The organism is Pseudomonas ceruminis (genome assembly GCF_021602025.1).
Lineage (GTDB): Bacteria > Pseudomonadota > Gammaproteobacteria > Pseudomonadales > Pseudomonadaceae > Aquipseudomonas > Aquipseudomonas ceruminis.
Genome location: NZ_BQHW01000008.1, coordinates 115,344 through 166,136 on the forward strand (window position 1 = coordinate 115,344; position 50,793 = coordinate 166,136).

At 61.5% G+C, this 50,793-nt stretch carries 62 protein-coding genes and 2 tRNA genes (2 of these 64 running past the window's edge); 24 read left to right on the forward strand and 40 right to left on the reverse strand.

Annotation, left to right across the window (positions count from 1 at the left end):
• Window positions 1-74, reverse strand: the beginning of a protein-coding gene (cspD, locus tag L6D80_RS11965; RefSeq protein WP_176513646.1) for a cold shock domain-containing protein CspD. The gene continues 181 nt to the left of window position 1, outside the view; 74 of the gene's 255 nt are visible here — the first part of the coding sequence; the start codon lies at window positions 72-74; the stop codon falls past the left edge of the window.
• A gap of 229 nt (window positions 75-303) precedes the next feature.
• On the opposite strand from cspD, the gene clpS reads away from it, so the two are divergent.
• Both clpS and clpA read left to right on the forward strand, forming a co-directional pair.
• Window positions 304-666, forward strand: a complete 363-nt coding sequence (gene clpS / locus L6D80_RS11970) for an ATP-dependent Clp protease adapter ClpS (protein WP_012315251.1) — start codon at window positions 304-306, stop codon at window positions 664-666.
• 30 nt (window positions 667-696) lie between these two features.
• Window positions 697-2,967 carry an ATP-dependent Clp protease ATP-binding subunit ClpA gene (gene clpA / locus L6D80_RS11975; protein WP_176513643.1) on the forward strand — a complete coding sequence of 757 codons (2,271 nt, stop codon included), beginning with the start codon at window positions 697-699 and terminating at the stop codon, window positions 2,965-2,967.
• Between the two features lie 87 nt (window positions 2,968-3,054).
• Here the strand turns inward: clpA and infA are convergent, their stop codons facing one another.
• From infA to aat, 3 genes are all read right to left on the reverse strand, one after another.
• Window positions 3,055-3,273: a translation initiation factor IF-1 gene (gene infA / locus L6D80_RS11980; RefSeq protein WP_002553999.1), complete on the reverse strand. Its 219-nt coding sequence runs from the start codon at window positions 3,271-3,273 to the stop codon at window positions 3,055-3,057.
• A gap of 102 nt (window positions 3,274-3,375) precedes the next feature.
• Window positions 3,376-4,083, reverse strand: coding sequence for an arginyltransferase (locus tag L6D80_RS11985; RefSeq protein WP_008097741.1), 708 nt, complete (start codon window positions 4,081-4,083; stop codon window positions 3,376-3,378).
• Window positions 4,084-4,139: 56 nt separating this feature from the next.
• Complete coding sequence (gene aat, locus L6D80_RS11990) at window positions 4,140-4,820, reverse strand: leucyl/phenylalanyl-tRNA--protein transferase (RefSeq protein WP_176513642.1); 681 nt, start codon at window positions 4,818-4,820, stop codon at window positions 4,140-4,142.
• A 400-nt stretch (window positions 4,821-5,220) separates the two neighbouring features.
• Here aat and L6D80_RS11995 point away from each other — a divergent pair, with 400 nt between their 5' ends.
• The 6 genes from L6D80_RS11995 to cysG all read left to right on the forward strand — a co-directional run bounded on the left by L6D80_RS11995 (window position 5,221) and on the right by cysG (window position 12,770).
• Window positions 5,221-7,674 carry a DNA translocase FtsK gene (locus tag L6D80_RS11995; RefSeq protein WP_176513639.1) on the forward strand — a complete coding sequence of 818 codons (2,454 nt, stop codon included), beginning with the start codon at window positions 5,221-5,223 and terminating at the stop codon, window positions 7,672-7,674.
• 62 nt (window positions 7,675-7,736) lie between these two features.
• Window positions 7,737-8,360: an outer membrane lipoprotein periplasmic chaperone LolA gene (gene lolA / locus L6D80_RS12000; protein ID WP_054901634.1), complete on the forward strand. Its 624-nt coding sequence runs from the start codon at window positions 7,737-7,739 to the stop codon at window positions 8,358-8,360.
• Window positions 8,361-8,372: 12 nt separating this feature from the next.
• Complete coding sequence (locus L6D80_RS12005) at window positions 8,373-9,698, forward strand: replication-associated recombination protein A (protein WP_176513636.1); 1,326 nt, start codon at window positions 8,373-8,375, stop codon at window positions 9,696-9,698.
• Window positions 9,695-10,069 carry a fluoride efflux transporter CrcB gene (crcB, locus tag L6D80_RS12010; RefSeq protein ID WP_176513634.1) on the forward strand — a complete coding sequence of 125 codons (375 nt, stop codon included), beginning with the start codon at window positions 9,695-9,697 and terminating at the stop codon, window positions 10,067-10,069. The genes L6D80_RS12005 and crcB overlap by 4 nt, the downstream gene beginning before the upstream one ends.
• 28 nt (window positions 10,070-10,097) lie before the next feature.
• Complete coding sequence (gene serS, locus L6D80_RS12015; protein ID WP_176513632.1) at window positions 10,098-11,378, forward strand: serine--tRNA ligase; 1,281 nt, start codon at window positions 10,098-10,100, stop codon at window positions 11,376-11,378.
• Window positions 11,379-12,770, forward strand: coding sequence for a siroheme synthase CysG (gene cysG / locus L6D80_RS12020; RefSeq protein ID WP_054901630.1), 1,392 nt, complete (start codon window positions 11,379-11,381; stop codon window positions 12,768-12,770).
• 33 nt (window positions 12,771-12,803) lie between these two features.
• Here the strand turns inward: cysG and L6D80_RS12025 are convergent, their stop codons facing one another.
• From L6D80_RS12025 to L6D80_RS12060, 8 genes are all read right to left on the reverse strand, one after another.
• Window positions 12,804-13,763: a glutathione S-transferase family protein gene (locus L6D80_RS12025; RefSeq protein WP_176513630.1), complete on the reverse strand. Its 960-nt coding sequence runs from the start codon at window positions 13,761-13,763 to the stop codon at window positions 12,804-12,806.
• A gap of 92 nt (window positions 13,764-13,855) precedes the next feature.
• On the reverse strand, window positions 13,856-14,860 hold the full coding sequence (locus L6D80_RS12030; RefSeq protein ID WP_176513628.1) for a glycosyl transferase family protein: 1,005 nt from the start codon (window positions 14,858-14,860) through the stop codon (window positions 13,856-13,858).
• A complete protein-coding gene (locus L6D80_RS12035) occupies window positions 14,857-15,192 on the reverse strand; it encodes a TusE/DsrC/DsvC family sulfur relay protein (RefSeq protein ID WP_054901627.1) in 336 nt (111 codons plus the stop codon). Before L6D80_RS12035 ends, L6D80_RS12030 begins: the two co-directional genes overlap by 4 nt.
• On the reverse strand, window positions 15,189-15,485 hold the full coding sequence (gene tusB, locus L6D80_RS12040; RefSeq protein ID WP_176513626.1) for a sulfurtransferase complex subunit TusB: 297 nt from the start codon (window positions 15,483-15,485) through the stop codon (window positions 15,189-15,191). Before tusB ends, L6D80_RS12035 begins: the two co-directional genes overlap by 4 nt.
• Window positions 15,485-15,844 (reverse strand): sulfurtransferase complex subunit TusC, encoded by a 360-nt coding sequence (gene tusC, locus L6D80_RS12045; protein ID WP_176513624.1) that lies wholly within the window; start codon window positions 15,842-15,844, stop codon window positions 15,485-15,487. Before tusC ends, tusB begins: the two co-directional genes overlap by 1 nt.
• A 1-nt stretch (window position 15,845) precedes the next feature.
• Window positions 15,846-16,238 carry a sulfurtransferase complex subunit TusD gene (gene tusD, locus L6D80_RS12050; protein ID WP_054901624.1) on the reverse strand — a complete coding sequence of 131 codons (393 nt, stop codon included), beginning with the start codon at window positions 16,236-16,238 and terminating at the stop codon, window positions 15,846-15,848.
• An 87-nt stretch (window positions 16,239-16,325) separates the two neighbouring features.
• Complete coding sequence (locus tag L6D80_RS12055) at window positions 16,326-17,705, reverse strand: nucleobase:cation symporter-2 family protein (RefSeq protein ID WP_176513622.1); 1,380 nt, start codon at window positions 17,703-17,705, stop codon at window positions 16,326-16,328.
• 187 nt (window positions 17,706-17,892) lie between these two features.
• Complete coding sequence (locus L6D80_RS12060) at window positions 17,893-18,564, reverse strand: Bax inhibitor-1/YccA family protein (RefSeq protein ID WP_176513620.1); 672 nt, start codon at window positions 18,562-18,564, stop codon at window positions 17,893-17,895.
• Between the two features lie 133 nt (window positions 18,565-18,697).
• Here L6D80_RS12060 and L6D80_RS12065 point away from each other — a divergent pair.
• Window positions 18,698-18,785 (forward strand) — tRNA-Ser (locus L6D80_RS12065).
• Between the two features lie 222 nt (window positions 18,786-19,007).
• Here L6D80_RS12065 and L6D80_RS12070 read toward each other — a convergent pair.
• From L6D80_RS12070 to L6D80_RS12090, 5 genes are all read right to left on the reverse strand, one after another.
• Window positions 19,008-19,919 carry an alpha/beta hydrolase gene (locus tag L6D80_RS12070; RefSeq protein WP_176513618.1) on the reverse strand — a complete coding sequence of 304 codons (912 nt, stop codon included), beginning with the start codon at window positions 19,917-19,919 and terminating at the stop codon, window positions 19,008-19,010.
• Window positions 19,920-20,155: 236 nt separating this feature from the next.
• Window positions 20,156-21,484 carry an MFS transporter gene (locus tag L6D80_RS12075; RefSeq protein WP_054903477.1) on the reverse strand — a complete coding sequence of 443 codons (1,329 nt, stop codon included), beginning with the start codon at window positions 21,482-21,484 and terminating at the stop codon, window positions 20,156-20,158.
• Window positions 21,485-21,583: 99 nt separating this feature from the next.
• Window positions 21,584-22,483 (reverse strand): glycine betaine ABC transporter substrate-binding protein, encoded by a 900-nt coding sequence (locus L6D80_RS12080; protein ID WP_054903476.1) that lies wholly within the window; start codon window positions 22,481-22,483, stop codon window positions 21,584-21,586.
• Window positions 22,484-22,591: 108 nt separating this feature from the next.
• A complete protein-coding gene (locus L6D80_RS12085; protein ID WP_176513616.1) occupies window positions 22,592-22,861 on the reverse strand; it encodes a cupin domain-containing protein in 270 nt (89 codons plus the stop codon).
• Window positions 22,862-22,877: 16 nt separating this feature from the next.
• Window positions 22,878-24,542 carry a choline dehydrogenase gene (locus L6D80_RS12090; protein WP_176513614.1) on the reverse strand — a complete coding sequence of 555 codons (1,665 nt, stop codon included), beginning with the start codon at window positions 24,540-24,542 and terminating at the stop codon, window positions 22,878-22,880.
• A 210-nt stretch (window positions 24,543-24,752) separates the two neighbouring features.
• Here L6D80_RS12090 and L6D80_RS12095 point away from each other — a divergent pair, with 210 nt between their 5' ends.
• Window positions 24,753-25,610 (forward strand): LysR substrate-binding domain-containing protein, encoded by an 858-nt coding sequence (locus L6D80_RS12095; protein ID WP_176513612.1) that lies wholly within the window; start codon window positions 24,753-24,755, stop codon window positions 25,608-25,610.
• A 5-nt stretch (window positions 25,611-25,615) separates the two neighbouring features.
• Here the strand turns inward: L6D80_RS12095 and L6D80_RS12100 are convergent, their stop codons facing one another.
• Window positions 25,616-25,801 (reverse strand): hypothetical protein, encoded by a 186-nt coding sequence (locus L6D80_RS12100; protein ID WP_176513611.1) that lies wholly within the window; start codon window positions 25,799-25,801, stop codon window positions 25,616-25,618.
• Between the two features lie 488 nt (window positions 25,802-26,289).
• Between L6D80_RS12100 and L6D80_RS12105 the strand changes: the two genes are divergently transcribed.
• The 3 genes from L6D80_RS12105 to L6D80_RS12115 all read left to right on the forward strand — a co-directional run bounded on the left by L6D80_RS12105 (window position 26,290) and on the right by L6D80_RS12115 (window position 28,206).
• Window positions 26,290-26,457 (forward strand): hypothetical protein, encoded by a 168-nt coding sequence (locus L6D80_RS12105; protein ID WP_156358127.1) that lies wholly within the window; start codon window positions 26,290-26,292, stop codon window positions 26,455-26,457.
• Window positions 26,447-27,601, forward strand: a complete 1,155-nt coding sequence (cfa, locus tag L6D80_RS12110; RefSeq protein ID WP_176513609.1) for a cyclopropane fatty acyl phospholipid synthase — start codon at window positions 26,447-26,449, stop codon at window positions 27,599-27,601. The genes L6D80_RS12105 and cfa overlap by 11 nt, the downstream gene beginning before the upstream one ends.
• Window positions 27,602-28,011: 410 nt before the next feature.
• Entirely contained in the window at window positions 28,012-28,206 is a 195-nt protein-coding gene (locus L6D80_RS12115; protein ID WP_176513607.1) for a hypothetical protein, read from the forward strand.
• 116 nt (window positions 28,207-28,322) lie between these two features.
• On the opposite strand, the gene L6D80_RS12120 is transcribed toward L6D80_RS12115, so the two are convergent.
• Complete coding sequence (locus L6D80_RS12120; RefSeq protein WP_176513605.1) at window positions 28,323-29,243, reverse strand: LysR family transcriptional regulator; 921 nt, start codon at window positions 29,241-29,243, stop codon at window positions 28,323-28,325.
• Window positions 29,244-29,341: 98 nt separating this feature from the next.
• Here L6D80_RS12120 and L6D80_RS12125 point away from each other — a divergent pair, with 98 nt between their 5' ends.
• Window positions 29,342-30,103 (forward strand): sulfite exporter TauE/SafE family protein, encoded by a 762-nt coding sequence (locus L6D80_RS12125; protein ID WP_054903469.1) that lies wholly within the window; start codon window positions 29,342-29,344, stop codon window positions 30,101-30,103.
• A gap of 1 nt (window position 30,104) precedes the next feature.
• Here the strand turns inward: L6D80_RS12125 and L6D80_RS12130 are convergent, their stop codons facing one another.
• From L6D80_RS12130 to L6D80_RS12145, 4 genes are all read right to left on the reverse strand, one after another.
• Window positions 30,105-31,529, reverse strand: coding sequence for a GGDEF domain-containing protein (locus tag L6D80_RS12130; protein ID WP_176513603.1), 1,425 nt, complete (start codon window positions 31,527-31,529; stop codon window positions 30,105-30,107).
• A gap of 138 nt (window positions 31,530-31,667) precedes the next feature.
• Window positions 31,668-33,497, reverse strand: coding sequence for an SLC13 family permease (locus L6D80_RS12135; protein ID WP_176513601.1), 1,830 nt, complete (start codon window positions 33,495-33,497; stop codon window positions 31,668-31,670).
• Between the two features lie 184 nt (window positions 33,498-33,681).
• Window positions 33,682-34,068 carry a glycine zipper domain-containing protein gene (locus L6D80_RS12140; RefSeq protein WP_054903466.1) on the reverse strand — a complete coding sequence of 129 codons (387 nt, stop codon included), beginning with the start codon at window positions 34,066-34,068 and terminating at the stop codon, window positions 33,682-33,684.
• A gap of 51 nt (window positions 34,069-34,119) precedes the next feature.
• Window positions 34,120-34,302, reverse strand: a complete 183-nt coding sequence (locus tag L6D80_RS12145; RefSeq protein ID WP_220462431.1) for a hypothetical protein — start codon at window positions 34,300-34,302, stop codon at window positions 34,120-34,122.
• Window positions 34,303-34,522: 220 nt separating this feature from the next.
• Here L6D80_RS12145 and L6D80_RS12150 point away from each other — a divergent pair, with 220 nt between their 5' ends.
• Entirely contained in the window at window positions 34,523-35,683 is a 1,161-nt protein-coding gene (locus tag L6D80_RS12150; RefSeq protein ID WP_176513599.1) for a GGDEF domain-containing protein, read from the forward strand.
• Between the two features lies 1 nt (window position 35,684).
• On the opposite strand, the gene L6D80_RS12155 is transcribed toward L6D80_RS12150, so the two are convergent.
• Window positions 35,685-35,987 carry an RcnB family protein gene (locus tag L6D80_RS12155; protein WP_176513597.1) on the reverse strand — a complete coding sequence of 101 codons (303 nt, stop codon included), beginning with the start codon at window positions 35,985-35,987 and terminating at the stop codon, window positions 35,685-35,687.
• 163 nt (window positions 35,988-36,150) lie between these two features.
• Here L6D80_RS12155 and L6D80_RS12160 point away from each other — a divergent pair, with 163 nt between their 5' ends.
• From L6D80_RS12160 to L6D80_RS12170, 3 genes are read left to right on the forward strand one after another with little or no spacing between them, the layout of a single operon-like run.
• Window positions 36,151-37,347: an NAD(P)/FAD-dependent oxidoreductase gene (locus L6D80_RS12160; RefSeq protein WP_176513595.1), complete on the forward strand. Its 1,197-nt coding sequence runs from the start codon at window positions 36,151-36,153 to the stop codon at window positions 37,345-37,347.
• An 18-nt stretch (window positions 37,348-37,365) separates the two neighbouring features.
• Complete coding sequence (locus tag L6D80_RS12165) at window positions 37,366-37,731, forward strand: DUF1641 domain-containing protein (protein WP_054903487.1); 366 nt, start codon at window positions 37,366-37,368, stop codon at window positions 37,729-37,731.
• A 51-nt stretch (window positions 37,732-37,782) separates the two neighbouring features.
• On the forward strand, window positions 37,783-38,133 hold the full coding sequence (locus L6D80_RS12170) for a hypothetical protein (protein ID WP_176513593.1): 351 nt from the start codon (window positions 37,783-37,785) through the stop codon (window positions 38,131-38,133).
• Window positions 38,134-38,235: 102 nt separating this feature from the next.
• Here L6D80_RS12170 and L6D80_RS12175 read toward each other — a convergent pair whose 3' ends face one another.
• The 4 genes from L6D80_RS12175 to L6D80_RS12190 all read right to left on the reverse strand — a co-directional run bounded on the left by L6D80_RS12175 (window position 38,236) and on the right by L6D80_RS12190 (window position 41,390).
• The gene (locus L6D80_RS12175) at window positions 38,236-39,003 is read right to left on the reverse strand and encodes an SDR family oxidoreductase (protein WP_176513591.1); all 768 of its coding nucleotides are present in this window, start codon (window positions 39,001-39,003) and stop codon (window positions 38,236-38,238) included.
• Between the two features lie 23 nt (window positions 39,004-39,026).
• Window positions 39,027-40,094, reverse strand: a complete 1,068-nt coding sequence (locus L6D80_RS12180) for a phosphotransferase family protein (RefSeq protein WP_176513589.1) — start codon at window positions 40,092-40,094, stop codon at window positions 39,027-39,029.
• Window positions 40,095-40,305: 211 nt separating this feature from the next.
• Window positions 40,306-40,623, reverse strand: a complete 318-nt coding sequence (locus L6D80_RS12185; RefSeq protein WP_012315059.1) for an SCP2 sterol-binding domain-containing protein — start codon at window positions 40,621-40,623, stop codon at window positions 40,306-40,308.
• Window positions 40,624-40,679: 56 nt separating this feature from the next.
• A complete protein-coding gene (locus L6D80_RS12190) occupies window positions 40,680-41,390 on the reverse strand; it encodes a histidine phosphatase family protein (protein ID WP_176513586.1) in 711 nt (236 codons plus the stop codon).
• A 194-nt stretch (window positions 41,391-41,584) separates the two neighbouring features.
• On the opposite strand from L6D80_RS12190, the gene sohB reads away from it, so the two are divergent.
• The 3 genes from sohB to L6D80_RS12205 all read left to right on the forward strand — a co-directional run bounded on the left by sohB (window position 41,585) and on the right by L6D80_RS12205 (window position 43,949).
• A complete protein-coding gene (gene sohB / locus L6D80_RS12195; protein ID WP_054903678.1) occupies window positions 41,585-42,604 on the forward strand; it encodes a protease SohB in 1,020 nt (339 codons plus the stop codon).
• A 154-nt stretch (window positions 42,605-42,758) separates the two neighbouring features.
• A tRNA-Cys gene (locus L6D80_RS12200) sits at window positions 42,759-42,832 on the forward strand.
• 139 nt (window positions 42,833-42,971) lie between these two features.
• Window positions 42,972-43,949 (forward strand): site-specific integrase, encoded by a 978-nt coding sequence (locus L6D80_RS12205; protein ID WP_236183045.1) that lies wholly within the window; start codon window positions 42,972-42,974, stop codon window positions 43,947-43,949.
• On the opposite strand, the gene L6D80_RS12210 is transcribed toward L6D80_RS12205, so the two are convergent.
• From L6D80_RS12210 to L6D80_RS12255, 10 genes are read right to left on the reverse strand one after another with little or no spacing between them, the layout of a single operon-like run.
• The gene (locus L6D80_RS12210; protein WP_071984552.1) at window positions 43,946-44,191 is read right to left on the reverse strand and encodes a helix-turn-helix transcriptional regulator; all 246 of its coding nucleotides are present in this window, start codon (window positions 44,189-44,191) and stop codon (window positions 43,946-43,948) included. The two genes, L6D80_RS12205 and L6D80_RS12210, sit on opposite strands and share 4 nt — an antisense overlap.
• Window positions 44,192-44,218: 27 nt before the next feature.
• Window positions 44,219-44,461: a hypothetical protein gene (locus tag L6D80_RS12215; protein WP_176515958.1), complete on the reverse strand. Its 243-nt coding sequence runs from the start codon at window positions 44,459-44,461 to the stop codon at window positions 44,219-44,221.
• Between the two features lie 9 nt (window positions 44,462-44,470).
• Window positions 44,471-44,647, reverse strand: coding sequence for a hypothetical protein (locus L6D80_RS12220; protein WP_176515960.1), 177 nt, complete (start codon window positions 44,645-44,647; stop codon window positions 44,471-44,473).
• Window positions 44,648-44,661: 14 nt separating this feature from the next.
• A complete protein-coding gene (locus tag L6D80_RS12225) occupies window positions 44,662-45,396 on the reverse strand; it encodes a metallophosphoesterase (protein ID WP_176515962.1) in 735 nt (244 codons plus the stop codon).
• Between the two features lie 51 nt (window positions 45,397-45,447).
• A complete protein-coding gene (locus L6D80_RS12230; protein WP_176515964.1) occupies window positions 45,448-45,930 on the reverse strand; it encodes a class I SAM-dependent methyltransferase in 483 nt (160 codons plus the stop codon).
• Between the two features lie 43 nt (window positions 45,931-45,973).
• Complete coding sequence (locus tag L6D80_RS12235) at window positions 45,974-46,366, reverse strand: phage protein NinX family protein (RefSeq protein ID WP_176515966.1); 393 nt, start codon at window positions 46,364-46,366, stop codon at window positions 45,974-45,976.
• Window positions 46,363-46,719, reverse strand: a complete 357-nt coding sequence (locus L6D80_RS12240; protein WP_176515968.1) for a hypothetical protein — start codon at window positions 46,717-46,719, stop codon at window positions 46,363-46,365. The genes L6D80_RS12235 and L6D80_RS12240 overlap by 4 nt, the downstream gene beginning before the upstream one ends.
• Window positions 46,716-46,994: a hypothetical protein gene (locus L6D80_RS12245; protein ID WP_176515970.1), complete on the reverse strand. Its 279-nt coding sequence runs from the start codon at window positions 46,992-46,994 to the stop codon at window positions 46,716-46,718. The genes L6D80_RS12240 and L6D80_RS12245 overlap by 4 nt, the downstream gene beginning before the upstream one ends.
• Window positions 46,991-47,242, reverse strand: a complete 252-nt coding sequence (locus L6D80_RS12250; protein ID WP_176515972.1) for a tumor necrosis factor receptor family protein — start codon at window positions 47,240-47,242, stop codon at window positions 46,991-46,993. Before L6D80_RS12250 ends, L6D80_RS12245 begins: the two co-directional genes overlap by 4 nt.
• On the reverse strand, window positions 47,239-47,562 hold the full coding sequence (locus L6D80_RS12255; protein ID WP_176515974.1) for a hypothetical protein: 324 nt from the start codon (window positions 47,560-47,562) through the stop codon (window positions 47,239-47,241). Before L6D80_RS12255 ends, L6D80_RS12250 begins: the two co-directional genes overlap by 4 nt.
• A gap of 181 nt (window positions 47,563-47,743) precedes the next feature.
• Between L6D80_RS12255 and L6D80_RS12260 the strand changes: the two genes are divergently transcribed.
• Window positions 47,744-48,043 (forward strand): hypothetical protein, encoded by a 300-nt coding sequence (locus tag L6D80_RS12260; RefSeq protein ID WP_176515975.1) that lies wholly within the window; start codon window positions 47,744-47,746, stop codon window positions 48,041-48,043.
• Window positions 48,044-48,090: 47 nt separating this feature from the next.
• Here the strand turns inward: L6D80_RS12260 and L6D80_RS12265 are convergent, their stop codons facing one another.
• The gene (locus L6D80_RS12265; protein ID WP_176515957.1) at window positions 48,091-48,981 is read right to left on the reverse strand and encodes a hypothetical protein; all 891 of its coding nucleotides are present in this window, start codon (window positions 48,979-48,981) and stop codon (window positions 48,091-48,093) included.
• A 47-nt stretch (window positions 48,982-49,028) separates the two neighbouring features.
• Here L6D80_RS12265 and L6D80_RS12270 point away from each other — a divergent pair, with 47 nt between their 5' ends.
• The gene (locus tag L6D80_RS12270; protein ID WP_176515977.1) at window positions 49,029-50,033 is read left to right on the forward strand and encodes a hypothetical protein; all 1,005 of its coding nucleotides are present in this window, start codon (window positions 49,029-49,031) and stop codon (window positions 50,031-50,033) included.
• 23 nt (window positions 50,034-50,056) lie between these two features.
• Here L6D80_RS12270 and L6D80_RS12275 read toward each other — a convergent pair whose 3' ends face one another.
• A complete protein-coding gene (locus tag L6D80_RS12275; RefSeq protein WP_176515979.1) occupies window positions 50,057-50,602 on the reverse strand; it encodes a phiTE_072 family protein in 546 nt (181 codons plus the stop codon).
• A 111-nt stretch (window positions 50,603-50,713) separates the two neighbouring features.
• On the opposite strand from L6D80_RS12275, the gene L6D80_RS12280 reads away from it, so the two are divergent.
• A protein-coding gene (locus L6D80_RS12280) for a hypothetical protein (protein ID WP_176515981.1) crosses the window boundary here: on the forward strand, window positions 50,714-50,793 show its 5' end (the start). 199 nt of this gene lie beyond the right edge of the window; 80 of the gene's 279 nt are visible here — the first part of the coding sequence; its start codon is at window positions 50,714-50,716; its stop codon lies beyond the right edge, outside the window.

The following is a 50,793-nucleotide window of genomic DNA, read 5'->3' on the forward strand; positions in this document are numbered from 1 at the left end:
TCGGTTTTGCCGTCTTCATTGATGAATCCGTAGCCCTTGCCATTGTTGAACCACTTGACTTTACCGCTTGCCATCCCTATGTCCCTCTGCAAAGGACTCCATCACTGGAGTATCATCCACTTCATCCGCATACGAACCTGCGAAAAATCTGGTTGACTGCGCGGATCTTTATCGACCACGGTGGGTTCTTATTGGTTGTAACACCGTTTTGCCGATAGTCAAGGTCAGCCGGCGCCCGCGCCAGTAGGCGCCTATGCGGTCAACCCACAACCTTAACCTGTCGCTCATGATGAAATTCTTTCCATGCATGCACGTAGTGAGATTCGACTAACATTCAATCAGGATCGCCCGCAATCGAATGAGGACGATGGCTCAGGTCTTGCGGTTCAGGAAGCCAAGCCGATCCTGCAGGCGCCACCGATGTACAAGGTGGTTTTGTTCAACGATGACTACACGCCAATGGATTTCGTCGTCGAAGTGCTCGAGACGTTCTTCAGTCTGAACCGCGAGCTGGCGACCAAGATCATGCTGACCGTCCATACCGAGGGGCGGGCAGTGTGCGGATTGTTTACCCGTGACATCGCCGAAACAAAGGCCATGCAGGTCAACCAATACGCCAGGGAAAGCCAGCATCCGCTACTCTGTGAAATCGAGAAGGACGGTTAATCGCCGACCACTTGGGTATGAGGTGAAGCTATGTTAAACCGCGAGCTCGAAGTCACCCTCAATCTTGCCTTCAAGGAGGCCCGTTCGAAGCGTCATGAGTTCATGACCGTCGAACATCTGCTGCTGGCACTCCTTGACAATGAGGCTGCCGCGACCGTTCTGCGCGCCTGTGGCGCCAATCTCGACAAACTCAAGCACGACCTGCAAGAGTTCATCGATTCCACCACCCCCCTGATTCCGGTCAACGACGAAGACCGCGAAACCCAGCCGACCCTAGGCTTCCAGCGTGTGCTGCAGCGTGCCGTGTTCCACGTGCAAAGCTCCGGCAAACGTGAAGTGACCGGTGCCAATGTGCTGGTGGCGATCTTCAGCGAACAGGAAAGCCAGGCCGTGTTCCTGCTCAAGCAGCAAAGCGTGGCCCGTATCGACGTGGTCAACTACATTGCCCACGGCATTTCCAAGGTGCCAGGGCATGGTTCGCATGCCGAAAGCGACCAGGAAATGCAGGATGAGGAGGGTGGCGAGACCGCTTCCTCGAGCAATCCGCTGGATGCTTATGCCAGCAACCTGAACGAACTGGCCCGCGCCGGGCGGATCGACCCGCTGGTAGGGCGGGAGCAGGAGGTCGAGCGCGTTGCGCAGATCCTCGCTCGCCGGCGTAAGAACAACCCGTTGCTGGTGGGTGAGGCGGGTGTCGGCAAGACCGCCATCGCCGAGGGCCTGGCCAAGCGCATCGTTGATGGCCAAGTGCCTGACCTGCTGGCGCAAAGCGTGGTGTACTCCCTGGACCTTGGCGCGCTGCTGGCCGGCACCAAGTACCGCGGCGACTTCGAAAAACGTTTCAAGGCATTGCTTGGCGAGCTGCGCAAGCGCCCGCAGGCGATCCTGTTCATTGATGAAATCCATACCATCATCGGTGCCGGTGCGGCGTCGGGTGGGGTGATGGACGCGTCCAATCTGCTCAAGCCGTTGCTGTCGTCCGGCGAGATTCGCTGCATCGGCTCAACGACCTTCCAGGAGTTTCGCGGTATCTTCGAAAAAGACCGTGCCCTGGCGCGGCGCTTCCAGAAGGTCGACGTCAGCGAGCCCTCGGTGGAAGACACTGTGGGCATCCTGCGCGGCCTCAAGGGGCGTTTCGAGAGCCACCACAACATCGAGTACAGCGACGAGGCGCTGCGCGCCGCGGCCGAGCTGGCCTCGCGCTATATCAATGACCGCCACATGCCGGACAAGGCCATCGACGTTATCGACGAGGCCGGTGCTTACCAGCGCCTGCAGCCGGAGGCCAACCGGGTCAAGCGGATTGACGTGCCACAGGTCGAGGACATCGTCGCCAAGATTGCGCGGATTCCGCCTAAGCACGTCACCAGTTCCGACAAGGAACTGCTGCGCAACCTGGAGCGTGACCTGAAGCTGACCGTGTTCGGCCAGGACCAGGCCATCGATTCGCTGGCCACTGCGATCAAGCTGTCCCGCGCAGGCCTCAAGGCGCCGGATAAGCCCGTCGGTTCGTTCCTGTTCGCCGGCCCTACCGGGGTGGGCAAGACCGAGGCTGCACGGCAGCTGGCCAAGGCGCTGGGTGTTGAGCTGGTGCGTTTCGACATGTCCGAGTACATGGAGCGGCACACGGTATCGCGCCTGATTGGTGCGCCTCCTGGCTACGTCGGGTTCGACCAGGGCGGCCTGTTGACCGAGGCCATCACCAAGCAGCCGCATTGCGTGTTACTGCTCGACGAAATCGAGAAGGCCCACCCAGAAGTCTTCAACCTGCTGCTGCAGGTGATGGACCACGGTACGTTGACTGACAACAACGGGCGCAAGGCCGATTTCCGTAACGTGATCCTGATCATGACCACCAACGCGGGTGCTGAAACCGCAGCGCGGGCGTCGATCGGCTTCACTCATCAGGACCATGCGTCCGATGCCATGGAAGTCATTCGCAAGAGCTTCACGCCGGAGTTCCGCAACCGCCTGGATACCATCATCCAGTTCGGTCGCCTGAGCCACGAGACGATCAAGAGCATCGTCGACAAGTTCCTCATCGAGCTGCAGGCCCAGTTGGAAGACAAGCGTGTGCTGCTGGAAGTCAGCGATGCCGCTCGCGGCTGGCTGGCGGCGTCCGGCTACGATGTGCAGATGGGTGCTCGGCCGATGGCACGGCTTATCCAGGACAAGATCAAGCGGCCTTTGGCCGAGGAGATCCTGTTTGGCGAGCTGGCCGAGCATGGCGGTGTGGTACACATCGACCTGCGCGATGGCGAACTGGTGTTCGACTTCGAGACCACGGCTGAGGTTGCGTGACATAAGGGCCGCTTTGCGGCCCAGTCGCCGACAAATTGCCCCCACAAAAAAGCCCGGCACATGGCCGGGCTTTTTCATGGCTGGAGCTTAGCGCGCACGGTAAGTGATGCGGCCTTTGCTCAGGTCGTATGGCGTCAGTTCGACGCGGACCTTGTCGCCAGTGAGAATACGGATGTAGTTCTTGCGCATCTTTCCGGAGATGTGCGCGGTTACGACGTGCCCGTTTTCCAACTCCACGCGGAACATGGTGTTGGGCAGGGTGTCGACGACAGTACCTTCCATTTCGAAGCTGTCTTCTTTCGACATGCAGTTGAGCCCTCGGTGTCCAGTGTTGGCCCGACGCATAACCGCACCGGGCAAAAAAGTGGCGTGGATTATGCCGGAAAATAGTGTTTCAAGCCAATGCTTTCAGTTGAGGGTAACCCAGCGCTGGTTGATCAGCAGTTCGATGGGGCGGTACTGCGTCTTGTAGTTCATCTTCTTGCAGTTCTTTATCCAGTAACCGAGGTAGACCGCTTCCAGGTCTTGGCGCAAGGCCTCGGTAATCTGCCAGAGGATGGCAAAACGCCCCAGGCTGCGACGCTCTTCGTCTGGCTCGTAGAAGGTGTAGACCGCTGACAGGCCATTGGGTAGCAAATCGCAGACCGCCACCGCGAGCAGGCGGCCCGCCAGGCGAAACTCATAGAACCAGCAGAACGGCAGGTCGCGCACCAGAAAGGTGGAGAACTGATCGCGGCTGGGTGGGTACATGTCGCCATCGGCGTGGCGGGTTTCGATGTAGCGCCGGTACAGGTCGAAGTATTCTTCCTTGAAGGCCGGGCGCGCCGCTGTCACCGTGAGGTCGGCATTGCGTTTGAGGATGCGGCGCTGTTGGCGGTTGGGGATGAAGCGCGCAGCGGGGATGCGGGCGGGCACGCAGGCATTGCAGTTCTGGCAATGTGGGCGGTACAGATGGTCACCACTGCGCCGAAAGCCCATTTCCGAAAGGTCGGCGTACACATGCACGTCCATCGGCTGGCTGGGGTCGAGGAACAGCGTGGTCGCCTGCTCGTCCGGCAGGTAGCTGCAGGAGTGGGGCTGAGTGGCATAAAACTTCAAACGCGCCAACTCTGTCATGATCGACCCCTTGGGTGAGACTTTGCTTTAAGTGTAAGCCAGCTGGCAAAACTCGCCTAGGTCAGCCAGGTGGCGTTGTTGGGCTGTTCGAGGTAGCGGGCGAGGTAGTCGGCAAAGCTGGCGCGGCTGATGGCGCGGGCGCCCAGGCTGTGCAGGTGGTGCGTAGGCATCTGGCAGTCGATCAGCACGAAGCCTGCCTGGCGCAGGTGGTTGACCAGGGTCACGAAGCCTACCTTCGAGGCGTTGTCGGCGCGGCTGAACATCGATTCGCCAAAAAACAGCCGGCCCATGGCCAGGCCGTACAGGCCCCCGACCAGTTCGCCATCGTGGCGCACCTCCACTGAATGGGCGATGCCGCGCCGGTGCAACTCGCAGTAGGCATCGCGCATGGTATCGGTGATCCAGGTGCCGTCGGCATAGTCACGCGGAGCCGCGCAAGCGGTAATCACGGCCGGGAAGTCGGTGTCGAAGCTGACCTGGTAGCGGCCCTGGCGCATCAGCTTGGCCAGCGAGCGTGAAACATGCAGCTCGTCCGGGAACAGCACGGTGCGGGGATCGGGCGACCACCAGAGGATCGGTTGGCCGTCCTGGTACCAGGGGAAGCAGCCGTGGCGATAGGCCTGTACCAGGCGCTCAGGGCTCAGGTCGCCACCGGCAGCCAGCAGGCCGTTGGGGTCATGCAGGGCTTTTTCCAGGGGTGGGAAGGTCAGCGAGTCGCGGGTCAGCCAGGTGAGCATGGTCTATCGTGCGGTGGGGGAGGGGAGAGGGCAGCATGGCGTGGGTTAAATGCAGGGTCAATCTCTTTGGCCGCCAACGCAGCACTGCAACCTTGTATGTCAGCTTGCCGGTGGGCAGGGCCAGGCGGGCAAAGCGAAGGGCAATTTCGTACACATTCATTAGCCATTCGGCACCATCCAGCACATTTGCTGTCACACCTGTGCAAAAACACAGCATAAGCCTTTGTCACAAAAGAAAATGCGTGCTCAAATTGCACCATACGAAAGTCGCCCCCAGCCAAGCTCCATACGGCGTGCCGCCATGGCGGCTGGCGGGCAGTAATGTTAAAAGTAGTGGTTCATTGGCCCGACACCGGCCGATCACTACTGGACGCGCAGCACGCGCAGGAATAGACGCGTTTTGAAGAAATCCACCGCAACTCCAGCTCCTTTGCCTGTGCCCCTGTGGCGGCAGCAGCTGCATTACCGCCTCAAGGAAGGTGCGTTGATCGCTGTCGGCGCCCTGTGCCTGTACTTGTGGATGGCACTGCTGACCTACGACACCTCCGACCCAGGCTTCAGCCACACCAGCAACGTCGACCAGGTGCAGAACGCCGCCGGGCGCGCGGGTGCGTACTTTGCCGACATCCTGTTCATGGTGCTCGGTTACTTCGCCTATATCTTCCCGCTGTTGTTGGCGATCAAGACCTGGCAGATCTTCCGTGAGCGCCACCAGCCCTGGCAGTGGAGTGGCTGGCTGTTCTCCTGGCGCCTGATCGGCCTGGTGTTCCTGGTGCTGTCGGGCGCTGCGTTGGCGCATATCCATTTCCATCCGCCGGCAAGCCTGCCGTTTTCTGCGGGCGGGGCCTTGGGCGAGAGCCTCGGCGACCTGGCGCGCAACCTGCTGAACGTGCAGGGCAGCACGCTGATGTTCATCGCCCTGTTCCTCTTCGGCCTCACCGTGTTCACCGACTTGTCGTGGTTCAAGGTGATGGACATGACCGGCAAGATCACACTCGACCTGTTCGAGCTGGTGCAGGGCGCGGCCAACCGCTGGTGGGAAGCGCGCAATGAGCGCAAGCGCCTGGTGGCGCAGCTGCGCGAGGTGGACGAGCCGGCATTCGACGCAGCGCCCGTGACTGCCGAAAAGCGCGAGCCGGCCAAGCCGCAACTGCGCGAGCGCATCGTCGAGCGCGACGAAACACCAGCCCGGCCTGCTGCACCGCGTGAGCCGGTGGTACCCCGCGAGCCGGTGGTGCCCCGTGAGCAACCCGTGGCCCCGGTAATCATGCCGCCGGCGGCGCCGGCCAAGGCGCCGGAGGCGAGCAAGCGGGTGATGAAGGAAAAGCAGGCGCCACTGTTCGTCGATAGCGCCGTGGAAGGCACTCTGCCGTCGATTTCCATCCTCGACCCGGCCGAGCAGAAGAAGATCGAGTACTCGCCGGAATCCCTGGCCGGCGTTGGCCAACTGTTGGAAATCAAACTCAAGGAATTCGGCGTCGAGGTTTCGGTGGACTCAATTCACCCAGGCCCGGTGATTACCCGCTACGAAATCCAGCCTGCGGCCGGAGTCAAGGTCAGCCGTATCGCCAACCTGGCCAAGGACCTTGCCCGTTCGCTCGCGGTGACCAGCGTGCGGGTGGTCGAGGTCATTCCTGGCAAGACCACCGTGGGTATCGAGATCCCCAACGAAAACCGGCAGATGGTGCGTTTCTCCGAGGTGCTGTCGACGCCGCAGTACGACGAGCAGAAGTCGCCGGTTACCCTGGCCCTTGGCCATGACATCGGCGGCAAGCCGGTGATCACCGACCTGGCCAAGATGCCGCACCTGCTGGTGGCCGGTACCACGGGCTCGGGTAAGTCGGTGGGTGTGAACGCGATGATCCTGTCGATCCTGTTCAAGTCCGGCCCGGAAGACGCGCGACTGATCATGATCGACCCGAAAATGCTCGAATTGTCGATCTACGAAGGCATTCCGCACCTGCTGTGCCCGGTGGTCACTGACATGAAGGATGCTGCCAACGCGCTGCGTTGGAGCGTGGCCGAGATGGAGCGGCGCTACAAGCTGATGGCCGCCATGGGCGTGCGCAACCTGGCGGGCTTCAACCGCAAGATCAAGGATGCCCAGGAAGCCGGCGAGATCATCCACGATCCGCTGTACCGCCGCGAGAGCATGGATGACGAGCCGCCTGCGCTGAAAACCCTGCCTACCATCGTGGTGGTGGTCGATGAATTTGCCGATATGATGATGATCGTCGGCAAAAAGGTCGAAGAGCTGATTGCCCGTATCGCCCAGAAGGCACGGGCCGCCGGTATTCACCTGATCCTCGCTACCCAGCGCCCATCGGTGGATGTGATCACCGGCCTGATCAAGGCCAACATCCCGACCCGCATGGCATTCCAGGTATCGAGCAAGATCGACTCGCGCACCATCATCGACCAGGGAGGCGCCGAGCAGTTGCTTGGCCATGGTGACATGCTGTACATGCCGCCGGGTACCAGCCTGCCGATCCGCGTCCACGGCGCATTCGTTTCCGACGATGAAGTGCACCGGGTGGTTGAAGCCTGGAAGCTGCGCGGTGCGCCAGACTACAACGATGACATCCTCAACGGCGTCGAAGAGGCCGGCAGCGGCTTCGAGGGCGGCGGCGGCGGTGGCGACGAGGATTCGGAAAGCGACGCCCTGTATGATGAGGCGGTGCAATTCGTGCTGGAAAGCCGCCGTGCGTCGATTTCGGCCGTGCAGCGCAAGCTGAAGATCGGCTACAACCGCGCCGCTCGCATGATCGAGGCGATGGAGATGGCCGGCGTGGTTACCCCAATGAACAGCAACGGCTCCCGGGAAGTGATTGCCCCAGGCGGCCCACGCGACTGATCAACACCTCGCCGGGTGCCAACGGTGGCGCCCGGCTTCTTCAATGCACAAAGAGGATTAACATGCGCGCGATTCGCATGCTGTTGGTTTCTGCCCTGACCCTGGGTGCCATGTCGGCCAATGCCGGCGAACAGGACGTACAACGCCTGACCCAGTTGCTGGAGAAGTCGCAGACGATCGAGGCCAACTTCTCCCAGTTGACCCTGGACGCCGGCGGTACCAGCCTGCAGGAAACGTCTGGCAAGATGACGGTCAAACGCCCTGGCCTGTTTTACTGGCACACCAATGCCCCGCAGGAGCAGGTGGTGGTTTCCGACGGCAAGAACGTCACGTTGTGGGACCCTGACCTGGAGCAGGCGACCATCAAGAAGCTCGACGTACGCCTGAACCAGACCCCGGCACTGCTGCTGTCTGGTGACGTGTCGAAGATCAGCCAGAGCTTCGACATCACCTCCAAGGAGCAGGGTGACGTGATGGACTTCACCCTCAAGCCCAAGACCAAGGACACCTTGTTCGACTCGCTGCGTGTGTCGTTCCGCAAAGGCCTGATCAATGACATGCAACTGATCGACAGCGTTGGTCAGCGCACCAACATCCTGTTCAACGGCGTCAAAGCCAACCAGACGGTACCGGACAGCACGTTCAAGTTCGACATCCCCAAAGGCGCGGACGTCATCAAGGAGTAAGCAGAGCTCACCATGGACCTGTTTCGAAGCGAACCTGTTGCCCAGCCCCTGGCCGCCCGACTGCGCCCGTCCAACCTGGACGAGTATGTTGGCCAGGAGCACCTGCTGGCGCGCGGCAAACCGCTGCGTGAGGCGCTGGAGCAGGGTGCGCTGCATTCGATGATTTTCTGGGGGCCGCCGGGCGTGGGCAAAACCACGCTTGCGCGGCTGCTGGCGCAGTTTTGCGATGCACATTTCGAAACGGTGTCGGCGGTACTGGCCGGGGTCAAAGAGATCCGCCAGGCCGTCGAAGTGGCCAAGCAGCAGGCCGGCCAGTACGGCCGCCGCACCATCCTGTTCGTCGACGAGGTGCACCGCTTCAACAAGTCTCAGCAGGATGCCTTCCTGCCCTTCGTCGAGGACGGTACGCTGATCTTCATCGGCGCCACCACTGAAAACCCGTCTTTCGAGCTGAACAACGCCTTGCTCTCAAGGGCGCGGGTGTATGTGCTCAAGAGCCTCGACGAGCCGGCGCTGCGCAAGCTGGTGGACCGTGCGCTGACCGAAGAGCGCGGCTTGGGCAAGCGCAACCTGAGCGTGGGCGACGATGCTTTCAAGATGCTCATGGCTGCCGCCGACGGCGACGGCCGGCGCATGCTCAACTTCCTCGAAAATGCCTCGGACCTCGCTGAAGATGGCGGCGAGATCGGCGTCGATTTGTTGCAAAGCCTGCTCGGCGACAGCCGTCGGCGCTTCGACAAGGGCGGCGAGGCCTTTTACGACCAGATTTCCGCCTTGCACAAATCGGTGCGTGGCTCCAACCCAGATGCGGCGCTGTACTGGTTTGCGCGCATGCTCGACGGCGGCTGCGACCCGCTTTACATCGCCCGCCGCGTGGTGCGCATGGCCAGCGAGGATATCGGCAACGCCGACCCACGTGCGCTGAGCCTGTGCCTGGCGGCCTGGGATGTGCAGGAGCGCCTGGGCAGCCCTGAAGGCGAGTTGGCGGTGGCCCAGGCCATCACCTACATCGCCTGCGCGCCCAAGAGCAATGCCGTGTACATGGGGTTCAAGACGGCCCTGCGCGAGGCCGCCGAGCATGGGTCGCTGGAAGTGCCACTGCACCTGCGCAATGCCCCGACCAAGCTGATGAAGCAACTCGGCTACGGCGAGGAGTATCGCTATGCCCACGACGAGCCCGATGCCTATGCCGCCGGCGAAGACTACTTCCCCGAGCAGCTCGAGCCGCGTCAGTACTACCAGCCCGTGCCCCGTGGCCTGGAGCTGAAGATCGGCGAAAAACTGCGCCACCTGGCCGACCTCGACCGCACCAGCCCCCGTCAGCGGAGAAAGCCGTGATAGCACTCATCGCCGCCGTCAGTGCAGGCGGTATCGCAGGTACCTTGCTGCGCTTCGCCACTTCGAACTGGGTTGCAGCCCACTGGCCACGGCACTTCTATGTCGGTACGCTGGCAGTCAATCTGGTCGGCTGCCTGCTGATCGGCCTGCTCTACGGCCTGTTTCTGCACAAGCCACTGGTGCCGGTCGAACTGCGCGCAGGCCTGATCGTGGGCTTTCTTGGCGGCCTGACGACCTTTTCTTCCTTCTCGCTCGATACCGTGCGCCTGATGGAAAGCGGGCAATTGCCCCTTGCCTTGGGCTATACCGGTATCAGCGTGGTGGGCGGGCTTCTGGCCACCTGGGCCGGCCTGTCCCTGACCCGATTCTGAACCAACACCTACATAACGAGAGAACGATATGCTCGATTCCAAACTGTTACGCGGCCAACTTCAGGAAGTGGCGGAACGCCTGGCCTCCCGTGGCTTCAGCCTGGATGTCGCGCGCATCGAATCGCTGGAAGAGCGCCGCAAGGCGGTGCAGACCCGTACCGAGCAACTGCAGGCCGAACGTAACGCACGCTCCAAGTCGATCGGCCAGGCCAAGGCCAAGGGCGAGGATATCGTGCCCCTGATGGCCGACGTCGAGCGCATGGCCAATGAGCTGGCCGCCGGTAAAACCGAGCTGGACAGCATCCAGGCCGAGCTGGACGGCATCGTCCTGACCATCCCTAACCTGCCCGATGCCAGTGTGCCGGTTGGTGCCAGTGAAGATGACAACGTCGAAGTGCGCCGTTGGGGTACCCCGCGTGCGTTCGATTTCGAGGTCAAGGACCACGTCGCCCTGGGCGAGGTCAGCGGCGGCCTGAACTTCGAGGCTGCAGCCAAGCTGTCGGGCGCCCGTTTTGCCGTGCTGCGCGGCCCGGTCGCACGCCTGCACCGCGCCCTGGCGCAGTTCATGATCAACCTGCACACCGGCGAGCATGGTTACGAAGAGGCCTACACCCCTTACCTGGTGCAGGCTCCGGCACTGCAGGGCACTGGCCAGTTGCCAAAGTTCGAGGAAGACCTGTTCAAGATCAGCCGTGAAGGCGAGGCCGACTTCTACCTGATCCCGACTGCCGAGGTGTCGCTGACCAACCTGGTGGCCGGCGAGATCGTCGACGCCAAGGCACTGCCGATCAAGCTGGTTGCCCACACGCCGTGCTTCCGCAGCGAGGCCGGTGCTTCTGGCCGTGATACCCGCGGCATGATCCGCCAGCACCAGTTCGACAAGGTCGAGATGGTTCAGGTGGTTGAACCGTCCAAGTCCATGGAAGCCCTGGAAGGCCTGACCGCCAACGCCGAGCGCGTGCTGCAGGCCCTGGAGCTGCCCTACCGCGTGCTGGCCCTGTGCACCGGCGACATGGGCTTCAGCGCGGTAAAAACCTACGACCTGGAAGTGTGGGTACCGAGCCAGGACAAGTACCGCGAGATCAGCTCCTGCTCCAACTGCGGTGACTTCCAGGCGCGCCGCATGCAGGCCCGCTGGCGTAACCCGGAAACCGGCAAGCCGGAGCTGGTCCACACCCTCAATGGCTCCGGTCTGGCAGTGGGCCGCACGTTGGTGGCTGTACTGGAAAACTACCAGCAGGCCGACGGTTCGATCCGTGTGCCAGAAGTGCTCAAGCCTTACATGGGCGGCGTCGAGGTTATCCGCTAAATGGATTACCTGCCGCTGTTCCACAAGCTGCAGGGCGCCCGTGTACTGGTCGTCGGCGGCGGCGAGATCGCGTTGCGCAAAGCTCGCTTGCTGGCCGATGCCGGCGCCGCGCTGCGGGTGGTGGCGCCGGATGTCGATGGCCAACTTGCCGCGCTGGCCCGTGAAGGCGGCGGTGAGGTGCTGGTGCGTGGCTATCAGGCAGCCGACCTGGTCGGTTGCCGTCTGGTCATCGCGGCTACCGATGATTCCGCGCTCAACGCCCAGGTGTCGGCCGACGCGCAGGCACTGTGCGTGCCGGTCAATGTGGTGGATGCACCCGCCTTGTGCACAGTGATCTTCCCGGCGATCGTCGACCGTTCACCTTTGGTAGTGGCAGTGTCCAGTGGCGGTGACGCCCCGGTGCTGGCGCGGTTGATCCGCGCCAAGCTGGAGGCCTGGATCCCGTCTGCCTACGGTGAACTAGCGGGGCTCGCTGCGCGGTTTCGCGACAAGGTCAAAACGTTGTATCCGGACGTCAACCAGCGCCGGGGTTTCTGGGAAACCGTATTCCAGGGCCCGATCGCCGAGCGCCAGTTGGCCGGGCAGGGTGCCGAGGCCGAGCGGCTGTTGCAGGCCATGGTCGAAGGCGCCCCGGTGCAGCAGGGCGGCGAGGTGTATTTGGTAGGGGCAGGCCCGGGTGATCCGGATTTGCTGACCTTCCGGGCCTTGCGCCTGATGCAGCAAGCCGACGTGGTGCTGTACGACCGCCTGGTGGCCCCGGCGATCATCGAGATGTGCCGGCGCGATGCCGAACGCATCTACGTGGGCAAGCGGCGCGCCGACCACGCCGTGCCTCAGGACCAGATCAACCGCTTGCTGGTCGATCTGGCCCGGCAGGGCAAGCGCGTACTGCGCCTCAAAGGTGGTGACCCGTTCATTTTCGGCCGAGGTGGCGAAGAGATCGAAGAACTGGCCGAGCAGGGTATCCCGTTCCAGGTGGTGCCGGGCATCACAGCGGCCAGCGGTTGCTCAGCCTACGGCGGCATCCCGCTGACCCACCGGGATTATGCCCAGTCGGTACGTTTCGTCACGGGGCATCTCAAGGACGGTACCAGCAACCTGCCCTGGAACGACTTGGTTGCGCCGGCGCAGACGCTGGTGTTCTACATGGGGCTGGTAGGCTTGCCGACCATCTGCGCCGAACTGATTCGCCATGGCCGCGCGGCCAGCACCCCGGCGGCGCTGGTGCAGCAGGGGACCACGCGCAATCAGCGGGTGTTTACCGGTACCCTGGCCGACCTGCCAGCGTTGGTCGCCCGGCACGAAGTGCATGCGCCGACCTTGGTGATCGTCGGGGAGGTGGTGCAGTTGCGCGAAAAGCTGGCCTGGTTTGAAGGGTCGCAGCAGGACTGAGAGAGCCGGGGCTGCCCAGCAGCCCCGACCCTCTCAAGCCTGCCAGATACCTTTGCCCACCAATCGCTCCCGGTCGTGCGTCAGGCCAAAGTCCCGCAACGGTCCCTTGGGCACGATCCCGTTCGGATTGATGCGCTTGTGGCTCATGTAATAGTGCTTCTGGATGTGCTCCATGTTTACCGTTTGCGCCACACCCGGCCACTGGTACAGCTCACGCAACCAGTTCGACAGGTTGGGATAATCGGTCAAGCGGCGCAAGTTGCACTTGAAATGACCGTGGTACACTGCATCGAAGCGCACCAGGGTGGTGAACAGGCGCACATCGGCTTCTGTCAGGTACTCACCCGCCAGATAGCGTTGGCGGCTCAGTAGGGCTTCCAGATACTCCAGCTCGTTGAACACTTCGTCGAACGCGGCCTCGTAGGCCCCTTGCGTTGTGGCAAAGCCTGCGCGGTACACCCCGTTGTTCACGGCCGGGTAGATGCGCGCATTGAGGGCGTCGATGGTGGGGCGCAGCGGCTCGGGGTACAGGTCCAGGTGGTTGCCGGTCAGCCCGTCAAAGGCGCTGTTGAAGATGCGGATGATTTCTGACGATTCATTGTTGACGATGCGCTTCGTGTGCTTGTCCCACAATACGGGCACTGTGACGCGGCCGGTGTAGTGGGGGTCATCCTGGGTATAGCGCTGGTGCAGAAACGCAAGCCCATCGAGTGCGTCGCCGGTGGAGCCGTTTTGCGGGTCGAAGGTCCAGCCGTTCTCCTGCATCAGCCAGCTGACTACCGATACAGTAATCAGCGGCTCCAGGCCTTTGAGGGCCCGGACAATCAGCGTGCGGTGAGCCCATGGGCAGGCCAGTGACACATAAAGGTGGTAGCGATCGGCCTGCGGAGCGGGCAGTGGGTTGCGGCGCTGTGCACGCTCGCGCTGGAACGCACCATCCTTGGCATTTTCGTACCACTGGTCGTGCCAACGGCCGTCGATCAAAAGGCCCATGATGAGCTCCTCGGAACAAAAAGGTTTGTCGTTGGAGCCCAGTTTAGGAGATAACGTTCGAACAACTAGCGCAAAGACTGCGCCTGAGTGATCTACTTTTTCGATTGGTTTCGGGCGCGCCAGTAGTCACGGGCGGTCGCGAATGCTTCTTCGCGGCCCTGGCCCAAGCCACGCAGCGCCAGGGCCATGGTCGCCACTATGGCCATCTCCCCATAGCTGTCTTCGGCCTCGCCGCGCCACACTGCCACCAACTGCTCTGGCTGCAAGCTCGCCGGCTTCACATGGCGACGCTCACTGAGCGCTGGCCATTCCTCGTCCCAGGCTTCGCCTGCACGTGTGCCGTACAGATGGCTGATCACATCGGGGTTGACCTCGATTTCGCCGCCGTCACCCTTGATCACCACGGCCTGGTCGCCCAGCAAGCGGCTAGCTTCGCGGTGTACGGCCTGATAGCCAGGGTGGAAGATGCTCTGCAGGCCGCAGCGGGCGCTGAGCGGGTTGAGCACACGGGCCAGTGAATGGATGGGGGAGCGCAAGCCCAGGGTGTTGCGCAGGTCGATCATGCGTTGCAATTGCGGCGCCCAGTCCTGCAGCGGGAAGAATGCCAGCCGCTGTTGGTCCAGGGCTTGGCCGACTGCGGCCCAATCACGGCACAACGCAATGTCCAGCAGGGCCAGCAGTTGCTCGGTGTACATGCGCCCGGTCGTATGGGCGCCGCCGCCGTGCATCAGGATACGCACGCCGTTGTTGGCCAGGCACTTTGCTGCCAGCAGGTACCAAGGCAGGTGGCGTTTTTTGCCGGCGTAGCTCGGCCAGTCAATGTCCACGGCGATAGGGGGCGCCTGAAGGTGCGCGCGCACCGCTTCGGTGAACCCTGCCAACTCGTCGGCGCTTTCTTCCTTGTGCCGCAACAGCATCAGAAAGGCCCCCAGTTGAGTGTCTTCGACACGACCTTCCAGCAGCAGGGTCATCGCCGCACGGGCTTCCTCGCGGCTCAGGCCGCGGGCGCCGCGCTTGCCTTTGCCAAGGATGCGCACGAATTCGGCAAACGGGTGTTCGGCGGGGGTTTGCAGGGTAAGTGGACGAGGTTCTGTCATATGCAATTGGTCGGCTTGGGCAGGCCCGCCAGCTTGGCGGCAAGTTTGGCGGGGGTGCCGTTGAACAGACGGTTGAGGTGTGGGCTGTTGCCTTTTTCCGGGCCCAGTTTGAGCGCGGTGTACTTGATGAGTGGGCGCGTGGCCGGTGACAACTGGTACTCCTGGTAGAACGCGCGCAGCAGTTCGAGAATTTCCCAGTGCTCGGCTGACAGCACAATGTTTTCACGTGTGGCCAGCGCCTCGGCCACAGCATGGGACCAGTCTTGCAGGTCGACCAGAAAGCCGTCCTTGTCCAGCGCAATCGCCTGGTTGCCTAGGGTCAGGGTGTTCATAGCCAACTGTTGACCTTGTCGTAGTGCAGTGACAGCGCGACGAACGCCTGGTAATCCACGGTCGTGGCCAGCTCGCTGGTGATGGCACGTGCTTGCAGGTCTTCATCCAGCGCGAACAGCCGCTGGCCCAGGCCTGCGTCGCGCAGCAGACGCTGTGGCTCGCTACCGTCGCGCAGGGCATACACCGCATCGCCGCACAGCAGCACGCCATCCTCATCGCCGAGCAGGCGCAGGCAACTGTGCAGGCGGTCGTCGCCGAAGGGGGAATGGGATATCACATGCAAAGTCGGCATCAGAGCGTCATCACTTGGTCGAAACGGGCAATCAGCGCGGCGAGGGCGGGATCGTCCAGCACCTCTACCGGCAGTTCCAGGCTGTCGGCAGCCAGCCCGCGCATGGCCAGGCTGTGCTGGCAGGCGAACAGCGCTTCTACGCCGAACATCGGCAGTGCCTGCAGGTTGGCGGCGAGGTTCTTTTGTTGCACGGCAGCGGGGTGCTGGCCCGACGCAAGCTGGAACACGCCGTCATCGAGAAACAGCATGGCCAGCGGCAGGTCGAACGCTCCGCCGCCCAAGGCGATGTCTAGCGCCTCGCGGGCCGATGGGCCACGCCACGGAGCCTGACGGCTGATGATCAACATGGACTTGGCCATTTTAATCGCCTCCAAAGCAGACCAGGCGGTCGGCGAGCTGTGCCGCCTCATGTAACTGGCCCAGGCCAGACAGCTCCCAAGGCTTGGGCAGGTTCACCGCTGGGCGCTGGTAGCGGTTGGCTTCTGCCTCGTCGAGGACGCCACGGCGCAAGGCTGCCGCGATGCACACCACCGCGTCGAGCTGATGGGCCTCGATGAAGGCCCGCCATTGGGCTGCCACATCCAGCTCATCCTGGGGCGACACGATGTTGGCCGAGGCGCTGTGAACGCCGTCCTGGTAGAAGAACAGCCGGGCAATCTCATGCCCGCCAGCCAGCGCCGCCTCGGCGAAGCGCAGGGCGCGCCGCGAGGAAGGCGCATGGGCCGGGGAAAAAACCGCGAGGGCGAATTTCATGGGCAACTCGTACAAAGGAATGCGGCCATGATAAAGCAAAAAGCCCGCGCGGGTGGGCGCGGGCTTTGCGGTTGAAGCAACGGCCTGTCAGGCGTGTTCCTTGCTCTCTGGCAGGAACCAGTTCAACACCAGGGCGCAGATGCCGCCGGTGGCGACACCTGACTCCAGCACGTTGCGGATGGCTGCCGGCATATGGGCAAGGAACTCCGGTACCTGGGCTACACCCAGGCCGAGGGCCAGGGATACCGCGATGATCAACAGGGCCCGGCGATCCAGGCGGGTGCTGGCAAGGATGTTGATGCCGGACGCAGCAACCGCACCGAACATGACCATGGCCGCGCCACCGAGTACCGGCTCTGGCACCGCTTGAATCACACCGGCAACAGCCGGGAACAACCCCAGCAAGATGAGCATCACCGCAATCCAGAGGCCAATGTGGCGGCTGGCGATTCCCGTCAACTGAATCACACCGTTATTTTGGGCAAAGATGGAGCTGGGGAAGGTGTTGAACAGGCCGGCCAGCAGCGAGTTGGCGCCGTTGACCAGCACCCCGCCCTTGATCCGTTGCATCCACACCGGGCCTTCGACCGGCTGGCGTGAGACCTTGCTGGTGGCAGTGACATCTCCAATGGCCTCCAGGGACGTGACCAGGTAGATCACCAGCATCGGGATGAACAGCGCCGACGAGAAGCCCAGGCCGAAATGCAGGGGCGTCGGGACCTGGAACAGCGCCGCTTCATGCATGCCGGTGAAGTCCAGGCGGCCGAGGTAACCGGCCAGGGCATAGCCCACAGCGAGCGCGATAACGATGGCGCAGCTGCGCATCCAGACTACGGGGATGCGGTTGAGGATAACGATGATTGCCAGCACCACGCCCGACAGCAGCAGGTTTTCGCCATTGGCGAAGGTACCGTTTGCCATGGCGCCGAAGCCGCCGCCCATGCTGATCAGGCCGACCTTGATCAGGGTCAGGCCGATCATCAGCACGACGATGCCGGTCACCAGTGGGGTAATCAGGCGCTTCACGAAGGGCAGGATGCGCGACACCCCCATCTCGACGAAGGAGCCTGCAATCACCACGCCGAAGATCGCCGCCATCACACCTTCCACCGGCGTACCCTGCTTGACCATCAGTGCCCCGCCGGCAATCAGCGGCCCGACGAAGTTGAAGCTGGTGCCCTGCACGATCAGCAGCCCCGCGCCAAACGGCCCAAAGCGCTTGCACTGGACAAAGGTCGCGATACCGGAGATGACCAGCGACATCGATACGATCAGGTTGGTGTCTCGCGCAGAAACCCCCAGTGCCTGGCAAATCAGCAGGCCGGGGGTAACGATCGGCACGATGATCGCCAACAGATGTTGCAGTGCCGCCAGCAGGCCGATCAGCAGCCGTGGCTTGTCTTCAAGGCCAAGCACCAGTTCATTGGCAGGCGCCGACGCGCCTGGGCTGTGTTCTTGTGAGCTCATCGGTGAAGCTGCCCCGGAAGAAAAAAGGAGCGCATTCTACGGCCAGAAACGTGATAGGGGTAGGGGCAAGCATGATACCCGCATGATCGCGGGCTGTTCGGTGAACAAGCTGACTTTTAAGTCAGTTTGCAGGCACGAAAAAGCCCGCCGAAGCGGGCTTTCGTCACGTGCGCTCAAACCATCGCAATCAGTCGTCGCGGCCCATGATGCCGAACAGCTGCAGCAGGCTGATGAACAGGTTGTAGATCGATACATACAGGCTGATGGTGGCCATGATGTAGTTACGCTCGCCGCCATGGATGATGGCGCTGGTCTGGAACAGGATGCAGACCGACGAGAACAGCACGAAGCCAGCGCTGATCGCCAGTTGCAGGCCGCTGATCTGGAAGAAGAAGCTCGCGACCACGGCACCCAGTAGCACGAAGAAACCAGCGGTGATGAAACCGCTGAGGAAGCTCATGTCCTTGCGGGAGATCAGCACATAGGCCGACAGCCCGCCGAACACCAAGGCCGTCATGGCGAAGGCCGAGCTGACCACTTCGGCGCCGCCGCTCATGCCCAGGTAGCGGTTGAGGATCGGGCCTAGGATGAAGCCCATGAAACCGGTGAGTGCGAAGGTGGAGACCAGGCCCCAGACCGAATCACGCAGCTTGGCGGTGAGGAAGAACAGGCCATAGAAGCCGATCAGCACGACGAACACGTTCGGGTAGCCGACACGCATCTGTTGGGCAACGAAGGCCATGACACCGCTGAAGGCGAGGGTGAGTGCCAGCAGGCTGTAGGTGTTGCGCAGGACTTTGCTGACCTCGCGCTGCTCGACCTGTTGGCCGTTGTGTACGGCGTAATCCTGTTCGCGCATGGCGACACTCCTTGGTAAACCTGTGGTTTTGAAACATTCAGATGCTAGGAGTCTATCAGAGCTCCTGCAACCGGCGACATAGAGAGTTTGACAGCGTGTTTCATTACGGTATTATGGCGCCGCAAAACGAGCTGGAAGCGTGGCCGAGTGGTTTAAGGCAACGGTCTTGAAAACCGTCGATGGGCAACTATCCTAGAGTTCGAATCTCTACGCTTCCGCCATATTCAAAGCCCTGATTATTCAGGGCTTTTTGCGTTTTTGGGGCAGGAAAATCAACAGTGGCGGGGCTCGCCTAGGCCGTGACGACTGTAGTAGCACGTATTCTTGACGCCCAGCTTTCTCGTCTAGGCCTTCTGCCTGGCGCGATTATCCGCAAAGCACTTCACCACCCCGATTGTTCCTCAGCCATCGCGGACACCTCCCAAGCCGCTGCGTGCCTGGGTTCATCGCCCAACGCGTCGCAACCACGCTTCATAATGCGCAGGCCATTCAACAGTCGGGGTTCCGGGCCTCCCCATCCCAAACCCATGCCCGCCGGTTGAATAGCGATGCATTTCGACTGGCACATGTTCGCGCTCACAAGCCGCCGCCATGATCAGCGTATTCTGCGGATCGGATATAGGGTCATCTTCGGCCTGCACCAGGAACATGGGCGGTGTGTGGCGATTGACCCCTGGCTGCACCGACCATTTGCGCTCTTCTTCCGGCGACGCCGCTTTCCCCAGCAGAACATGGTAGGTGGAGGTGTGTGTGTAAGGCGCCTCCAGGGTGATGATCGGGTAGATCAGCGCCGCTCCATCGGCATAAGCCGGGGACGCGTCAAGGGCGTCTTGTGCGGGGTAGGATTGCAGGTCAGGCCGTGTAGCCGCCATCCCTAGCAGATGCCCGCCCGCAGAAAACCCAAGGACGCTTACCTGTGGATGACGGCTACGTACGATGCGCAAAGCACGTTGAGCATCCTGCAGCGCGACCAGGCTGGCGTCTTGCCAGCTCTCGGACGGCAAGCGGTAAACAAGTACATACGCCGTGTACCCCCGTGCCGTTAACCAATGAGCGGCAGGTAGGGCTTCTGTGCCGATTTCGATTCTTTTGTACCCACCCCCGGCGGCGATCAGCACCGCCTTGCCATTGGACATGGTCGGTTTGAAAACAAGCAATGATGGCCGTGAGATGTGACGAAATGCGCCCTTGTTGCTGACCTCTTCGGCTCCAGTCGGCCCTCCATTTCCGTGTGGCAGGTTGTTCCACAAAGGCAACCTGGCATCCTCTTGAGTCAATGCATTCGCATTCACCGTGCTGAACCGTACGGCGAGCAATGCGGCTGCGGTGCCCATACAAAACTGCCGACGCTTCACGGTGATAGGTTCCTGGACGGTGAGTCACGTAGTGGCAGCGCGTTGCCTGACGCGTTGCACCTGAGCGTCGCACTCTACAGGCATTGGTTACGGCCGGCAGTAGCGCCGGTCGGCGCCAGCGCAGATTTCATACAGCCGCGCGGCAACTTTCATCGGTCACGGTCCTGCCATCACGCTGAACAACGACACCTTGCACGCTGTAGTGCAAGGCTCGCCTGTGATCGGCAGCCACCGTTTCATTTCAGTGCTGCCGCCTGTTGCAGATCGAGCAACCGGGTTTCCGGTGCCAGCAGCCAGGATACCAGCAGCCCCAGCAGGGTGATCAGCGCCGCGGCGTAAAGGGTCTGCGCCACGCCCAGGCTTTCCAGCGAGGCCGGCACTAGATAGGTGCCGGCCGCAGCGCCTATCCGCGAGAACGAGGTGCCTACGCCCACGGCCACGGCGCGCATCTCGGTGGGGAACAGCTCGTTTGGGTAGACCAGTGTCAGCACCTGAGCGCCGCCGATGAACAGCGAGTACAGCGAGAACAGCAACAAAATGACCGGGCCGGTGCCGTCCGGGTAGGTGCCGAGCCCGAGCAACGCCAGGCCAGACAGCAAGAAGCTGTAGATCAGCATGGGGCGTCGGCCCACGTGGTTGACCAGCCAGGTCGCGATCAGGCAACCGAGCACGAAAAACAACGTGATTGCCACCGAGCCTAGCGAGCCCATGTCACCGCTGAGTCTGAGGGCCTCGAGCACTTTCGGGGCGAACGCGTAAACGGCGAACACCGGCACGATCGAACACGTCCAGAACACCACCACGAAGAACAAGCGTTTGGCATAGCCGCTGCGCAGCAGGCGGTACAGTGAAAGGCGCTGTTGCGGGGTTTGTTCGGGGAGGTTGGCCAGGGAAAACGATGGCCCATACGTCCGTCGGATAACCTGCTCGGCCTGGGCGGTCCGGCCTTTGCTGAGCAACCAGCGTGGCGATTCCGGGGTGCCCAGGCGCACCAGAAGCAGTAACGCCCCCAGCACCGCGCCACTGATCAAGGCCAACCGCCAGGCATCCGCGCTGGCGCTGCGCAAAAGCAGTTCGCCAACGATATAGGCGCACGCCGCGCCCACGAACCACATCAGGGCCAGGGCCGCCAGGCGAGGGCCGCGATGGCGGCGTGGCAAAAACTCCACCAGCACCGACGTGGCTACCGGGTACTCGATGCCCACCGCAATGCCGATCAACAAACGCAGGGCGAACAGCACCTCGGCGGACGCCACCCAGTAGTGCGCCAAGGACGCGACCAGGAAGATCGTCGGGCCAACGAACAGGATGCGTCGGCGTCCAAGGCGGTCGGTCAGCCAGCCGCCCAACAGGCCGCCGAAAAAGATGCCGATCAATGCCGAGGCGGCCACCAGCCCTTCCCAGAAGCTGTCCAGGTACAAGGCGGATGACAACTGCACCATCACCACACCAATGATGCTCAATACATAGCCGTCGACGAACGAACCACCCCAGGCGCAGGCCGTGAGTTTCTGGTGAAAGCCACGCAGGGGCACATCCTCGATCGATATACAGGAACGGGTCATCGTTGTTTCCTTGAGCGCTGCCCCGTGTCTGGGGGGCAGGCAGGGGAAGATACCGCCCGGCGTCAACGGCGGGCGGCCCGGGAGGGAAGGGGCTCAGGGTTATTGAGCGACGGCGGTCTGCGTGTTATCGAACATGGCTTTGAAGCGGTCCTTGTGCGCGGCGTAGTAGTCGGCTACCGCCTGGTCGGCAGAGGACTCGCGGGCCTGCTTCATCAGGCTTTCCAGGTCGCTGGTGGGCAGTTTGAAGTTGGCGAAGAAGTGCGCCACTTGCGGGAAGTCCTGGGTAAAACCCTTGCGTGCCACGGCATGGATCTGTTCGGCGCGGCCGTAGGATTGTTTCGGGTCGTCCAGGTAGCGCAGCGACCAGGTGGAAAACATCCAGTGCGGGCTCCAGGCGTTGAGCAGCGCCCAGTTGCCGCGCTTTAGCGAACGGTCGAACTCGTTGAGCATGCCGGTTTCGGAGGAGGCGACGAGCTTGTAGCCATCGAGCTTGTAGTCGGCGATGGCGCGTGTGGCGGTTTTGTATTGGCCGTTGCCAACTTCAGAGGTAAGGATGCGGCCGCCGAACTTCTCCCGGACTTCTGGCTTGTTCAGGTCTTCGATACTGGCCACTTCGCTTTCCGGGATGCTGGTGGGGACGGCCAGGCCCAGGCGGCCTTCATAAAGCACGCCGAGGTCTTCGAGCTTGCTCTGGTAACGGTCCCAGAAAGGCTTGTGGCTGTAGGTCAGCCAGGCCATGGGAATCATGTCGACCTTGCCAGTGGCCATGGCCTGGAACTGGATGCCGATGTCGGCCATGACCAGTTTGACCGGTTGCTTGAGCTGGTCTTGCAAGGCCGTGGTGGCCAGTTTCACGGTAATTTCGGCGTCGGCCCAGTTGACCCAGCCGATCACGACGGGGCGGGTTTCCTCGGCCTGGGCCAGGCTGGCAGCGGCAGCGACGATCAAGGCGCTGAGCCAGCGGCCGGCGGGGTGCACACGGGTAGGTTTTGCGGTCATCGGGCATCTCCATTCTTTTACTTGGTTTTGGCAGATTGACGATGGGTCGCCCCGGCGATTGTTATTGGGATTGCCGAGGTCGGGAGTTGCAACAGGTTCTGTAACGGGTCAGCGGTACTGGTAGCGGTTGGTGATGGCCGCCGAGATCGCCCACACCGCGTGGACGCCTTTGTCGATGGTGACACGGCTGCCGGGAGCAATGGCCACCGGGGCATTGCCGCTGCTGTGAATGACAGCGTTGCCTTGTTGCACCACGAACTCTACGTCCTGCTCGTAGTGGTATTCGAACCGGTCGGTTTCACCGCTTTCCCAGAGCGCCCAGGTCTGGCATTGGAGGCGCTCTTGCTCGTTGGCCGGGCGGTGCGTGATGTGTGTCATGGAGGCTCCTCGCAGGTCAGGCCGAAGCCTTGTGAAGTGTCGGTAAGGCGCACTGGCTGTGGTAAGGCAGCGCTTCGCGGGGCAGGGCGGGTTTGCCCAGCAGCAGATCACTGGCCTTTTCGGCGAGCATGATGGTGGCGGCGTTGATGTTGGCACTGGGCACGGACGGGAACACCGATGCATCGATCACCCGCAGCATGTCGACCCCCCTGACTCGCAGTTGGCTGTCCACCACCGCCAGTGCGTCGTTGGCGTCGCCCATGCGGCACGTGCCGCACGGGTGGTAGGCGCTGGCGGCATCTTCGCGGATGAAATCGTCCATTGCCTTGCCGCCACGCACCTGCACCCCTGGGGTGTCTTCGCGGTGGTTGAAGCGCTTGAGCGCGGGCTGCTCGGCGAAAGCCAGGCCCAGGCGCATGGCTTCGCGCATCACCCGCCAGTCTTCTTCGGTGGCCATGTAGTTGGGGTCTATGCGCAGCGGGTCGGACACCTTGGCGCTACGCAGGCGTACCGTGCCGCGGCTGGTCGGGCGCATGGGGCCGACGCCGATGCGGTAGCCGTAGGTGGTGGGGGCCGGGATCCAGTTCTTGTCGAAGAACACCGGGAAGAAGTGAAACTGGATATCCGGGTGAGGTGTGGTTGGCGCGCTGTTGAGAAACGCCCCAACGTGGCACTGGTTTACCGCAGCCACACCTTTTTTGAGGCCGAACCACTGCACACCAGCCCACAGCATGCGGTGCGGTTGCAGCTCCTTGTTGAGCGAGACTGGCGCTTTGACTTCGACCTGGATGTGGCATTCCAGGTGGTCCTGAAGGTTTTCGCCAACCCCAGGCAGGTTCACATGGCAGGCGATGCCGTGTTCACGCAGGTGGGCAGCCGGGCCGATGCCAGAGAGCATCAGCAACTGGGCAGAGCCAAATACACCACAGCACAGCAGTGTTTCGCGGCGGGCTGTCACATCGATGAGCCGGCCGTTGTACAGCACGCGAGCCCCCTTGGCACGGGTGCCCTGCAGGTTGATCTGCTGGACCTCGCAACCCAGCCAGATGGTCAAGTTGGGCTGGGCACCGAGGGAATGCAGGTAGCCGTAGGCGGCGCTGTTGCGCACACCGTCGCGCACGCTCATTTCAAAACGCGACACGCCCTCCTGACGGTAGCCATTGACGTCATCGGTCAGGGCAAAGCCTGCCTGCTGACCCGCCTCGAGAAACGCCGCGTTCAGTGGGCTCAGCCGTTCCTGGCGTTGCGCCCGGATCGGCCCTGCGTGGCCGCGGTGGGGGCTGTCGATGACGCTGGACTCGATCTTCTTGAAGTAAGGGGCGCAGTCGGCCCAGCCCCAGCCCTGGGCGCCTTCATGCTCCCAGCGGTCGTAATCCATGGGGTGGCCGCGCAGCCAGGTCATGCCATTGATCGATGACGATCCGCCCAGCACTCGGCCACGAGGCTGCTGGATGCGCCGGTTGTTCAAGTGCGCCTGGGCTTCTGTGTAGTACCACCAATTGTACTTGGAGGTTGGTTTGAAGGCTGAGCGCAGGCCAGCCGGCATGCGGATGATCCAGGACTTGTCCGAAGGGCCGACCTCCAGCAGCAGGACCTGGTGGCCCGCATCGGCCAGCCGGCGCGCCAGCACACAGCCTGCGGAGCCAGCGCCCGCGATGACATAATCGTATTCAGCCTGCATTTCTTGCTCTCCAGTACACCAGGCAACTCACCGTGGGTAACCGCGAATCTATCCAAGCCACTGGCGGCTGAAAATTGAATAAAAAATAAGCGCGGCTTAAAAAAAACTTAAGCGTTCCCGACGCGGGCCCGCAGCACCTTCAAATTGACAGGGCCTTGCCCGGCTTGCCTAATGAGTGCATCTCGATGCCCACTTTCTGGGGATGCCCGCGTGCGCCACTTGGACCTGTCACTGTTGCATAGCTTCAAGACCATTGCCGAGTGCGGCAGCCTGGCCCAGGCATCGGTACGCCTGCACAAAACCCAGGCAGCCGTCAGCATCCAGTTGAAAAAGCTCGAGGACCTTGTGGGCAAGCGCCTGATCGACCGCGGCAACCAGCAGGCCCGGCTGACCAGTCACGGTGAGCAGTTGCTTCAGTACGCACGCAAGATGCTGGCGCTGAGCGACGAGGCCATGGCGTTGTTCATCGAGCAGCAAGTCAGCGGGACCGTGCGCTTCGGCATTCCGGACGACTACGCCAGCGCGTTTCTATCGCCGGTGCTGCAACAGTTCACCGCCTTGTACCCCAAGGCCCGGGTAAAGATTCGCAACGACATCAGCCAGCACCTGTTCACTGCCTTGGAGCAGGGGGAACTGGACCTGGCCTTGCTGACACAACGCAGCGGTGATGGGCAGGGCGAGATCTGGCGCTGCGACCAACTGCACTGGGTGGCAGCCGCACATTACCAGGCACAGCCCACTGCGCCGCTTCCTCTGGCCCTGTATCCACATGGTTGCGGGTATCGGCGGCAAATTCTCGCCGCCTTGAGCAACAACCAGCGCGATTATGAAATTGCTTTCGAGTGCACAGGAGTTACGGGTGTGCACTTGGCAGTGGACAGCGGCCTGGCCATTGCTGCAACGTCCAACCCATTGATCCAGCCTGGCTGGCGGGTGCTGGACGAAGAGGACGACGCGTTGCCAACGTTGGGCAATGTCATGATCGAGCTGCGTTTCGGTGCCAATGAAGCCAGTCCGGCGACCTGTTATTTCGCGGATGAGTTACGTAGGCAGGTCATGGACAGGTAGCGTGGTTACTGCAACGTAGGGGGCCTCACGGCGTCAGGCAGCGCTGCTATCACCGCCTCTATCTGTGCGATCTTGCAGGCCATCCGTTGCGCTTCCTCACGCTTGCCCTGCGTTGTAAAACGGTCCCGTTCCTTGCGCAATTCAAGCAGGTTTTTTTGCAACGCCAGGGCAGAGGTAGTGAACTGATCCATGGTTCTCTCATGCTGAAGGCATCCGTGCCATTGTAGGAAACGTGGACCGTAACAGCTCGATATTCCTGCGAAAACTGAGGTTTCATACAGGAAATACTCTCAGCATGTTTTCCTCCTACGGCACACGGAAAAACATCCTACAAATTTGAGATTCCGCTGTTTCTTTTCATGTAAGGCAAACCTTCGCCTGATGCCCGGGTTTGCTGAGTGCTGAGCCCGTCGGCCAGCCTCATCAGATGAGTGAACTGACACCGAACCCTAGGCTTCGCCTGGAAATTTTCTGTAGCAAATACGCATACCGGGGCACGCTCAGTGCTGCCTGCTCAAGTTTTTTGAACACTACAAAAAAATCGCACTAAACGCCTCTGACGGTCATTTGTATTCATTTTGTTGCACTTACACTCCATTTAATTTCGATTATTTTCAGCTCGCCAGCGCTCTAAGCTGCTCCGGTCGCCGCGTTCCAGAGCGGTTTCCGGAGTTTGCTCATGTCGCCTGCCTGCGAAGTATGGATTCCTCCCAAGCGCTCGTCCGATGACCTGATCGAGTGGCTGCGCATGCTGATGCGCGCCGAGCGGGCGGGTGCACCATCGCCCCGCCCAGCACTGACTCCAGCCCGTGCGCCAAAATCAATAAGGACACACCATGCCTTCTGAGCTTTCCACTGATCTGCCCGAACCTGCGCAAGGCAACCGTACCACCCGTTTCGCTCGTTCCCTGCTAGCCCAGGCCGGTCTCGGCCTGCATGGCGAACAGCCCTGGGACATGCACCTGCACAGTGATGATGTTCCCCGACGTGCCTTGGCCCAGGGCAACCTTGGCCTGGGCGAGGCCTACATGGAGGGCGCCTGGGACTGCGATCAGCTGGACGAATTTTTTGCCCGGCTGCTGCGGGCTCAAGTACCCGACCGTATCAGCCCGCTGGCCTTGATCTACCATGCGCTTCAGGCACGCCTGCTGAACCGTCAGACTGTTGACCGCGCCTGGACGGTAGGAGAGCGTCACTACGACCTGGGCAACGACTTCTACGCGGCCATGCTCGACCCGCGCATGACCTACACCTGTGGTTACTGGAAAGACGCCGACAACCTGGCCCAGGCCCAGGAAGCCAAGCTCGACCTGATCTGCCGCAAGCTCGGCCTGCAACCTGGCATGCGCGTGCTGGACATCGGGTGTGGTTGGGGCAGCTTCATGGGATTTGCTGCCGAGCGTTATGGGGTCGAGTGCGTGGGTGTAACCATTTCCCGCGAGCAGTGCCAGTGGGCAGAAAAACGCTACAAAGGCCTGCCGTTGGCATTTCGTCTGCAGGACTACCGCGAACTGAACGAGCGTTTCGACCGCATTGTCAGCATCGGCATGTTCGAGCACGTCGGGCGCAAGAACCACCGCACCTTCATGGAGGTGGCTGCGCGCTGCCTGGATGATGAAGGCCTGCTGTTGCTGCATACCATCGGCAAGAACCGCCGGCGCGATGTGCCCGATCGCTGGATCGACAAATACATCTTCCCCAACGGCGATCTGCCCTCGATCGGCCAGATTGGCGATGCCGCCGACGGCCTGCTGGTGGTCGAAGACCTGCACAACTTCGGTGCCGACTACGACCGCACCCTGATGGCCTGGTACGCCAATTTCGAGGCCCACTGGCAATACTTCGCCAATGAGCTGGGTGAGCGCTTCCAGCGTATGTGGCGGTATTACCTGCTGTCGTGCGCAGGGGCATTCCGGGCACGTGACATCCAGCTGTGGCAGTGGGTGATGTCGCGCCAGGGCGTCGTCGGGGGCTATCAGCGGGTGAGCTAAGCCATGCGGGGGTCGCAAGACGGCCCCGCAGGCACCTATCTGATACGCTTTTTTTCCACAAACCTGAATCTGTAACCGTATCAGCCAAGCCTCGACAATGCTCTTCATCCTGACATCACGTGAAGAGGTTCCGATGGGCAAGCTGGCGCTGTTTCTGGGTGGCTTTCTGCTGTTGACCATTCTGATAGGCCTGCTTGGCACCATTCCGCCAAGCTGACCTGCTTTTTACCCACCGGCCCGCCGTTCTTGGCGGGCCAAATGCGTGTCTGCTCAATCCGCTCTTTTACGTCACCCACCGGCTTGGTGGTTGATGCAAGTCATTCTCAAGTGCTAGCCCATCGTGTACCCTGCCGCTCGCGTCATAATGGGTCGCGGCTGTGGCCGTTCTTTTGCGTTGGAGTGAACAGAGAATGGAATGCATGAAGGCCGCTGCAGCCATGCTGGAGTGGCGAAGCCGTTTTCTCGCGCAAGGCACCCTGGATGAAGACGGCTATGACCAGGCGTTACGCAGTGCCCAAGCGCTGGAGCAGTCCGGTGTGATTAGCGCGGCTGAATGGATCGAGCTGGTAAAGGCGGCGAACGCGGCGCTGCTAGATGTGCGATAAGTCCTTCTTTACGCGGGGAAATCTGTCCACAAAAAACGTGGGTAGGTCTGTGGATAAAATGCTGTAAGCCAGGCCGCTGGCGGCCTCCGTTAAATTGAGCAGATTTTGAACAGCCATCAGGGTGGCAGATGAACGCCGGCCTCTCCTGCCCGGCGTAACGCCAGCAGCAGTTCGCGCACGCGCGCTGGCAGCTCTCCGGCTGGGTACACCGCGTGCATCTGCGGGTCTTGGCCTGTACTTGATGTCAGGCGGTAACCTGCGCACACGCGCACCAGGCGGCCGGCCCTGACCTGTACCTCGCCAACCCAGTCTGCCAGGCGGGCGATGCCGGCACCTGCCAGGGTGCTGTGATAGACCGCATCGCCCGAGTTCAGGCGCAACCGAGGGTGAGGCCGCAGACTGGTGATCCGGCCATCGCGGCAGAAGTGCCAGGCTTTGAGAATGCGCGGGGCGGTGTGCAGGATCAGTGCATGTGCACCCAGTTCTTCCGGCAGTTGTGGTGTGCCATGACGCGCCACGTACTCGGGGCTGGCATAAAGGTGGCGTTGATAGCGCCACAACGGGAAGCCAATCAGCTCGCTTGATTGTGGGAATGCGCCGCGCACCACGAAATCAAGCTTGCCCAGCAACGGGTCCAGGGCCTCATCGCTGTATTGCACGTCCAGGGTCACCTGCGGGTGGCGCTGGGTAAACGCCGCCAGCACGCCGGGCAGCACATGCTCGCCGAGTAACTGTGGCACGGCAAAGCGGATCCAGCCTTGTGCGCTGCCGGTGAGCGCGGCCAACTCGTCAGCGGCGTCGCGTTGCACATCCAGCAAGCGCTCGGCATGGGGTAGCAAGCGCTCGCCCGCCTCGGTGAGCGTGACGGCATTGGCATTGCGGTTGAGCAACTTGCACCCGGTATTGTCTTCCAGGGTCTGCACCGCCCGCGTCACAGCACTGGGCGAGCGGCCCAGCGCACGCGCAGCGGCGACGAAGCTGCGCTTGTGCGCGACACTGACGAAGGCCTGTATTTCGCGCAGCATGTCCAACGCCATGGGAGTCCCTTGTTGCAGTTTTTGCAATGTGGCATTTCACCACAAGCGCGGTGCTTTGTTTAGCCTTGCCGTCTGCTTTCACTGCCTGGAACCGCGTCATGATGGATATTGCCGTACTCTCCCTGTTCGCCTTTGCCGCTGGGCTGATCGATGCCGCCGTTGGCGGGGGCGGGCTGATTCAGATCCCGGCGTTGTTCAACGTGTTGCCAACGGCGCAACCGGCGGCGCTACTGGGCAGCAACAAACTGGCATCGGTATGCGGCACAGCCTTCGCGGCCCGTTCATTCATTCGTCGGGTGACCCTGGACTGGGGCTTGATCGTGCCGGCGGCGCTCAGCGCTTTCGTCATGTCGTTCGCCGGGGCTGCCACGGTGTCGCTGGTGCCGCCCAGCGTGATGCGCCCGGCCGTGTTGGTGCTGATCGTACTCATGGCGATCTACACCTTCTGCAAGAAGGATTTCGGCACCTTGCACAAGCCTGCGAAGATTGGTCGCAAGGAGCAGTGCCTGGCGGTGCTGATCGGCGGAGCCATCGGTTTCTACGATGGCCTGTTCGGGCCGGGTACGGGCAGCTTCCTGATCTTTCTGTTCATTCGTTTCTTTGCCCTTGACTTTCTGCATGCCTCGGCCTCGGCAAAGGTGGTCAATATCGCCACCAACCTGGCTGCGCTGGTGTTCTTCGTGCCGTCTGGCAACGTGCTGTACGCCATTGCCTTGCCGATGGCTGCGTGCAACATCCTGGGGGCGCTGACCGGGACATGGCTCGCTGTGCGTAAAGGGGCAGGCTTCGTGCGGGGGCTGTTCCTGATCCTGCTGTGCGTGCTGATAGCCAAGTTGTCCTGGGACCTGCTGGCCGGTTGAATCAGATCACCTGGCGCTGGGCTTCGGCCTGCTCGACCCGGTTGCGACCCTGGGCCTTGGCGCGGTATAGCGCGTGGTCCGCGCGTGCCAGCACCTCGTCCAGGTTGGGTGCTGGTTCATCTGCGGCGTAACCGTCCAGGCCGATGCTGACGGTGATTCTCAGCCGCCCATCATTCTGCGCAACGTGCAGGTCCTGCACGGAGCGGCGCAAGCGTTCGGCGATAAACTTGGCCTGCGCTGGCGCCAGGCCAGGGAGCATCACCACGAACTCCTCACCGCCCATGCGGGCCAGCAGCTCGCCCTCATGCAACTGGTCTTGCAGGGTGCGGGCAAAAAGGCGCAGTACCTGGTCACCCACGGCATGCCCATGCTGGTCGTTGATCGCTTTGAAGTGATCGATGTCGAGCATCATCAAGGTCAGCGGCAGCGCCTGCGCGTGCTGGCGTCGATTGTCGAGCAGGGTGTTGGCGCGCCGGGTGAAGGCGCTGCGGCTCAGCACGCCAGTCAGGTGATCGATACTGGCCTGTTGTGCCAGGCGGGCCATCAAGCTGCGATTGGCCTGGCTGACGCACGCCACCACCAGCGGCCCCAGCACCAGCATGGCGATGCCCAGGCGGGCCGACATAAGCGTGGTGACCCCGTACTCGCTTTGCGGCACGCTGAAATGCATGAGGTTCTGCGCGACCGCGACGATCAGCGTGCTGCCGGCGGTCAGCGTCAATAGCGACACGAGGAAGGGTGAGTAGGTCCATGCACACCACAGCAGCGCAGCGATCGGGAAGGCAATTGCCCCGGGCCCGCCAAACAGGATGCTGACCGCCAATGACGCCAGCAACACCAGCAGGGGGGCCAGGCGAATTGCCTGGCTGTTGCTGCGCACCAGCACGCGCGCCGAAGGTGCCGTGAGCATTACCGGCAACACCAGCACGCTGGTCGAGAACTGTTCGCTGAACCAGGCCAGCCACGTTGCTCGCAGCGATTGCTCGAACCACGGGGTGGCCATCAGGCAAGCCAGTGTTGCCGCCACCATAGCGCCTGCCGCGCACGCACCAAATACATTGAGGACACCATGCGGGGTACGCAAGCGCCGGTGTGGCCGGGGTAAACGTGACAGGAGCAAGAAGGTGGTCATCACCTCACCCAGGTTGCACAGGTTCAGCCACAAGGCCGGTGCCCAGTCGCTACCGCACGCCAGGTCGGCGGCAACCATCGCCAGCCAGACCAGGCCGAAGCCAATCGGGCCAGCCTGCCGCGGGTAGCGTAGCAACACGCCGATCAGCACGGCATTGACCGGCCAGAACAGGGATAACGATTCGATCGGCCGTGCCAGGATCCCGCACAGGGTCATGGCAAAGGTCAAGCCGAACAGGGCGGCATAGGGCAACACGCGCAATTGGGCTGGAAACACCATAGGTCCGACCGACAAGCGGAAACGAGATCCAGGACAACGGCCGTAGGCACCTGGGGCAATGACGCGTCAGTGTGTTTCCACAGGGGGCTTGATGTCAATCTGCCGTGATCGTGCGCGATTATGCCAATTTGCTACTGCTGCTTGCCGCCTTTATTACAGGCCAAAGAACCAAGGCACCATGACGACCGTCACTGCCATTACCAGCAGGGTAAAGGGCACGCCGACCTTGACGAAATCAGCGAAGCGATATTGGCCAGGGCCTAACACCAAGGTGTTGACCGGCGAAGAGACCGGCGTCATGAATGCCGCCGAGGCCGCCAGGGCCACAGTCATGGCGAAGGGGTAGGGCGACAGTCCCAACTGGGCCGCCGTGCTGATCGCCACAGGTGCCATCAGCACGGCGGTGGCAGTGTTGGAGATGAACAGGCCGATGACCGCCGTTACGGTGAACAGGCAGGCAAGCATGGCGATTGGCCCGGCGCCGCCTAGTAGGCTGACCAGGCCACCCACGGCAAGGTCGATGCCGCCGGTTGTCTGCAAGGCCTGGGCGAACGGCAGCATGCCGACGATCAGCACCAGGCTTTGCCAATGGATGGCCCGATAGGCGCTGTCCATATCAATGCAGCGCCCTGCACCCATCAGCAGGCAACCTATCAGTGCGGCAATGACGTTGGGCACTGCACCGGTGACCATCAGGCCGACCATCACCGCCAGGCTGATCAGGGCATACGGCGCGCGCGCGCGTGCCGGTGCAACCTGGTCGATCTCGGCGGGCAGGCTCAACACCAGAAAGTCCTTTGGCTGGCCTTGCAGCTGACGCACGGCTTTCCAGGGGCCGACCACCAGCAACGTGTCGCCCAGGCGCAGGGGCTCCTCCACCAGGTTCTCGTCGATCGCCCCCTGGTCGCGGCGCAGGCCGACCACGTTGAGGTCGTAGCGGCTGCGAAAGGCCAGGTCCAGGATGCTTTTGCCGATCAGTTGCGAGCCCGGTGGCAGGGACACTTCGGCCATGCCCAGTTCCTGGGACTGGTCGATGAAGTAGGCGGCCTTGAAGTGCAGCGGCTCCAGTTGCATGGTCTGGCACAGGCTGCGCAAGTCGTCGCGGTTGGCGAACAGGTCGAGCAACAGTACATCACCCTGGTGCAGGACGGTGCTGGAGCTGGCGGCGATCACCCGGGTGGTGAATTTGTGCTGGCGCTCGATGCCTATCACGTTGGCGCCATGGCGGGTGCGCAACTGCAGCTCACCAAGGGTATGGCCGATCAGCGGCGAGTGGGGGCGAATGCGCAGGCGCCGCTCGCGGCCGTTGAGCTTGTAGTCCAGCACCAGGTCCAGCAAAGTGCGGCGGCTTTCAACCCGGCCGTCCTTGCGCACTTCACCGTTGAGCCAGTGGCGCGTCAGCAACATGTAGCCGACGCCGAGTACCAGGACCACCAGGCCGAACGGGGTGAAACTGAAAAAGCTGAAACCGGGCTCGCCGTGGCGCATCAGCTCGCTGTGCACCACCACGTTGGGCGGGGTGGCCACCAGGCTGAGCATGCCGCTGATCAGGCCGGCGAAGCTGAGCGGCATCATCAGGCGGCTAGGCGAAATTTGCAGGCGTGCGGCAATGCTCAGGACCACCGGGATGAAAATGGCCACCACGCCGGTCGAACTCATCACCGAGCCCAGCAGGGCCACCGACACCATCAATAACACCAACAGGCGTGCCTCGCTGTTGCCGGCCCGTTCGCTCATCCACTCGCCGATTCGGTAGGCGATACCGGTGCGTACCAGCCCTTCGCCAATGACGAACAGGGCTGCGATCAGTACCACACTGGGATCGCTGAAGCCGGCCAGGGCCTGCTCGACGCTGAGAATCCCCGACAGCGGCAATGCGAGGATGACCAGGAGTGCGACGACGTCCATGCGTGGACGGTTGATGACGAAGAGTACGACGACGACAGCCAGCAGGCCGAGGACCCAGAGCAGTTCCTGGTTCATGGGGCGGGGTGTTCCTTCACACAAGAGGGCACGCAAGACAGTAGCATTCAGTGTGACAGCGTGTGGTGAAGCAAGTGTTGATGAGGGTCAGCGGGGCGTGTTGCTGGCGCGCTGGTGCTTCGCGCGCATGGATGTGCCGGCAGTGCATGAGGGCAGGCCGGCCTGCCCTCACAAGGCTGGGTAATCAATGACGGTGGCGGCGGTGCTTCTTGCCGTTGTCGTCAGCCAGGTGGTTGCCGATGGCGCCACCAGCCGCGCCACCTAGGCCAGCACCGATGGTCGAACCCGCCGAACCGCCCACCTTGCCGCCCAGCAGCGAGCCGCCAGCCGAGCCCAGGCCACCGCCAATGGCGGCTTCGGTTCGGTTTCCTTTGCGCGCAGCGACCGCGCTACCCGCTGCGCCGCCCAGGCCGGCGCCAATGGCCGCGCCCGTGCTGCCGCCCATCTGTTTACCGACAACGTTACCCAGGACACCCCCCAGGCCACCGCCAATGGCGGCAGTACCGTCACCGGCGAAAGCGCCTTGGCACAGCAGCAGGCCAAGGGCGAGGGAAGGCAAAGTCAGACGCATGATAAGAGCCTCGGAAAAATCATCAGGTTTAAAGTGGATTGAAAAGACGTCTTAGCGGTAATCGCGGTCACGGTAGCGGCGATCATCATCGTCGCGGTTGTAACGCTGGTGGTGACGGTGGTCGCGATCGCTATCGCGCCAGCCGCCGTCGTCATCACGATAATGGTGGTGGTGGCAACCGGCGATGAGTAGAAAGGCGGCGATCAGCGAAAGGCTTGCAAGGCGGGGTATCACGGTATAGGTCCTTGATCCGCAAAGGTTTACGGGGCACTTCCTGAGACTGTGATCGATCCATTTGGTTTCCTTGGCGGGCAATATTTTGCCGCGACGGTGATGAGCGGCGTGCTTGCCGGCTGCTGTTCTGTCCCGTTGGGTCATGGCTTGCCTGGCGTACCGGCCCTAGAATTCACCCAGGCCGCATTGAAGATGGCTATCTGCCGCACGGTGAATCACGATGATCGCCCATACTCCGACGCTGTTCGCCGCCGTCGCCCTGGTTGCGACGATCCTGGCCTTTTGCCTGTTGCTGGTTGGTCAGCCCAACCGTCGCGACAACCTCTGGCTGACTGGTTGCGGCTTGCTCGCCCATGCGTTGGCCTATGTCTGCTACACCGTTTATGGGCATGCGCCGTTATGGTTGAGCTATGGCTTGGGTAACAGCCTGCTTTCGCTGGCCCTGGCGTTTTATTCGGCGAGCCTGTTTCGCGTGCGTGAGCAAGCGGTGCCCGGGTGGCGGATCTTCGCTCTCCCGGCGCTCATGCTGGTAGGCCTGATGCTGCTGCTCGATACCCTGGAACCGCGCATGCTGCTGGCGAGCCTGGTGCTGATGCTGCAGTGTGGGATGATCCTGTACTGGGCCCGCCGCCACGTCGAGCGGCCGGGCAGGGCGCACCTGTTGTTGGAAATCGGCGCCCTGATCAGCCTGGTCGGCCTGGGCATGCGCGCGTGGGCGGTGGCCACTGGCACGGCCGGGGAAATGCGCTACGACACCAGCAACCTCAAGCAGAGCATTTCTGTGGCCATCGGCACGGTCACGGTGATGATGTTTTCCATCGGTCTGGTACTGATGGCCAAGGAGCGCAGTGAATCACGCTTGCAGCACCTGGCCTTGCGCGATGTGCTCACGGGCACCTACAACCGCCGGGCGATTCTCGAGCGTTTTGCCGTTGAAGTAGACCGCGCCCGGGAGGAGCAGAGCCACCTGGCCGTGGCAATGATCGACATCGACCACTTCAAACAGATCAATGACCTGTACGGCCATCAAGCCGGCGACGAGGTGCTGTGCCATTGCGTACGTCAGTTGCAACAGCGCATGCGCCAAGGCGATAGCCTTGGGCGTTATGGGGGTGAGGAGTTTCTGCTGCTGTTGCCCCATGCCGATCGCGAAGGGGCCATGACCGCTTTGCAAGCCTTGCGTGAGGCCGTTGCCAGCACGCCAGCGCAGTTTGCCGGTGACACCATTGCGCTGCGTTTCAGCGTGGGCCTATGGTGCGGGGTACCCGCCCCCCATGACAGCACCGCGAGCCTGTTGGCCCAGGCTGACGCGGCGTTGTATCAGGCCAAGGCCGGCGGGCGCAACGCCGTGCACATGGCGGCGTTGCTGAGCCTTGGTTGAATCACGACGCCGGGTGAATGGCCAGCACCACACCGTTGGTGATCTGCACCATCACATAATGATCGCCCATGCGCACCCAGTGGCTCTCCTTTTCAGGGGCTGGCAAGCCCCGGGCTTTCCAATCCTTGACCGCTGCATCCTCACGTTTGTACTGGTCGGGCGCCTTGTCCCCCACCGTCAGTTCGCGGTTGTGGGTTTGTGGGGCGGTCACGCTGTCTTGCGATGATTCGGCCGCCAGCACAGGGAGCGTCGGGCTGAGGAGGGCAGCAAAGGCCAGGGCGGTTACCAGCGGGCGTTTTTTCATCAGTAGCTCCAACGAAGGGGTTCGTTGTGTAGGACTATCGATCGGCGCGAGCATTCAAATTAATTGGCCAAGGGTGCTGGGCTTATAGCCAATCGATCTTCCTATATATCGATTCTGTGTAATGCTTTGAGTTTGCATGACAGTTCGCAAGGAGGCGGTAAACATGTCAACTCAGCATCATATTGTCATCGTGGGTGGCGGCGTTGGCGGCACGATGTTGGCCAACCAGCTGGTGCGAAAGCTGTATCCGGAACTGGGCAGTGGCAAGGTGCGCATCACGTTGCTGTCCGATTCGCCAGACCACTTCTACAAGCCCGCCTTCATGTATGTGGCCTTCGACAGTTTTTTCGAGCAGGAGCTCAAGCGCCCCGAGCGCTCCTTGCTGCGCCCGGAGATCGACTTCCGCGTAGAGAAGGTGGACCGTTTCGATTTCCCCGGGCAGTGCCTGCACACGGCCTCCGGCAAACGCGTGAGCTATGACTTCCTGGTCATCGCCACAGGCTGTGTACCCGCGCCGGAGCGCATCGAAGGCTTGCCCGAGGCGGGCGATCACTTCTACCAGTATGCTGCCGCTCGGCAACTGGCCCAGCGTCTGACGACCATCAAGCAGGGGCGCATCTTCATCACGGTGTCTTTCCCGCAAACCCCCAACGTACCGCACCAATGTGGCATCGCCCCGGTGGAAACCACGCTGATGCTGGATGATTTGCTGCGCCGCCGTGGGGTGCGCGACAAGGTCGAGATCATCTATACGTACCCCACCACGGCGCAACTGCTGCGCAACTGCCTGTTTCTGCAGCGGCCGACGGGTGAGGTGCTGCCGACGATTTTCAGCCAACGCGCAATCCAGCACCAGCGGGGGTTCACCCTTGACCGGGTCGACCCGGATGCACGGGTGGCCTATTCAAAAGAAGGCCAGGCGCAGCCGTTCGACATTCTCATGGCCACACCGCCCATCCGTGCGGTGGATGCCGTGCTGGCCAGTGGCGTATCGCAGTCGGCCAATGATGAAGGCTGGCTGCCGACCAATCATGAGACCTTGCAGGTGTATGGCCTGGAGCGGGTCTATGTCATCGGCGATACCGTCGACCTGCCGGTGAGTAAGGCGGGGGGCAGTTGCCATAACCAGGCACCGGTGATCGCCAACAACATCGCGGGTGAGATTCGCCTTGGCGCCCCTTGCGCCGTCTACGACGGCAAGGTTCAGGCCGTGGCGCAGATGGGCCTGGATGCGGGCATGCCGCTGACTTACGACTACACCCGCGATGTATTGCCAACGCCGCCGACCAAACTGGGTGGCCTGCTGCGCAATGGTTTCAACCGCGGTTTGTACTGGGCCGTGGCCCGAGGAATGTTGTGAGCGATGGAGAGCAATGCCATGAATACCGTTGAAACGAACCCAGCCTCGGTCGGCAATCCGGGGCTGCAAGCCCTGCTGGACAAGCTGCAGCCGCTGCTTGATGGCGGCCGGCTGAACAATATCGTTGATGTGTTATCGCTAGGGGCAGACCTAGTGGACATGGTCGATGCTGCGCTGGTGGAAAAGCTCGCGGTGCAGTTCGAGGAGTTCACGGCGCTCAATTGGGTGGTCGGCAATGCCGTGCGAAGCGCCAAGCGCCAGGGCGAGCAAGACGCGTCCGCGCTCGGCACGCTGGCCTTGCTTCGCTTGCTGCAAGACCCCGATACCCGCCGAGGGTTGACGTTGGTGCTGCGCACGCTGCAGGCGATCGGGCGCCAGTGCTGACGCTGGAGGCGCCACGGTGCTAGAGTCGCTGTTTTTTGAGTGGGGAAGGGCATGCGCAAGGTATTGTTGGTGTTGGCTGTGGCAGCGCTGGGTGGCTGTGCATCAGCGGCCATGGACACGGCACGTGGTGGCAAGCCGACCGCTCAACTCGCCTCGCAGAAAGCGCCCGAGCTGGTGGCCCAATGTATCCAGTTCAGTTGGCAGAAAGAGGACGTGTTCGGCGAGGATGCCAGTGGTTATCTGGAGCCGCGCAAGCAGGGCGGGCTGACTGTCTATACCCGTGAAGCGGAGTCGTTCGTGGATGTCTACCCACAAGCCGACGGTACGCGGGTGGATTACTACGCGCAGAAGAACGATGGCGTGGCATTGCAGCGCCGGGCGGCGGCAGCGACCTGCCTGTAACCCAAGCTGCGCGGGAGGCGCCACCAGGGCAACGGCGCTGGCGGCGCGTGGCAGCAGCGCCACTCGCCTTAGCGCTATGCCCTACAGGCGATCAACGCGGGATCAGGACAGGTAGCCGCCGTCTACATTGAGCGCGGTGCCGGTGGTGTAGCTGGAGGCCGCGCTGGCCAGGTACAACACGGCGCCGGCCATCTCCTTCGGGTCGGCTACGCGCTTAAGTGGGATCTGCTGCAGCGCGGCATTGAGGATGGTGTCGTTTTTTACCAGCGCCGAGGCGAACCTGGTGTCGGTCAGGCCTGGCAGCAGGGCGTTGCAGCGGATGCCGAACTGCGCGCATTCCTTGGCGAAGACCTTGGTCATGTTGACTACCGCTGCCTTGGTCATCGAGTAGATGCCCTGGAAGTGGCCCGGCGATACGGCATTGATCGACGCCACATTGATAATGCTGCCAGCGCCGTTTTCGCGCATCAGCTTGCCGGCCTCCACTGACATGAAGAAGTAGCCGCGGATATTGACATCGACGGTCTTCTGGAATGCGCTCACATCGGTGTCCAGCACGTTGCAGAACTGAGGGTTGGTCGCGGCATTGTTGACCAGGATATCCAGACGCCCGAACTGTTCGCGGATGCTGGTGAACACCTGCTGGATCTGCTCCAGCTCGCCAATGTGGCAGGCCACCGCGGTGGCTTTGCCGCCAGCGGCGACGATCGCATCGGCGACCGGCTGGCAGCCATCGAGTTTACGGCTGGAGACGATCACATGGGCACCCTGCTGGGCCAGCAGGTGGGCGATGGCCTCGCCGATGCCACGGCTGGCGCCGGAGACGAAAGCGATCTTGCCGTCGAGGTCGAACAGGTGGGTCTTGGACATGCTGTTTTCCTTGTTGTCGGTCGTCAGAGCGTGGACTTGGCGATCACTTGCAAGCTCATGTGCTCCAGCAGCCGGTTCATGTGGATGAACTGGGCGAAGCGCTTGTCCTGGGTCTGCTTGTGGTAGAAGCGGTAGTAGATCTGCTGGACGATCCCGGCCAACCGGAACAGGCCATAGCAGTAGTAGTAATCGAAATTGTCGAGGCTGATGCCGGCGCGCTCGGCATAGTAGTCGACGAATTGGCGGCGGGTGAGCATGCCGGGGGCGTTGCTGGGTTGGCGACGCATGAGTTGCACCGGTGCCGGGTCACTCGCCTCGATCCAGTAGGCCAGGCTATTACCCAGGTCCATCAGCGGGTCACCGAGGGTGGCCATTTCCCAGTCGAGCACGCCAATGATGCGCATAGGGTTGTCGGCATCGAGGATGACGTTGTCGAAGCGGTAGTCGTTGTGCACGATGCCGGGGCGCGGATGGTCGCTGGGCATTTTCTCGCGCAGCCAGGCAATCACCTGCTCCCAGCGCGGTGCGTCAGGGGTCAGAGCCTTTTCGTAGCGGCTGGTCCAGCCTTCGATCTGGCGTTGCACATAGCCTTCGGGCTTACCCAGGTCGGCCAGGCCGCAGGCGTTGTAGTCGACCTGGTGCAGGTCTACCAAGCGGTCGATGAAGCTCTTGCACAAGGCTTCGGTGCGGGTGGCATCCAGGTTCAGCTCGGCGGGGATGTCCGAACGCAGGATAATGCCCTTGACCCGTTCCATCACGTAGAACTCGCCGCCGATCAGCGACTCGTCGGTGCAATGCACATAGGCCTTGGGGCAGAACGGGAAACCGTTGTTGAGCTGGTTGAGAATTCGAAACTCGCGGCCCATGTCATGGGCCGACTTGGCTTTCTGGCCGAACGGCGGGCGACGCAGCACGAACTCACGCCCGGGATAAACGACCAGGTAGGTAAGGTTGGACGCGCCGCCGGGGAACTGGCTGATGCGTGGCGTGCCTTCGAGGCCCGCGATGTTGGCCTTCAGAAAAGGGTCGATGACGGCCGCGTCGAGTTCTTCGCCGGGGCGTACCTGGGTGGACTGGTCGGTGAGCGTCATGCGTTTTCCTTATTATCGAGCGCAAGGACTATTGGCTAATCTAATGGCACGAGCGGTTTGGAACAAGCGTGCCAGCTGTCAAATAGGTATGGGTGTTGCCGGTCGATCAATCGCTTTGATCGGGCGGCGGCATACCATGCAAGCGCGCCAGGCAAAAAAAAACCGAAGCCGGTCAGGCTTCGGTTTTTAAGGCGCTCGGTGTGCGCATCCCTCAGGAAGGGAACAGCTCGCTGAGTTTCATCGACAGCATCATGTCGCCTTCGACGCGCAGCTTGCCGCCCATGAAAGCCTGCATGCCGTCGGTTTCACCGCTGACAATGCCCTTGAGGGTTTCGCTGTCCATTACCAGGGTGCAGTTGGCATCCGGGTTCTCGCCTTCCTGCAGGTTGCAGGTGCCATCCTTGACGATCAGCGCGTAGTGTTTGTCTTCGTCGGTGATGTTGAAGCCGAACACCAGGTCCAGGCCTTCGGCTGCAGACGGGTTGAACTTCTCTTGCATCTTTTTCACGGCATCAGCTACGGAGGTCATGGCGCATTCCTTATAGAGTGATATTCACGTCCCCGCAGGGACACAACAGGCCGGAGTCATCGATAGGTGATGAGCTCCGGCACCTTCAACAGCTGCACATGGGCTTGGCTGTTGAAGGAAGCCAGTGCCACGTCGCGGCCGCGGAACTTCAGCTGGCTGAGCGACGTGTTGATGATCTGCCAGTTCAGCGCGAAGGCTTGGCTGGGGGTAATACCGGTAACCAGGTGAAGCAGGGCGGCGATGGTGCCGCCGGAGGTGAACACGGCAATGTTGTCGCCACTGCCGGCATTCTCCAGCAACCGCTGCAGGCCAGTTTGCACGCGGGCCGTGAACGCTTGCCAGGTTTCCAGGCCGTCGTCGGCATGGTCGCAGTCGTACCAGCGTTGCACCATCAGGGCGAACAGGCGCTGGAACTCGCTGCGGTGCTGGGCACCGTTACGCAGGATATGCCGGGCGTTCGGCTCATCGGCCAACAACCCAGGCAGCAGCGCCCGGATCACACCATCGGCATCGAACTCATTGAATGCCGGGTCGGTGTCGATGAGGGGGACGGCGCAGCCGCCAGCGTGCAATGCTTGCAGCGCAAGCCGGGCGGTGTCTTGCTGGCGGCGCAGGTCACCCGCCACGCAACGGTCCAGGCGCACGCCAAGCTGGGCCAGGTGTTCGCCCAGTGCCTGGCTTTGCCGAACGCCTACCGGCGACAGAACGTCATAGTCGTCGGCACCAAAAGAGGCTTGGCCATGTCGGATCAGGTAGAGGTTGCCCACAAAGGTATCCGGCTTGAAGGTTGCTGCGAGGTTAGGTTGCGCCACACAGGCTGTCAACGAAAAAACATACAAGCGTTTGAAAAGGTTGTTTGAACTGTGTTGCCAGCATTTACCGTCGCTGGCAGCGCCTCGGGCGCCCCGGTATGCTTGCATCAGTTTCGCGCTGTGAAGGCGCTGGTTCATAAGGAGTCAACGTGGAGTTTCTTGCCGAATACGCAAGCTTTCTCGCTAAAACCGCCACCCTGGTCATTGCCATTCTGGTGGTGCTGTCTGCTATTGCCGGTTTGCGCGGCAAGGGGCGGCGCAAGGCTGGCGGGCAATTGCAGGTCACCCGTCTGAACGAGTTCTATAAGGAATTGCGCGAGCGCCTGGAGTCGGGCCTGCTCGACAAGGCCCAGCTCAAGGCCCTGCGCAAGCAGCAGGCCAAGACGGAAAAACAACAGAAGAAGGGCAAGGCTGAAGAGAAGGGCCGGGTGTTCGTGCTCGACTTCGATGGCGACATCAAGGCCTCTGCCACCGAAAGCCTGCGCAACGAGATCACCGCGCTGCTCACCCTCGCTACCCCGCGTGACGAAGTGGTACTGCGCCTGGAAAGCGGTGGAGGCCTGGTGCACAGCTACGGCCTGGCGGCCTCGCAGTTGGCGCGGATCCGCCAGGCAGGCATCCCGCTGACGGTGTGCATTGACAAAGTGGCCGCCAGTGGCGGTTACATGATGGCTTGTATTGGCGAGAAGATCGTCAGCGCACCTTTTGCGGTACTGGGTTCGATCGGCGTGGTGGCGCAATTGCCCAACGTCAACCGCCTGCTGAAGAAGCACGACATCGATTTCGAGGTTCTGACCGCCGGCGAGTACAAGCGCACCTTGACGGTCTTTGGCGAAAACACCGAGAAGGGCCGGGAGAAGTTTCAGGAAGACCTGGACATCACTCACCAGTTGTTCAAGGACTTCGTTGCCCGCTACCGCCCGCAGTTGCACATCGACGAAGTGGCCACCGGCGAGGTCTGGCTGGGCGTAGCCGCGCTGAACCGCAAGCTGGTGGACGAACTGCAGACCAGCGACGAGTATCTCAGCGACCGCGCACGTCACGCCAACCTGTTCCACCTGCACTACGCCGAGCGCAAGAGTTTGCAGGAACGCATCGGCATGGCTGCCAGCGGCACCGTGGAGAACGCCGTGGTAGGGTTGTGGAGCAAACTCGGCCGCTTGCGCTAAGACCTTGAACCCCTTGAATATTTTTTATGTTCAGGGGGTTGCAAGGTGCGAGGAATGCAGACATAATGGCGCCCATCGAAACGCAGCAAACCTTGAAAAAGGTGCGGTGTTTCAAGGAGATAGCAAAGCGCAAGCGGCTAGATCCAAACTTTGAGGCCGAGTAGCAAAGTGGTTATGCTCCGGATTGCAAATCCGTCTACGCCGGTTCGATTCCGACCTCGGCCTCCACCATTCGAAAGCCCCGCAGCCATTGAGGTTGCGGGGCTTTTTTCATGCCTGCGGATTTTGCTGGCCCCACCCATTTGGGACAATCCTGGGACACTCGAAGAAATTGCATGTCCCACGGGTCCCCGGCAAAATCCGGTGCATGGCCACTATCGAGCAGCGCCCCAACGGGGCATGGCGGACCAAGATCCGCCGAAAAGGATATCCGACTCTCTCCGCGACCTTTGACACCAAGGCCGAGGCCCAGCGCTGGGCGGCCGAGATCGAAGGCGACATGTCGCGCGCCAGGTTCGTCGACATGCGCGAGGCGGAGAGCACAACCTTGGAAGAGGCCCTTGACCGCTACTCCCGTGAGGTGACTTCGGCCAAGAAGGGCGCCAAGCAGGAGATGACCCGCATCGCCAAGTGGAAGAAGCACAAGCTGGCGAAGAAGGGCCTGGCCGCGATCCGGTCAAGCGATATGGCTGCATATAGGGATGATGAGCTCAAGGAAGGGAAGTCCACCGCGACGGTCAAGCTCGACCTGGCGGTGATCAGCCACCTTTATACAGTGGCCATCAAGGACTGGGGTATTGAGGGGCTGAGCAACCCGGTGGCTCGGCTGAGGATGCCGAAGGGGGCGAAGTCCCGCGATCGGCGGCCGACTGCTCAGGAGCTGAAGGATGTGATCAAGGCAGCAGGCGATATCCACCCTGAGATGCCGGCGATCATCGGTATTGCAGTAGAGACGGCGATGCGCCGCAGCGAACTGCTGACGCTCCGTCGCGAGAACGTCAAAGCAAAGCACGTGATTCTGGAAGACACCAAGAACGGTACCCGCCGACTGGTCCCGCTGTCTGTCCGTGCGCGCAACCTGCTTGAGTCGCTGCCGGCGCGCCTGGATGGCAAAGTCTTTTCCCTGGTCCCGCACTCGGTGAGCCAGTATTTCACCCGAGCCTGCCGGGCGGCCAACGTTGAAGACCTGCACTTCCACGACCTTCGCCATGAAGGTACGTCGAGGCTCTTTGAAAAAGGGCTGTCCATGATGGAGGTCAGCACGATCACGGGGCACAAGTCCTTGAGCATGCTCAAGCGCTATACGCATCTGTGCCCCGATACCCTGGCTGACAAGCTCGGTTAACGCACGCTGGCGAGCGTCGGCGGCGCCTGGCGCTTCCGACCGGGCCGTGCCGGCGTGTGTAGCCCACTCTCGCACTCCTGCAAAAACTGACGCACCGTGCTGACCCGCCAGCAGATCCGGCTGCCCTGTTTGAAGAACGGCGGCAGCCAGGATGCCCCGGCCTGCCGGGCGCTGCGGATGGCGGATTCGGACCGGCCGAGGAGCTTGGCCAGTTCGGGGATGTGGATGATTTCTGGTTCCATGTAGGGCTCCTGCCGCACGCGGCGGCATCAGTAGGATGCGACTATCTTTTTTCGCTGCTCGTGCAGCTCGTTCTCTCTGGACAGCTGCGCCTCACGGTCAGCGAGCCACTTCCTGGCTTTGGCTTGCGCTGCCTTGGCGCTGGTGAACAGCTTCGGCCTCGGGTGCTTCACGCCTTTGCTGTCCACGCAGAACAGGCCTTTGCGCACGATGGTGACCTCCCTGACGGCGAAGTCCTCGCCCAGGGTGTAGGCCTTGAATGGGGTGGTCATGTGTGGTCCTCAGGCCAAGAAGTGGTGCCCGACCTTCGCCGCGCGTGCGGCTTCCTCGGTGCGGAACATGAGCCGGGTAGTGCTAGTGCTGCCCCAGGCGTTGTATTCGACGTCGACCCACCAGGCGCCGAACTTGCGGTACGGCTCGCCGAGGATCTTCGTGACGTAGCAGTCGATCAGGTTCATGGATGGCTCCTGGCTCAGTCCCAGTCGTGAGTGATCTTCGGGTTAATAGGTGGTGTGCATTGGAGGGTGGCCAGATCAAGAAGAGTGAAATGGCCATCCATCCAGCCGGCGGTGTCGATGTGGAAAACATTGCCGAGCACGGCCGGCTGCCGGAGCGGGGTGTGCCCACATACAAGGGCGCGCAAGCCTTGGACGCCCTCCTTGTCGCCATCCTGAATTCGGCTGCGCGACCACATGCAGGTGTTTTGCGTCAGTCGCAACTGCTTGGCGGTCTCGGGCGCTTCAAGACCGGACCGCAACTGATCCCAGGACGGGAAAGGGCAGTCCGCGTGCACGACACCCACCAGGCCGCCGGGCGTCTCCACCTCTATGGCGATCGGCAGCTCGCGGAACTGAGCGGCGAACTCTCGCTGCTCATCCCAGGCCAGGCCGGCGAACCAGGCGCCGCCGTTGTACACCCAGTTGTCCACGTCGCAGGTATCGAACCGGCAGACGTAGTCGTCGTGGTTGCCCCGAACCGGGTGGAACCATGGCTTGGCCAGCCAGGCCAGTACATATCGGCATTCGGGCCCACGGTCGACCAGATCGCCGACGCTGAACAGCCGGTCAACTGCCGGATCGAAACCGGCAGCGTCCAAGGCAGCCTGCAGCCGGGTGAAGTGCCCATGGATGTCGCCGACAGCGAAATCGCGGCCAGCCGTGTTTGCGGTGAAGCGCTTGATGCGCACCACCTCTATGTTTTCGAGCATGCAGGATCCTCGCCCGCGCATGTCGGCGGGCTTGAGTAGTAGGGGGAGGGGTTAGGCTGCGGGGCGTTTCATGAAGGTGATCCAGTGCGTCTTTTCGCGCTTGCCGGACTTGTGGCCAAACAGGGGTTTCTCATCGGTCAGGGCCAGCAGCTCGCTGACCAGCACCTGGGTTTCATTCCACTTGAAGATCAGGATTCCCTCGGGCTCCAGCACGCGGAAGCACTCGGCGAAGCCTTGGCGGATGTCTTCCCGCCAGTCGCTGGTGAGCAGCCCATACTTGGCCCGCATCCAGCTGTCTACGCCGGCCCGGGTCAGGTGCGGCGGGTCGAACACCACCAGGCGGAATGTTTGATCCTCGAAGGGTAGGCTGCGAAAGTCCATCAGCACATCGGGCTCTACCTTCAACACCCTGCCGTCGCAGAGTAAGTGCTGCTCGTCGCGGATATCGCCGAACAGGGCGCGCTGGTCTTCCTTGTCGAACCACATCATGCGGCTGGCGCTGCAGGGGTCGAGCACCTTGGCGGCTGCGCTCATCGCGGCCCCCTGTAGATCAGGTAGGCCATGTAGGCGAGGGCGATCATGGCATCAGCTCCTTCGGCACCTGGACGGTATCGCCGAGCTTGGCTTTGACCAGGCCTCGGCAGAAGGCAATTAGCGCGGTCGGGCCGTAGCACCAGAACCCGGACCTTCCCGGGCCAGAGCTGTAGCGGAAGTTTGCATCAGCCAGGTGGGCTTCGTAGTGGAGGCCGCCGTGATGTTTATCTACCAGCGGCCCGCCTTGACTCCAGTCAGCAGATGGCGAGTAAATTGAGCGGATGCTTTCAATCAGCTTGATACCGCCGCGATCGTGTACTTGCACCAACTCGCGGCCATATCGCCAGCTTGTCTCGACGCTCTCCACTTTTGCCACCGCCCAATCCAGCGGTGCGCCGATCAGGTTGGATACCCTCACTTCGATCAGGTCGGTCATGGCGACACCTTCTCGACTGGAAGCAGTTGAGCTGCCATCTCTGCTGCGAGGCCGACGGGCCACCAGTAACGTGGCCGCTGATACTCCGGGTAGCCGGCCTCGCGCAGGACGAGACCTTTTCGCTCCAGAGCCTTGAAAGTGCTGAGCACCGAAGCGGCCGCGAGGTTGAGGCGAGTGCCAACCTCGCGGCTCAGCCCGCCAAGTCCAAAGGCGCAGGCCTGATCGCCTGCAGCCAGCTTCTTGCAGTCTTGCTCGTACAGGTACGGTGTTTTCTCCCGGTACCGCACTACGTTGGCGCGTGATACCTCGCGCAAGGCTTCGAGGACGCGCTGTTGGTTGTCGGTCAGTTTCACAGCTGATACCTCTCATCAATCCAGCGCCCAGGCGCCATAGCGGGTGTAGGTTCGGGTTGGGTTTCGTGCGGGGAGAGCTGGCGCTGGTTGCCGGCCTGGTCCGGGTCGCGCAACATCCAGTCAGGTATGCAGCTGAGTCCGCCGGCGTTGCCTGCTGCATATTTCCAGCAGGTAACTGATCGCTTGTCGTCGTGGAGCACATCTATGCTCGGGGTAAGCTGCTCCGCGCTGGCGCCGGTGGCCAGCAGCAGGAGGCAGATGGTGAGGCGGGTCATGATGGCTCGTTCCCCTCACGCATAGCGCGCAGCTTGTCGCGTTGGATGATTTCGGTGCACTTGGCGTTTCCGTAGAAGCAGGCGTCTGGCATGCCTTTCGGATCGGAAAGGCAGCAGTCGGAGCAGGTCCATCCGCATTCGCCCCGGGCGGCCTGGTCGGTCCAGTCACGCATCTGCTTGTTCATCCCTTCCAGATAGGCCGGGAACTCGCTGGCCGGAATTTCGGTGACCTTCACGAACTCACTCATATGCGGACCTCGCCGGTTGCTGCAAATCTCTGAAGGACCGGCAGCAAGGCCGCGACCTGTTCCCGGCTCAAGTGCATGCGAGTAGTCAGCAGCACCTGGTCAGGGATTGGGTAAGGCACCCATCCGTTCGTTTCTTTGGTGACCACGCCGAAGGCGGCCGCCTGGCTGGCCATGATCTTCGGTTCGGCATCCTCGACGCCCAGCCAGATAGCCTCGGGCTCGACCAGGCTGCTGAGCTGGACGTTGCAGCGCGCCCCGTAAAGGTCAGAAAACTCGAGCAGGGCAAAGCCCCGGCCCGTCGCGCTCGGTATGATTTCCATTGGATGGCCTTGGCCGCCATATCGCGGCAGTGAGTTGTACAAGTGGTTGGGTTCGGTACAAGAAAATCGGCCGATGGTCCGATTCAGTTCTCAAGCTGCGATACCGAGATTGCGTCTCGCCTCGCTTTGGCTATGGTGAGAGTTCACCCGTGGCATACAACTAAAATCGTAGGAGGCCGACATGAGGATTCGCGGTGAAGTTTTCTGGGAGTGGGCTGATCCAACGCTTCACCACCGTGCTCACGACGAAACCCTCAGCGATGGAACGCACATTGATGTTCAGGTGCGCCTGTCGCGAGCGGGTAACACGCAGATGTTCATTGGCGTGTATGCACCAAACGGGTTGGCGATCCACGAAGAGGCTTTCGATTCCCGACCTGGCGAGTCAATGACCAGGGCGCTGGCCTGGGGAGTGGGGCGGGCTCGCCGGATCGCCACCGATACCCAGCCGAAATTCGATAAAGTCGCCTGCTCGAGATAGAGGGGACAGGGGCTACAGCTGAGTGGAGTACTTTTGTACTCCAGTGGTCAGGAGGGCTTGCGATCCAGGGCGGCGCGGGCTTGCCAGTCATTCCATCTAGTTTGCATAGTCCTGCATTCATACTCATCATGACGGACTGGGTGGCGCTTAAGTTCTGAATCAATTGGGCGTCCGGTCGTGAGGATTACATGCCTTTCAAAATCCGCCCGCTCATCGCACTCAACCGGCGCGCTCGGCTCTGCGCTGGCGGATAGGGCGTTGCGTGCGACGGTGCCATCCTCGATGAAATCAGGGTCGTCGCCGCACCAGAGGATGTTCAGCGGCTCGCCGCTCACTGTGTCCCAATTCCCGCTTTCAAAGTGGTAGTGCTCCCGGTCAGCGTAGAACTTCAAGGCAGCGCGCAGCCGCTCAACCTCAGCACGCAGATCGCAGATCTTCTTCCAGTGCTTGGATATGCCCTCCCGGTACCACTCAATTGAGTGTTGGAAATTGGGTTCGCCCATGAAGGTGGCGCCCTCCACGCCTACCGGCTCGCCTAGGTGCTGCTCGGCAGGCGCGACTCCTGCCATCGGTCCCAGCCCAACAATCGGCAGTCCAGTAGCCACCGAATCCCTCTCTGCCTCTTCTTTGGTCCACCAGATGGCAGTACCAACCATCCAGGCTATTGGCTCGGGGTTGGGCTGCGGGGCTGGCTGGGTCATGGCCTGAATGATGTTCAGCAGATCATGGCGATCAAGTTCATCGCAGTCGCCGAGGCACAGGCGGTCACCAACGTCGCGTGTGCACTGCGCATCGTCTTCGGTCAACTCTTCGGAGCTACCAACCCAGCCGCAACGGCGGCATTGGGCGGGGTAGTAACGTCCAACCAGCGGCTCCAGGCCAATGTATGGCGGCACGCTGACCATCTCTGTGTTGCTGGATCGGTTTTCTGTGGGCATGGGGGGTCCTCACGGATATAGTCCGCGCTCTGGATGGAGGTGGTGTTATGGATTTTGCGAAAGCCTACAAAAAATGCAGAAGAGCGCAGGCCCTAGGTAGAGGCCTGAAATCAGTAGAGGCGTGTCTTGAAAGAGAATCTACGGACTATATAAAAATTGAAGAGGCCGAGGTAAACGGCTTCTGGCCGATTCACGGTTACAGAGTGACTACTCTAGATGGGACGGCTTTTTTTCCAAGAAATCTTTCTGAGCTTCCAAGGGCATCCGGGCTAGCTTGGCATCGCGAAGCATTTTCTTCAGCAGATATAGTGGTGCCGCCTTATTATACTTTTCGAACTCTGGGGAGGCACGCGGCCGAAATAAATAGTGCGGTAACCCAAGATGACAAGCTTAAGCTCGGCGATCGCATGCTTTTAGAGATTTATCCACCCGATGGTCTGGCGGAGCTAATTGAAGGCGTTTGGTCTGTAAGGAAAACCTTTGATCAGTTCCATTCCCAGTTAGTGGAGTCATCAAAAGCATACTGCCTGGGATTATATAATATTGCCATCGTAGGTTTACTGCCTTGCATAGAGGGTATCGTTAGGCATCTTGGATTGGCCTCAGGAATGGATGTAGGCAATGACGTAAGCATAAGAACGCTGAGTGTAGTGTTTAAACGGCTGCAACAAAAAGAAATTGATATGATGATGGAGGGTTATGACTGGTATCCAAGAAACGAAATATCGGTATCGTTCCTTGATCGTTTTCATGAGCGTGTTCAAATGTTTGAAAGCATATCAAGCTATCTGAAGTCGAAACTTTATCTACATACTGACTCTGCCCCTGATTATCTCACGTTGAACCGGCATGGGATTTCCCACGGCTTTTTTCAGGGTTACGCGACACCGGCAAATTATCTTCGGTTATTTAATCTGCTGAGTGCACTTTCTTTCGCTGCAGCCATGGTTGAAGGGAAAGGCAGTTTGAAGCATCCCGGTCCAACCCCAGAATCGGAAACTCTTACAATTTGCCTGCTGAAATGTGCAGCGCTAAATCACCTGATCCGCTAATTTAATAGGGCAGCGCCAGAGGGTCAGGCGGCGATCGGGAACTGCTTGGCCAGGGCCTGCTGAACTGCGGCGATGATGCGGCAGAGGTAGTCCCAGTCAGGGTTGCGCTCCATGGCGTCGGTCGGCAAGTTCCACCAGTCATCACCGAACACTCGGTGCATGAACTCGCGGTGGGCGCCGCCGCACTCATCGAGCGAGATGGTGTGGCGAACATCCTCGGCCTCGTCGAGCAGGCTCCGGGCGTCTTCTGCATCCAGATCCCTGTCACGCCGCATTTGCACGATTACCTTCCGCGCTTTGTCGGCCAGCGCTTCAGCACTGAACCGGCGAGAGCTCAGCGACCGGTCGAAGTAGCCGATGATGTAGGCGTCGTGCAGCTTGCAGAAGAACTGTCCGATGGTCAGGCCATCCCACATGCCGCCCCAGTAGGCGTGCCAGGTCTTGTCGTAGCAGCTGACGGTGATCTTGCCCTTGCAGGGCTCGAAGTCTTCGAGGTAGACGCTGATCGGGTCTAGCCATTCGGCGCCGGTGATCAGCAGCTTGGTGACGGTCGAGGTCTCGACGTTCATGGCTTTCTCCATGCATGCGCCGCCCCCCCGTGCTGGTGGCGGCATGGTGGCAATTTGGTTTGGGATGGGGTATTACGGGTTACCGGCATGGGGCCGGATCAAGGAGCAGTGATGGCTAGGGTAAGGGTGAAGCGCCTGTCTATCGGGTCAGGTGCTAGGACAGCTCTCTATGATGAGCACACATGTAAGCC

What these genes read in the sequence shown, in the direction of transcription:
- clpS (WP_012315251.1), top strand. Translation starts at nt 304, where the DNA reads ATGCATGCACGTAGTGAGATTCGACTAACATTCAATCAGGATCGCCCG.
- clpA (WP_176513643.1), top strand. Translation starts at nt 697, where the DNA reads ATGTTAAACCGCGAGCTCGAAGTCACCCTCAATCTTGCCTTCAAGGAG.
- infA (WP_002553999.1), bottom strand. Translation starts at nt 3,273, where the DNA reads ATGTCGAAAGAAGACAGCTTCGAAATGGAAGGTACTGTCGTCGACACC.
- L6D80_RS11985 (WP_008097741.1), bottom strand. Translation starts at nt 4,083, where the DNA reads ATGACAGAGTTGGCGCGTTTGAAGTTTTATGCCACTCAGCCCCACTCC.
- aat (WP_176513642.1), bottom strand. Translation starts at nt 4,820, where the DNA reads ATGCTCACCTGGCTGACCCGCGACTCGCTGACCTTCCCACCCCTGGAA.
- lolA (WP_054901634.1), top strand. Translation starts at nt 7,737, where the DNA reads ATGCGCGCGATTCGCATGCTGTTGGTTTCTGCCCTGACCCTGGGTGCC.
- L6D80_RS12005 (WP_176513636.1), top strand. Translation starts at nt 8,373, where the DNA reads ATGGACCTGTTTCGAAGCGAACCTGTTGCCCAGCCCCTGGCCGCCCGA.
- serS (WP_176513632.1), top strand. Translation starts at nt 10,098, where the DNA reads ATGCTCGATTCCAAACTGTTACGCGGCCAACTTCAGGAAGTGGCGGAA.
- cysG (WP_054901630.1), top strand. Translation starts at nt 11,379, where the DNA reads ATGGATTACCTGCCGCTGTTCCACAAGCTGCAGGGCGCCCGTGTACTG.
- L6D80_RS12025 (WP_176513630.1), bottom strand. Translation starts at nt 13,763, where the DNA reads ATGGGCCTTTTGATCGACGGCCGTTGGCACGACCAGTGGTACGAAAAT.
- L6D80_RS12030 (WP_176513628.1), bottom strand. Translation starts at nt 14,860, where the DNA reads ATGACAGAACCTCGTCCACTTACCCTGCAAACCCCCGCCGAACACCCG.
- L6D80_RS12035 (WP_054901627.1), bottom strand. Translation starts at nt 15,192, where the DNA reads ATGAACACCCTGACCCTAGGCAACCAGGCGATTGCGCTGGACAAGGAC.
- tusB (WP_176513626.1), bottom strand. Translation starts at nt 15,485, where the DNA reads ATGCCGACTTTGCATGTGATATCCCATTCCCCCTTCGGCGACGACCGC.
- tusC (WP_176513624.1), bottom strand. Translation starts at nt 15,844, where the DNA reads ATGGCCAAGTCCATGTTGATCATCAGCCGTCAGGCTCCGTGGCGTGGC.
- tusD (WP_054901624.1), bottom strand. Translation starts at nt 16,238, where the DNA reads ATGAAATTCGCCCTCGCGGTTTTTTCCCCGGCCCATGCGCCTTCCTCG.
- L6D80_RS12055 (WP_176513622.1), bottom strand. Translation starts at nt 17,705, where the DNA reads ATGAGCTCACAAGAACACAGCCCAGGCGCGTCGGCGCCTGCCAATGAA.
- L6D80_RS12060 (WP_176513620.1), bottom strand. Translation starts at nt 18,564, where the DNA reads ATGCGCGAACAGGATTACGCCGTACACAACGGCCAACAGGTCGAGCAG.
- L6D80_RS12075 (WP_054903477.1), bottom strand. Translation starts at nt 21,484, where the DNA reads ATGACCCGTTCCTGTATATCGATCGAGGATGTGCCCCTGCGTGGCTTT.
- L6D80_RS12080 (WP_054903476.1), bottom strand. Translation starts at nt 22,483, where the DNA reads ATGACCGCAAAACCTACCCGTGTGCACCCCGCCGGCCGCTGGCTCAGC.
- L6D80_RS12085 (WP_176513616.1), bottom strand. Translation starts at nt 22,861, where the DNA reads ATGACACACATCACGCACCGCCCGGCCAACGAGCAAGAGCGCCTCCAA.
- L6D80_RS12090 (WP_176513614.1), bottom strand. Translation starts at nt 24,542, where the DNA reads ATGCAGGCTGAATACGATTATGTCATCGCGGGCGCTGGCTCCGCAGGC.
- L6D80_RS12100 (WP_176513611.1), bottom strand. Translation starts at nt 25,801, where the DNA reads ATGGATCAGTTCACTACCTCTGCCCTGGCGTTGCAAAAAAACCTGCTT.
- L6D80_RS12105 (WP_156358127.1), top strand. Translation starts at nt 26,290, where the DNA reads ATGTCGCCTGCCTGCGAAGTATGGATTCCTCCCAAGCGCTCGTCCGAT.
- cfa (WP_176513609.1), top strand. Translation starts at nt 26,447, where the DNA reads ATGCCTTCTGAGCTTTCCACTGATCTGCCCGAACCTGCGCAAGGCAAC.
- L6D80_RS12115 (WP_176513607.1), top strand. Translation starts at nt 28,012, where the DNA reads ATGGAATGCATGAAGGCCGCTGCAGCCATGCTGGAGTGGCGAAGCCGT.
- L6D80_RS12120 (WP_176513605.1), bottom strand. Translation starts at nt 29,243, where the DNA reads ATGGCGTTGGACATGCTGCGCGAAATACAGGCCTTCGTCAGTGTCGCG.
- L6D80_RS12125 (WP_054903469.1), top strand. Translation starts at nt 29,342, where the DNA reads ATGATGGATATTGCCGTACTCTCCCTGTTCGCCTTTGCCGCTGGGCTG.
- L6D80_RS12135 (WP_176513601.1), bottom strand. Translation starts at nt 33,497, where the DNA reads ATGAACCAGGAACTGCTCTGGGTCCTCGGCCTGCTGGCTGTCGTCGTC.
- L6D80_RS12140 (WP_054903466.1), bottom strand. Translation starts at nt 34,068, where the DNA reads ATGCGTCTGACTTTGCCTTCCCTCGCCCTTGGCCTGCTGCTGTGCCAA.
- L6D80_RS12150 (WP_176513599.1), top strand. Translation starts at nt 34,523, where the DNA reads ATGATCGCCCATACTCCGACGCTGTTCGCCGCCGTCGCCCTGGTTGCG.
- L6D80_RS12155 (WP_176513597.1), bottom strand. Translation starts at nt 35,987, where the DNA reads ATGAAAAAACGCCCGCTGGTAACCGCCCTGGCCTTTGCTGCCCTCCTC.
- L6D80_RS12160 (WP_176513595.1), top strand. Translation starts at nt 36,151, where the DNA reads ATGTCAACTCAGCATCATATTGTCATCGTGGGTGGCGGCGTTGGCGGC.
- L6D80_RS12165 (WP_054903487.1), top strand. Translation starts at nt 37,366, where the DNA reads ATGAATACCGTTGAAACGAACCCAGCCTCGGTCGGCAATCCGGGGCTG.
- L6D80_RS12170 (WP_176513593.1), top strand. Translation starts at nt 37,783, where the DNA reads ATGCGCAAGGTATTGTTGGTGTTGGCTGTGGCAGCGCTGGGTGGCTGT.
- L6D80_RS12175 (WP_176513591.1), bottom strand. Translation starts at nt 39,003, where the DNA reads ATGTCCAAGACCCACCTGTTCGACCTCGACGGCAAGATCGCTTTCGTC.
- L6D80_RS12180 (WP_176513589.1), bottom strand. Translation starts at nt 40,094, where the DNA reads ATGACGCTCACCGACCAGTCCACCCAGGTACGCCCCGGCGAAGAACTC.
- L6D80_RS12185 (WP_012315059.1), bottom strand. Translation starts at nt 40,623, where the DNA reads ATGACCTCCGTAGCTGATGCCGTGAAAAAGATGCAAGAGAAGTTCAAC.
- L6D80_RS12205 (WP_236183045.1), top strand. Translation starts at nt 42,972, where the DNA reads ATGGCCACTATCGAGCAGCGCCCCAACGGGGCATGGCGGACCAAGATC.
- L6D80_RS12210 (WP_071984552.1), bottom strand. Translation starts at nt 44,191, where the DNA reads ATGGAACCAGAAATCATCCACATCCCCGAACTGGCCAAGCTCCTCGGC.
- L6D80_RS12215 (WP_176515958.1), bottom strand. Translation starts at nt 44,461, where the DNA reads ATGACCACCCCATTCAAGGCCTACACCCTGGGCGAGGACTTCGCCGTC.
- L6D80_RS12220 (WP_176515960.1), bottom strand. Translation starts at nt 44,647, where the DNA reads ATGAACCTGATCGACTGCTACGTCACGAAGATCCTCGGCGAGCCGTAC.
- L6D80_RS12225 (WP_176515962.1), bottom strand. Translation starts at nt 45,396, where the DNA reads ATGCTCGAAAACATAGAGGTGGTGCGCATCAAGCGCTTCACCGCAAAC.
- L6D80_RS12230 (WP_176515964.1), bottom strand. Translation starts at nt 45,930, where the DNA reads ATGAGCGCAGCCGCCAAGGTGCTCGACCCCTGCAGCGCCAGCCGCATG.
- L6D80_RS12235 (WP_176515966.1), bottom strand. Translation starts at nt 46,366, where the DNA reads ATGACCGACCTGATCGAAGTGAGGGTATCCAACCTGATCGGCGCACCG.
- L6D80_RS12245 (WP_176515970.1), bottom strand. Translation starts at nt 46,994, where the DNA reads ATGACCCGCCTCACCATCTGCCTCCTGCTGCTGGCCACCGGCGCCAGC.
- L6D80_RS12250 (WP_176515972.1), bottom strand. Translation starts at nt 47,242, where the DNA reads ATGAGTGAGTTCGTGAAGGTCACCGAAATTCCGGCCAGCGAGTTCCCG.
- L6D80_RS12255 (WP_176515974.1), bottom strand. Translation starts at nt 47,562, where the DNA reads ATGGAAATCATACCGAGCGCGACGGGCCGGGGCTTTGCCCTGCTCGAG.
- L6D80_RS12260 (WP_176515975.1), top strand. Translation starts at nt 47,744, where the DNA reads ATGAGGATTCGCGGTGAAGTTTTCTGGGAGTGGGCTGATCCAACGCTT.
- L6D80_RS12265 (WP_176515957.1), bottom strand. Translation starts at nt 48,981, where the DNA reads ATGCCCACAGAAAACCGATCCAGCAACACAGAGATGGTCAGCGTGCCG.
- L6D80_RS12270 (WP_176515977.1), top strand. Translation starts at nt 49,029, where the DNA reads ATGGATTTTGCGAAAGCCTACAAAAAATGCAGAAGAGCGCAGGCCCTA.
- L6D80_RS12275 (WP_176515979.1), bottom strand. Translation starts at nt 50,602, where the DNA reads ATGAACGTCGAGACCTCGACCGTCACCAAGCTGCTGATCACCGGCGCC.